Genomic DNA, 57,671 nt, shown 5'->3' on the forward strand with positions numbered 1-57,671 from the left:
TTAGAGTTTTGCATGAAACTACAGTAAGCGTTCCAGCACAAAGTACACTCGTACTAAGGAAACCATAGAAGAAAAAAGTATTTCTGTTTATTTGTAAAAAATATGAATATAAACCATAAATTCCACACATAGTAACAGTCGTAAGCGTCGTGCTTATAGAAAATTTTGTATGGAGGTTTTTTTTCATTATGCAAAACGCACAACAAGCTCTCGAGCAAGCAAAGCAAGCTCTCACGCAAGCTCAGCAAAATCCACAAGGAACACAAAACCAGCTACAGCAAGCAGCTCAGCAGCTACAACAAGCGGCTGCACAAGAGCAAGGTGCTAATCAGCAACAACTTCAAAACGCGTATAACGCAGTTCAGCAAGCGGCTAACTCTGCAAATCAACAACAAAACCAAGCTACTCAATCAACGACACAATCTACTCAAGGTAATGCTACGACAGGCGCTGGAGCAGGCGTAAACAACGCAGTTCAACAAGCGCTTCGTGCATGCGAGCAAGCTGAAAACCAATTTCGTTAAGAAGAAATAAGGAGATCAATACCGAGGCACTTAGTGAACTTTGCTAGGTGTCTTTTTTATGTTGTGAGAAAGAGAGAAATTCGCAAGTATTAGTTCGTACATCTACATTTTTTCATTCAATCCTATAAGAGCTAAGGAAATAATGTTTTTTCCTTTACTTCTAATTTGTCACATGCAATACTAAATTCTTATAAACGATCAAATAGAAAATTGAGTATTGCGATTAGGAGGTGTCCCTACTATGGAAAATGGAGAATCAATGAGTTCATTAATGATCGTGGTGGCAATAGCCTTTTTTCTACCATTACTACTTAAAAGATTTCAACTCGGTTTTATCCCAGTCGTAGTTGCAGAAATTATAGCTGGGATCGTGATTGGACCGAGTGGCTTTAACGTCATTCGAGAAGATAATTGGCTTGAAATCTTATCAACTTTAGGCTTAATCTTTCTGATGTTTTTAAGCGGTGTGGAAATTGACTTCTCCACTATGCGGCAGAAAAGGAAGAAATCTTCTATAGAAAAATCTTCGACAAATAAGGGAACGCCGACAGTCTCCGTAAATCCTCTTGTACTTTCTGTAGTCATTTTTGCAGGTATGCTGGCACTATCATACGGTCTGTCTTTATTGATGATGCAATTCGGACTAGTAGATGATCCGTTCTTTATGACCATTATTTTAGCTACGGTTTCTTTAGGGGTAGTCGTTCCCGTATTAAAAGAAAGAGAAATTATTGACTCACCGTTAGGACAGACTGTGTTACTCGTTGCAGTTGTATCTGATTTTACAACGATGTTACTTTTTGCTTATTTTCTTGCTTATCAATCCGGAAATACAGCAACCGTGTTCTGGATTTTGTTACTCTTTGTGGCAGCATACTTCCTCTATTTCGTCCTAAGGCGATTTAATGAAGGTTCTTTTTACGAGTCCTTACGAAGAGGAACTACACAAATTGGGACACGCGGCGTATTTGCCCTTATTATTTTTCTAGTTGCCCTAAGTGAAACGTTAGGTGCGGAAAACATTTTAGGTGCATTTTTAGCAGGTGTACTCGTTTCTCTTTTGCAACCGCCGAAAGATTTTGTTCACCAACTGGACTCATTCGGGTATGGGTTTTTAATTCCGATTTTCTTTGTAATGGTCGGAGTCGATTTAAATCTTTTTTCATTATTTGAAGACATGACAGTGCTTGCAGTCATACCAGTCGTTTTCGTCGCATTGTATATCGTCCGGACATTACCAGTCTTGCTCATTCGTAAATGGTTCCCGTGGAGAGAGACGATCTCTTCCGGATTCATCTTAACTTCTACCATGAGTTTGGCGGTTGTAGCGGCGAGTGTGTCTTATGAGTTAGGCATTATTTCTGAAGCGTTAAATGGTGCTATCATTCTCGTATCTGTGGCAACTTGTCTCGTTTCACCAATCCTTTTTAACAAGTTCGCTCCAGAGAAAAAAGTGATAAGAGAAAGCATTGGGATTGTTGGTGCCAATCGCTACACGATTCCGCTCTCGTTAGATTTGCAAAAAAAAGGTGTACCAGTTGTTCTTTACAGTAAGAAGCAAGAAAAATTGATTCCAGAAGTACACACTGTGCATGGCTTTCCGCTCATTGAAGTGCCCGAAATCACTGCAGAGGCACTCGAAAAGGCAGGTGCTCACTCGCACACGAAAATGATTTTAGCTACGAATGATGACACAGTCAATGAAGAGCTGGCTAAGCAATTTAGTGACCTGCCTGTGCAACACCGTATCGTACGATTGGAAGACCCTCTCGTTAAAGAACGTCTAAAAGAAGATCATACGACTTTTTCAGTTACCGATGCTTCAACAACTCTATTGAAGGCGTTAATTTTAAGCCCAAGTATTTTAGGGTTCATTACGAAAGAACAAGATAACTTAAAAGAAATATCAGTACAAAACTATCGTTATGAGGGTGTACCGCTTAGGCAGCTCCCGTTCTTGGGTGATGTACTCGTGCTTCACGTTTACCGGCGTGGTAAAGGAATTACGCCTCACGGTGATACTGTGTTACAAATGGAAGACCGAATCATTGTGAGTGGAAGTGAAACGTGTATACAAAAAATGCAGGAAGAGCTATCATAGTTCTCCTGCATTTTTTTCACAGGGAAAAAGGTGATTTTTATTGGGAAACGAGGAATTACTTTACATTCTCACGTAAAGAACGGTACGATACATACTAAAGAAAGCTCTTTTACTAAATGTTTATTCTAGATACGTAACGGAGGAGAAACCGCATGGCAAAGAAATCAAAGCTCCAATTTTGGTTATTACAAATCTTAATTCTTGTAACCATCTTGTACATATCTAGTGAAATTGGATACATATTTCAACCGATAGGCTTGTTCTTGTCTACGCTATTTTTCCCTATTTTCATCTCTGGGTTCCTGTTTTACTTACTGAATCCACTCGTTAATTTAATTCAAAAGCTAAAAATTCCAAGAACACTGTCTATCATCATCGTATATGGACTCATTATCGGGGGGATCGTGCTTGCCATTAATATCATCGCGCCGACGGTAACAGAACAGTTTATTGACTTGGCGAACGAACTACCAGAGTACGTAGATGATACGATTGCACTCTTTAATTCACTTGCAAATAGTCCGCAATATCAATGGGTAATGCAACAAGAGTACGTCTCCATTCAAGATATTGAGCAGCGAGCCGCACAATTTGCTGAAACATTACCACGACAAATTACAGATGGAATCGGTGCAGTGTTAGGGTTTATGACGAATTTTACCATTACGGTCGTTACCGTGCCGTTCTTGCTGTTCTACATGTTTAAAGATGGGAATAAGTTTACAGAGTCTGTTCTGCGTTTTTTCCCACATAAGTACGAGAAGCCAGGGAAAGAAGCGATTCAAGAAACGAACAAAACGTTGGCATCCTATATACAAGGGCAAGTGACCGTAGCCTTATTTGTCGCAACACTCTCTTTTATTGGTTATTTAATTATCGACTTACCTTATGCCCTTGTGATGGTCCTGATTGTCATGGTGACCAATATTATACCGTACGTGGGTCCATTTTTAGGGGGGGCTCCTGCTGTCATCGTAGCCTTATTTGATTCGCCTACAAAAGCCATCTTTGTTGTGGTCGTCATTGTGGTCGCCCAACAAATTGAAGGGAACGTTTTGTCACCGCTCATCATTGGCAAGCAATTGAAAATCCATCCGGCGACGATTATTATTTTGTTACTAGGTGCAGGAAAACTAGCCGGTATTCTTGGATTGATTTTAGCCATTCCGTTTTATGCCGTTACGAAGACCATTGTGATTCACATCGTCAAGTTCATTTATGCTTCAAGAGAAGAACAAACTGAAGAGAAGTGGAAACCTACAGATACCTAAAGCAAAGCACAAATTTGCACGCTGCTTTTTAGGCGCTATCCATGAACTACCTGTATAGAATAATGGCTTTATTGAAATGGTAGAAAGGAGAAGATAGAGAGGGTGATGGAACGTGGGCCAGCTAACGCATTCATTTCAAGTCACAGACGATTGTATAGGGTTTAAAACTATTTTAGTTAATTTGTATGTGATTCAAATAGAAGGACGAGTCATTATGGTAGATGCAGGCGTTTCCTTATCAGCTTCGACATTGCGTGCCTGGTTTCGTAATAAATTTCAAAAGGAAACACCGGATGCAGTCATTTTAACGCATGCGCATTTTGATCATATCGGTGCGATTTCTTCCTTCCTGCAACACGGTGAGTTTCCTATTTATTTGCACGAAAATGAAAGAACTTATGCGGAAGGAAACCCTTATCTCCCGCCAGATCCAACAGTAGGGGGAGGGGCGCTAGCTTTATCATCCATACTATATCCACGCAAGTGTGAATCCTTCGCAGCGCACGTCCGCGTTCTCAGTGGAGAAGAGGGCGCTATAGACCTACTGCCCGGATGGACCTGGTTTTCCACACCTGGTCATACCCCCGGTCACATTTCGTTATTCCGAGAACGTGACCGGCTGCTATTAGCTGGGGATGCTTTAACAACTGTGAAGCAAGAATCACTAGTTGCGGTTTGGAAACAAGAACAAATCCTTCACGGTCCACCCCAATATTACACACCAGACTGGATCGCAGCTGAGGAATCTGCACGCTGGATCGTTTCCAAACGACCTACACACCTGGCTACAGGACATGGGGTACCGATGAAAGGGGACATGTTACCTCACCAACTAGATCAGTACGTTGATGAATTCAAACGTTTAGCTGTTCCAAAAAAAGGACGCTACGTACACACACAAGATACCAATAGCATAAAGGGTACATCATCCCCATGAGAAAGAGTGCGAAACAGCACTCTTTTTTCTATCCAAATAGTTATACATGCCTCGCTTCTGTCCATTCCTTTTTTTCACCTAGCATTTTATCGTCTGCTGAGGTGAGAATTTGTTCGCGCTCAGTCCTTTTCTAGGGCTACATCCACACTCATTTAGCATTTAGACAGACTTAGAGAGTTATAGAAGTATCGTTTGGTGTTCACCTATGCATAACATTTCGTTCAAAGGGTCACATTACTCACTACAGATATTACTACGTGTGGAGTGAGTTTTATGGAAACATCGATGATTCGACTATCACAAAATTTACGAGAAAACGTAACAACGCTTCAACATGAATTTTCTTTTCCGGCAAACCAAGATTTTGTCGTAAGAACAATAGCAGAAAAGAGTGTAGCCATTTTATTTCTTCAAGGACTCGTGAAGGAATTTTTCATTGAGGAGCACGTCGCCCCACTGTTGACCACGGGTGATTTAAACTCTTTTGTTAGCGGAGACAGCGTTCAAGTGAAGTTACAAGGGTGGGATGAAAGAAAGGTAGAGACCGTTCAAGAAGCTACAATAGCCCTCCTACAAGGACGAACACTCATCTTAATTGACGGCGACAAAACAGCATACTCGATTAATACAGCACACGTTCCTCATAGAAACTTAGAAAAACCAGAAATAGAGGACAGTATGAAGGGCCCTAAAGAAGCATTTATTGAATCTAGCGACGTGAATCGTGCATTGATTCGAAAACAGCTTCCAACAAAAGAGTTGGTTACAGAGAAGGTTTCAGTAGGTGACTCGATGCCAACGAGCGTATACATGATGTACATTCGGGATATTGCAAATCCTGCTCTCGTTGAAAACATTAAAGAAAGAGTGTCTGACATTCAAGCTGAACACATTCAGAACTTATCTATACTCGAGCAGTACATTGAGGAAAGGCCATACTCTCTCGTACCCACTACACTTGTGACTGAGCGTCCCGATCGTGCCGTTAGTTTTTTGAAAGAAGGACATGTCGTGCTGTTAATGGATAGCTCATCAGAAGCTCTCATTACGCCCGTTACTTTTTGGTCATTTTTCCACACGGCGGAGGACTATTATCAACGCTGGGCTTATGGAAACTTAATGCGACTCGTTCGATTATTTGCCTTTTTCATAGCGCTTTTTTTACCAGCTACGTATATTGCTGTAACAAACTACCATGTAGAAGCCATACCGACCGAACTACTATTCACAATCGCAGCTACTAGAGAGACGGTGCCTTTTCCAGCTATATTCGAACTTATTCTCATTGAACTTACGTTTGACATCGTCAGGGAAGCAGGGTTGAGGATGCCATTCAAAGGGGGACCTGTCGTTTCGCTTCTTGCCGCTCTAATCCTTACGATTACCTCAGTTCAAGCAGGCATCGCAAGTCCTGTCATTATTACTGTAGTTGGACTAGCTAGTTTAGCCTCCTATACCATCCCGACAAACAGCTTTAACTTTACCGTGCGAATTACCCGTTTTGGATTTATTGGGTTAGCTTCCGTCCTCGGATTTTTTGGTATTGCGATCGGCGTACAAGCTTGTGTTGCGTATTTAGCATCTGTGAAATCTTTCGGGGTCCCCTTTATTTCGCCGATGGCACCTCATACACAATCTTCCAAGGACTTGATTTTGCGTCCACCTGTTTGGAAAATGTGGCTGCGTCCGATGAATCTATCTCCACTGAAGAAACAAAGAGGAGAAAAAGTAGAGAAAGAGAGGGTGAGGCGATGAACATCTCCAATGGAAAAATAGGAACACGTGAACTTTTAGCGCTTATTTTATTGACTGTAGGCTTAAAGCAAACAGATGTGACACCAACTGCTTTATTCCCCTATGGTTTGACGGCGACTTGGATGTTTCCAATTATCTCTGCAATCTTGCTTATCGTCCCCTTTCTTCTTCTTTTACGCGTGTTAAAGAGACACGAGAATAAAGATCTAATTCAGCTTACTTATGATCTAACCGGAAACTATATTGGATTTGTTATTAGTTTGCTACTGTTTATTTTTATATTTAGCACGACTGTATCCTACTCAAGGTCAACAGTGGATACTTTAAATACACTCTTTTTCCCGAAAACACCGCAAGTCATTCTTTACGTATCTCTACTTGCTGTTGGCTATTTTATTGCGAGCAAAGGTCTTGAGGTTTTGGGAAGAACGTCTTGGCTAACCGCTCCGTACTTGTTCATTGCTTTATTCATTTTGCTTGTCCTTTTATGGCATGCAATGGAATGGCATCATGTAAAACCGTTTGGTGGCCCTGGAATGGGTGAGTTGCTCTACGAGGGAGGCAGGCACAGTTATCTTGTGGGTGAGTTTATATTGTTTACTGTGCTGTATCCTTGTCTGCGCTCTCATAGAGAGTTCCGTATTGCCAGCTTGCTTGGGATATTCATTGTGACGATCGAATTGACGATATTTTATGCTGCGTTTCTGATGGTGTACGATTATCCCTCGGTTGAAAACATTGCTTTTCCTTTTCAACAATTAACGCGCATTGTTGATTTAGGTCGTGTGTTTAGTAACGCCGAGTCGTTATTTTTAGGATTCTGGGCGATCGCAACGATTACACGCACTGCAATTTATCTCTATATTACTGTCACGATCTTTGCTTATATGCTGAAACTAAAAGCATTTGGACCGCTGTTTTTACCCTTTACAGGAGTCATTTTCTTTCTTGGTTTAGTTCCTGAATCGAACATCGAAAACGTTCTCTTTTTACGTGAGAGCTTATTGCTTCAACTCAATTGGCTTTTTATTCTTGTTCTGCCAGTACTCCTATGGATTTTAGATAACAGAAGGAAACGGAGGAGGGTGGGATGAGACGAATGAATCAGCTTTTCTTCGTGTTTATGTGTCTATTCAGTATTGCCGGTTGTAATGATATTTCGCAACTTGAAGAGTTTACATTTCCTATTGCTGTGGGTGTTGACCTAGGGGAAGAGGATTTGTTGGAGATTACGTTTCAACTTGCCAATCCAAGTAAGGGAGTTCCGAACTTGGGCAGTTCGGTGGATGAGAAACCATCGGAAATTATTACAATAAGCGCACCAGATATAAATGCAGCAAGAGAGCTAGCCAACATATCTGATGCAAAGGAAATTCAATTTTCTCACGTGAAAAATCTCATTCTTAGTGAAGCATTAGCGCGATCTGATAAGTTCGAGGAAGTCATTAAATCAACCATGCGGGAACGGCAATATCGTCGAAATATTAATCTTGTCATTTCGAAGGAGCGAGCTCAAGATTTTATACGTGCTAATGAGCCACAACTTGAACAAAGACCGCATAAATTTTTCGAGTTAATGGTCAGTAGATGGAATCAAACAGGATTAATGCCAGAATCAACATTGAACCGCTACTTGGAAAAAAGCCAAAGTAAAAACTCAACCTTCCTGATGATGTATGCAACAGCGACGCAGTTACAGCCTGAGCTAAAAACTGGCGATGAGTATGAAGCGGGGGAAGTCGATAAGAGGGGTGGGAATCCTACCCAAATGATTGGAGCAGCAGTCATTCAAGACGGCCGTATGATGCAAACTCTGAACGGTGAACAGACAAGGTCCGCTCTATTGCTTAGACCGGGATCTAGGATGGACACCATGCTCACAACTTTCGTCGATCCACTTCAAACAGACAAAATTGTTTCTACGCGATTAGTTAAAAGCGAATCATCTAAAGTGGATATACAAACAAAAGAAGAGCGGCCGGCAGTAGATGTTACCGTCCCTGTAAGTGTCCACATATTAAGCGTTCCGAGCAAAATTGATTACGTAACGAATGAAAAAAACAGGGAGACCTTAAAAGCTTCTATCGAGAAACAATTAGCGGAAGAGGCGTACACAATCATTCATTTTTCACAAAGAAGAAAATTCGAACCTTTCTTGTGGTCAGACACCGTCCGCGGACAGTTTTGGACGTGGCAAGACTATAAAGATTATAGGTGGAGCGAAAAATACTCGAAGGCAGACGTAACTGTAACATTTCACGTAGAAATGAACACTTTCGGAAAACAAATACAACCTACTATGTAAGGGCCAGGATTCTCTAGTCGTAACGATGGAAGGAGGAGAGTTCATGTTTTGGATGTACATTGCCTCACTGTATCTCCTTACTTATACGTTTCGATTTGCCTTTGCAGTATGGAAGGAAGGGAACGTATTCGCGAGTATTTTCATAATGGTCATTGTTGGAGGAGGGCTGCTCGTTTTACCTGCTGTAGTGGGGTAAGCGTAATAAGTCTCCTTGTCATCCTAAATCTACTGTGATTACCAATCGTAAGGTATAATTCCTTTCATTTCATTCACAATAACCATAAGCAAAACAAGTTGTAACTATGACGACGTAAGGGAGGATTACATAATGGAGAACAAGGAACAAGTAAAGCTAACTGCTTCTGAACTAGCTGCTCTTTGGTCAGCCTATATAAACGATACGATGTCTCTCTGCTTTGTACAATATTTCAAAGAAAAAAATAAAGATCCACAAATAGCTCCAGCAATTGAAAAGGCGTACCATATGTCAACAACTCACTTACAAAAATTGCGAGAGCTATACGAAAAAGAAGAACTACCATTGCCCATCGGATTTGGAAAAGAAGATGTGAATGTAGATGCCGAGCAGTTGTACAGCGATATGTTTGCCCTCACATTTGTTGAAAATATGGCAAAAGTGGGGATGGTGACGTATAGTGCCGCCACTGGTGTCAGCACTAGAAAGGATGTTAGACACTATTTTATGGGCGGGTTACAGGAGTCAGCTGAATTGTTTGATCTTTCATCAGAAATTGGCCTGAAAACAGGACTTTTCGTCAGAGCTCCATTCATTCCGTACCCAACACAAGTTGATTTTGTCGATAAAAAAAGCTATTTAAGTGGATATAGTATGTTTAATAAGCAGAGACCTCTCAATGCGATCGAAATCTCTCACCTGTACATGAACATTCAAACGAATTTAATGGGATCACGTATCGCATTAAGCTTTGCACAAGCGTCCCCGACGAAAGAAGTTCAGGATTTTATGTTGAGAGGGAAAGATATTTCTGAAAAGCACATAAAAATTTTTTCGGATGTTATGTTGGAAAATGGTATTCAACCACCCATCTCTTCAGATATAAGTATTACGAATTCAACCGTACCCCCTTTTTCCGATAAATTGATGGTATTCTTTATGAGTTTACTGAGTACGGCCGGTGTCGGAAACTACGCAGCGGCTGCTTCAGCAAGTCAAAGAAGTGATTTAGTCGTCAATTATGAGCGACTTTCTTTAGAAATCGGGAAGTACGCAAAAACAGGGGCTGATTTAATGATTCAAAATGGTTATCTCGAGGAGCCACCTGGAACAGTAGATAAAGAAAAACTGGTACAAACGAAAAAAGAGTGAGTTGCTGGGGACCTGCACACGGTAAAATAAATGGATATTTTATTCCATATCTGATTATGTATAAAATGCCTGCTTTTATGCATAATACGAAAAATTATAGTCTCATTAAATCAGGAGGTAAAGTACATGGAGAATAAGGAACAAATAAAATTGGTCTCCTCAGAACTAGCTGCTCTTTGGTCTGCTTATATTAACGACAGTATGTGCTTATGTTTTTTACAATATTTCAAGGAGAAAAATGAAGATATTGAGATTGCGCCCACCATCGAAAAGGCGTCAAGTATGGTAATATCACACTTACAAAAACTACGCATCCTGTTTGAAAAAGAAGGCATTCCTTTGCCAAATGCTTTTAGTAAGACGGATGTTCATCTGGATGCGCCACGTCTGTATAATGACGTGTTTTTCCTAATGTTTATTCAAAATATGGGGAGAGTCGGGATGGTTACATACTCGGGGGCAGTTGTCATGAGTGCAAGAAGGGATATTAGACACTACTTTAAGCACGTATTAGAAGAATCTGCTGAGTTATACGATCTATCTGTAGAAATTGGTTTGCAAAAGGGCACTTTGGTGAGAGCCCCCTTTATCCCGTATCCGAAACAAATAGATTTTGTTGATAAGAAAAATTATTTGAGTGGTTTTCATTTATTTAGTGAGAAGAGACCATTGAGTGCGGTTGAAATATCACATTTGCATATGAATACGCAAACGAATATTTTAGGAGAGCGTATCGCACTTAGTTTCGCACAAGTTTCACCAAATAAAGATGTTCAAAAATACATGATGAGAGGAAAAGAAATTTCAGCAAAGCACGTTAAAATTTTTTCAGATACCATGCTCCAGAACGACATACACTCGCCAATTTCCGCAAGTGAACTCGTGACAAACTCTACAGTCCCGCCTTTTTCTGATAAATTGATGGTATTTTTTATGAGTTTACTTACCACAGCAGGAATTGGGAACTATGCGGTTGCAGCTTCGGCTAGTCAAAGAAACGACCTTGTCGGTAATTATGAACGACTCTCATTAGAAATTGGACAGTACGCCAAAGATGGAGCTGATTTAATGATCAAGCACGGTTACCTGGAACAACCACCAGGAACTATGAATAAGGAAAAATTAGCACGGACAAAAAAATGAATTTACGAAGAAAAAACGCGAGCAATCGGTTGAGAAACAGGTTGCTTTTTCATTTGGAGATTTTACGAATGGATTTATTTTGTACAGGCAACAAAAGTCCTTTGTGCAGAATACTTTACCAACCTCTTTACTGACGATTGCAACCGACAAGTATTCATCAGAGGTGGGATTGTTTTGTTTCACATAAAAACCGATCCTTTAGTTGACTAGCGAGGATCGGCTTTAAACGTTTATAAGCAAGCGTATAAGCTCATTCTGTGACACCAGATTCCGTAATTTGTACATGAGCATTCACAGTGAACTCTAGTTCTGGATACACTTCCTCTTTCCACTTCTTATAATCAAACCCTTTTGTTTGTTGCTTGACAGTTTGACCAATGGCTACAGGATCGATACCTAGTTCTTGAAATTGTTCCAACAAACGTAAGCTAGTTTCTTCAATTTTTTCTTGTAAGTTTTTCTCAATTTGTTTGTAGTGTTCTGTTGTTAAAGAAGGACCAGAATATTCTTTTATGAAACCGGTTATATCCACGTTCATCGTAATCTTATCCTCCTCTTTGTTGACAACACATTCATGCTTTGAGCTTATGCCTTTGACAGCAACTTTTCCTTCATTATAGGGAGCGAGAAGAGTACCTTCTGCGTACATGTCTACTAGTAGTTTAAAACTAAACATGTCTTCTTGTGCTACCTTTCCAACCATTTTATCATCACGGAAAAGCGCAACGCCCGTGATTGCTATATTTCCCTTCTCCTTATCCCCAGTGCCTTCTTTCTTTATGAGCGGAAGGTACGAATCAGCGCCCTTATCGTATAAAAGGTTGAAGAATAAATGTAAGTTACTTAAAGGCAAGTCTCCTCGTCTCATGTTATGTTGCAGAATTTGACTTACGTAAAGACCTGTTTCTGATTCGCCAAACTTAGATGTTAATAACTCCTCAGCATTTCCATCTACTATGGCTACACGTAACGTTGTACTTACACTTGGATTTCGCTGTAGAGAGTCAAAAATTTGATTCGTTTCATCCTCCGCCAGCTTGTTCCCGATTAGCACAACGTCCATCGAACCAGGACCAAGAGGATTTGGGGACTGTTTCTGCATATCTGCTATAATATCTTGGCTAATTTCACTTTCTGAGCTAAAAACAGTCTCTTCTGTTGGTGCATCTTGCTGGTAAACGGGAACGATGGCTGTTCCTATAATAAGATCGTTCGATGCTAGATCATAGCCTAATCCACTTATAATATTTGTCTCGTCTAGTACTTCCGTTTCCACACAACCGGACAAAAGAACGAGCACAAGCAGCACTAAACCGATTTGAAGCGTGTAAGTGTATCGTACTCCTCGTAAACATCTCAACTTGCACAACTCCTTCCCAACGACACATACCTTTAGATTGACCGTTTCCATGAATGCTATACTACCTGACTTTGCAACAATCATCTCGGCAATTATTACGTTGTACGCTTGGGATGAAAGCATAGGAGCTTACAACAATCACGTTTAGTTAACACGTATTCGCTTTTTGTCCAATACTTTACTATTTACCTACCGCTAGCGGAAAATTCCGCATTAACCCTAGGGCATCTGTCGTTCCTAATTGTACAAGTCCCCATACAATAATGGTGTAAGCAGGAGAGGGAGGTGGCAGAGCATGAAGAAAGAGCTCAAAGAATTTTTACAAGGTGGCCTCAAGCAAAAAAACGAGATGATGAACATACTCGTTGAAGATGTGCTAAAGAAAAATGGGGTGGATAAAGACTCGTTAAGAAATCTACCTGATAGCCAAAAAAATCAAATTAAAAAGGTCGCCCAAGATGTGCAACGCCAAATTAATGAGTTACTCAAGTAAAGGAGGAATAGTAATGGGAAAAAAGAATAATTTAGATGCACCGGTTCGCTACCGTAGACGCTCCGATTGTGATAAGCGAGCCGAAAAAAATTGTTATAACGGGTGTAAGAGACGTCATGATGAAGAAAATACAGAATGGAATGCGCTAGAATCATTCCGTAGAAACCCAACATCTCTTGATGACGCAGCTGTAGAGCAAGAGGCAGATCAAAAAAACAAAACGGTTCAGTATTCCGAGGAATGCATTACTGTTATCGATTCTGCAGAGGTCGAGATCACTTCTACAGTGACACGTGCAGCTGTTTCTTTACAAGCTGCTCTTCAAGCCTCTATCGTACTCGTACTAAACATTTCTATCGGCGACAGCGAGAAAGCAGAAAAAATAGCACAAGAGCTCATGCAAAAATCACAAATTAAACAATTCAACTACCAACAAACGTATGTGAAAAATTCCCGCAAAGTGACGATCAGCACAACTGACACAGACCTTGCTGTGAATATCCAACTTCTGTTGCAAATTCTCGTTGCCTTACTCGTTAACCTCGATATCTTTTAAGACCAGCCTAAATTCGACAAGTACATGGTACTTGTCGAATTTTTTTATGGATAAAACTTGAGTAAGAATGAAAGAATTTACATAGGTAAAAAAGCGAGGAGGTCTTTGTTAGTGAATAGACAAAGCAGCCATCAAGATGGCACTACATCATCTACACAAGCTGAAGTGAAAATAGACCGCGGTGGTCACGAACTAATTAACGGTCACGACATACTGTCTTGTTACATTAACGTACTGGATCAATATTTATTGTTTAAAGGATCCATAAAAGAGAAGGGTCTTGTGCAAATCTTAGAACGTCAATACGCATTTGTAACCGTTCAATACAACAGAGTCGTCGAAGCCTATGCTACAGCACAAAAACCATCACAAGAAATGAAACCATACATGATGAAAGTGTCTAACGAGATCACATACGGAATGAAGTCTAAACAACCTAAAAAACCCAACCAATCAGCTACTGAGGTAAATGATGCAGGAATCTCCGGATATATGCTCGCTATGATGAAGTCAGCAGCTTCCAAGACAACAGCAACTGCGCTAGAGGTTGCCAATCCGGTTGTCAGGCGAGTACTCGTTGACAGCGTGCCGAACTTCGCTGAAATGGCATACGAGCTCTTTTTATATCAAAACCAGCAAGGATACTTCCCGGTGCCACAGTTAAACGAACAAGACTGGACGCAACTGCTGCAAGGATACGCACCATCGGAAACGAATATTCAGTTGCATTAAAAGTTTGATTATTCCAGTGTGTTGGACTCCTACATCATCTCTAATGTAAAAAACACCTCTCCAAACAAGAGGTGTTTTTTATAGGTAGTTGTTATCTAGTTGTGGATTTTTTTGAAAGAGTTTGAAACACTTACGAAGTGAGGTTGTGAAGCTTTTCTGAAAGCTGCTGAAGTTGAAGGTCATGCTTTGCAACGGTATTATAAAGAAATTTTTTGTCTTCTTCATCCCGGTCAAGTCGCTTTATAACTTCTTCAAAGCGCTCGTCTGTTCGCTTCTCCATCTGTACAAAGCGCTCGTCCATCCGTTCTTCCATGTCAATGAAGCGTTTGTTCACATCAGCAAAACCTTGGCTAACCAACGAACTCAATTCGCGAATCGCTTGCTTAACTTGTTGCATTTCTTCTGACATTTGTTCACCTCCTCACCCAAGAGTATAGCACACACCAGAACAGAAGAGTGAGAGTTTTGTCGAACCTGTCGAATTCCATTACTAGTCTGGAAAAACACTACCAGGGTGCAGATTTTACACACTAAATCAGCACATATCCAGACTAATTTATTAATAGGAATATGGTAGAAGGCTATTGTATTGAATGCGTTTACATGGTAATGTTTCTTTATACTGTTGTCAGAATGTTCTAATATATAGTGTGAAGGTATCTCAGAATCAAGAGTGAACTGTTCCTAGCTATGATTTCTGATATTTAAGAATATCCGAACCGAGAGGAAAACCACCTAATACCTATGAGTGTCATGGAAGGGTTCGGTGGTTTTTTTTTATAATTTTTTCACATTTAAGGAGGAATCACATGCAAAAGGTAAAAAATCGTTGGCTCATCGCAGCTTCCGCAGTGGGTATTCATATTTCTATAGGATCCGCTTATGCGTGGAGTGTTTTCACCAACCCTATGGCTGAAGCATTTGGTTGGGAAACGACGGAAATTTCGATGGCTTTCAGTATTGCTATCTTTATGTTAGGGATGGCAGCCGCATTTATGGGAAGATTTGTGGAAAAGCAAGGTCCAAGAAAATCAGGCATGTTAGCAGCCTTATTTTTTGGTATTGGTGTAGCTGGATCAGGCTTTGCAACAGCAATTGAATCCTTACCTTTATTGTATCTATTTTATGGAGTGATCGGGGGAATCGGCTTAGGTATTGGGTATATCGCACCGGTTTCTACCCTCGTTAAATGGTTTCCAGATCGACGTGGTCTAGCAACTGGGTTAGCCATCATGGGCTTCGGTTTTGCGGCACTATTAAGCGGTCCTGCAGCTGCATCACTGATAGAATCAGTAGGTATCTCAACAACTTTTTACGTTCTCGGTGCGATTTATTTTATCGTCATGATGCTTGCTTCTCAATATTTATCTCCGCCACCTGAGGGATGGGCTCCAAAAGGGTATAACGAAGCGGAACAATCTTCAAATAAACGAGTGAAAGTGAGAACGGATCTCTCACAACTGACAGCGAATGAAGCAATCAAAACACGCCGTTTTTGGATGCTATGGACGATGTTGTTTATTAACGTCACTTCCGGAATAGCGGTCATTGCGGTTGCCTCTCCAATGGCACAAGAGGTTTCAGGTATGACGCCGATTGCAGCAGCTACAATGGTTGGGCTGATGGGTCTCTTCAATGGCGGTGGAAGAATAGGCTGGGCATCATTATCTGATTATATCGGAAGACCTAACGTTTATACGGCTTTCTTTATTATCCAGATCGTAGCCTTTTTTACATTACCGATAGCATTTAGTGCTATTTTGTTCCAAGTTCTGATTTTTGCTATCTTAACATGTTATGGTGGTGGATTTGCCTCGGTACCAGCTTATATTGGAGACCTATTTGGAACTAAACAACTCGGTGCAATTCATGGCTATATTCTAACAGCATGGGCACTAGCAGGAGTCGTAGGTCCAATTCTTCTATCAACTATCTATGATTCTACAAATAGTTACAACATGACAATGTACATTTTTGGTGTGTTATTCGTTATCGCATTTGCTTTATCTCTGTGGATCCGTGCTGATATGAAAAGGTTAAGGAAAGAACAAGAAAATCCAAGTGCTAAACTAACTGGCATAACTAAGGAAGCGTAATAAAAGTGAAGTCACCATCAGTGGGGAGGGTTCACCTAACTGATGGTAAGTTTGTTTCTTGCTTGCTAAAAGTTTTTTTATATTGAAATAGTAAGAACGGAGGGATTTAGTTGGGGAAAACAAAACATACAGGTCCGGTTACATTACCTAAATCGCCGGATCCTAAACTGTGGGTAAGTAAAGTACCGTTTGGACTGGGTAAAATTAAACCACATCATATTCGCGATACGATGAAAGTGGCATGGGAAAACCGGGACAATCTTCCTTATGCAACGCGCATTTTGACAAAAGGCGTTTGTGATGGCTGTGCGCTTGGCGTATTAGGACTCCGTGACCAGACATTAACTGGGCCCCATTTGTGCACAACAAGATTAAACGTACTTAGATTAAATACTATGCCAGCCATGAAAGAGGAAGTTATCTATTCAGACATTGACGAATTAAGAGAGATGAGCAGTACGGAACTTCGAAAATTAGGGCGGATTCCGTTTCCACTCATCCGCAAGCCAGGGGAGAAGAAGTTTCGACGCCTGACCTGGAGTGAGGCACTTGATACCATTGCATACAAGCTAAAAAAACTTGATCCGAAGCAATACGCTTTTTATTTAACATCACGGGGGATTACAAATGAGACTTATTACACCGCGGGAAAAGTGGCCAGATTCCTTGGGACCAATAACATCGATAATGCCTCTCGTATTTGTCATTCTCCTTCCAAAACGGCATTAACTCGGTCTCTTGGCATAGGAGCTTCAAGCTGTAACTACCAAGATTGGATTGGAACAGATGTCCTCGTTTTCTGGGGATCAGTAGCAGCCAACAACCAACCTGTGTCAACAAAGTATATGTATGCGGCTAAACGAAAAGGAACGAAAATTATTATTATCAATCCATATTATGAACCTTCAATGGATCACTATTGGATTCCTTCGATCCCTGACTCTGCCTTGTTCGGAACAAAAATAGCGGATGATGTATACCAGGTCAATATCGGCGGCGACATTGCCTTCATACACGGGGTGATGAAACACTGGTTTCATATGGAAGAAAGTAAACCTGGATCTGCCATTGACCACGACTTTGTAAAAGCACACGTCAATGGATTTGAGGAACTTAAAGAAAAGACTACTTCTTATAAGTGGGAGCAGCTTGAGACATCATCTGGAATATCAAAAGGGCGCATGATCGAACTGGCTGAACTATTGGCAAAATCTAAGTCAGCAGTTTTTGTTTGGTCAATGGGCTTAACACAGCATCGTTTTGGCACGGATAACGTTTCACAAGTTGCTAATCTCGCAATGCTTCGCGGCTTTATTGGGCGAGAACACTGTGGTGTCATGCCCATCCGAGGGCACTCCGGTGTGCAAGGTTCAGGTGAAATGGGAGCTGATCCGTTCGTTCTCCCGGGTGGGGGAATGGACGAGGAAAATCGAAGACGGATAGAACAGCATTGGGGATTCGACATTCCAGATTGGCAAGGGGACATTGTCGGCGTATCACTTGAAAATGCACTGTTGCCAGATGACCATGACCGGAAACTAAAACTTTATTATATGTCAGGGGGGAATTTCTTAGAGACAATGCCTGATCCGAATTTCGTTAAACAGTGCCTTGAGAACGTGGATATACGTGTACATCAGGATATTATTTTCAACACATCCACATTGGTTGATGCGAAAGAGGCTGTTATAGTGCTGCCTGCAATGACTAGATATGAGCAGCCTGGTGGAGGAACTTCCACGTCTACCGAGCGTATGGTTTACCTTTCCCCAGAAATTAAGGGTCCGCGTATTGGTGAAGCCCGTGCGGAATGGGAAATTTATGTTGATCTTGCTAAACGAGTAAGGCCAGAACAAGAGCATCTGATAGATGTTAAGGAAGCACAAGAAATACGGGAAGAAATTGCTCGGACAGCACCGAAGTATGATGGGGTTCAGCACTTAGATCAAAAAGGCGATGTGTTCCAATGGGGAGGTGCTTGGTTATGTGAAGGTGGAGAATGTCCAACACCTGATGGAAAAGGAAACTTGATTGCGGCAGAGCTTCCTGAACTACGAAAACCAGAAGGACACTTTTATGTAACAACTCGTCGCGGGAAGCAATTTAATTCCATGATTTACAGTGACTCTGATCCGTTTAACGATGCAGATCGCTATGATGTACTTATGAATGAAGAAGATGGTAAAAAACATAACATTCAAGATGGCGATTCCATCGTGGTCTACAATCAATATGGATCTTTTCATGGTAAGGCAAAGTTTGTATCAGTTAAATCCGGGAATATCGAGGTCCATTGGCCAGAGGGAAATGCATTAATACCAAAGGGTGTGTATGAAAAATACGCAGGGATTCCAGAGTATAATACGGCTGTTATTATTGAAAAAGCAGAAACCTATTTTGCGCATAAAGATACAAAATACGTGGAAAAGAGGATTGAAGAGTTGGAGATGGAAGCTCATTAATTAAAAAGGGTGTGTGGAAACTTGCCCACGTTCATCCAGATTTATGATGTTACCAATGGATACGAGCGTTTCATATTGAGATAAGAAGTTACCCCCAGGGGATAACTTCAGGAAACCGAAGCCATCCGCGGTTAGAGGGTTATATCCGCGATCGGGGGGATATATCCGCGGTCAGAGGCAGATATCCGCGATCAGAGGGATATATCCGCGATCAGGGGAATATATCCGCGGTCAGGGGCAGATATCCGCGGTCAGAGGCAGATATCCGCGATCAGAGGGATATATCCGCGGTCAGGGGAATATATCCGCGGTCAGAGGGATATATCCGCGGTCAGGGGAATATATCCGCGGTTAGAGGAATATATCCGCGGTCAGAGGAATATATCCGCGATCAGAGGAATATATCCGCGGTCAGAGGCAGATATCCGCGGTCAGAGGCAGATATCCGCGGTCAGAGGCAGATATCCGCAATTAGAGGAATATATCCGCGATCAGGGGAATATATCCGCGAACAGGAGCCGATATCCGCGATCAGGGGAATATAGAAACGGGGTACGAGCCGCAGGGTCCTTGTCTATTAAAGTCAACCGAGGTTAATGAGCATATAACTTCAAAAACAAAAAAAGACGCCCTCAATAAGGGGCGTCTCCTTGCGTATTGAGGCGGTAGACTGCACGCCACATTCGTGCATTTTACTTTTGCTCAGTATGTCTATCGACTTACACAATTCAGCTCATCGCGTATTCACTATAGCATGGATGAAGTTTTTATACAATACGGTTATAGAGCATGCATATTAAAAAAGACCTATAAGGGATAAGTACTTGGGACAAGCCAAAAAATTTGCTGGTTAGATGATTAACGATTAAACTGAATAGGGACGCTAAACAATGAAGTCAAAGGAGGTTTCAAAAAGTGGCTAAGACCATTACTACAGAGGAATATAACGAACTCAAACAAAACATGAGCAAACCACTCGTACTTGAATTTGGAGCGGACTGGTGACCAGGCTGCCGTATGTTGAGGCCGGTGGTCTCAAGCGTAGATGAGCAGCTTGATGCGGTTGATTTCTACTATGTGGACGTAGATCAATCTGGAGATCTAGCTCAACAATTTGGAGTACAAAGTATCCCAACCTTAATCTTAATAAAAGACGGTGAAGAGTCGAGTCGATCCGTCGGGTTTATTCCTGAAGAGCAAGTAACGGAATTTGCCCAATCATAATAAAAGTATCCCTCATAAGCCGACGCACGAGTGTTCGTGTATTAAGCCTGTTGAGGGATACTTTTTAATTTGGAAACGACGCACTACTCTACAGCAAAGAAAAACGATAGCCTTTTGCTCGTATCGCTCTAATTAATTCGGGCAGGACGTCTAACGTTTGCTGTAGCTCATGAAGAAGGATAATCGCACCGTCTTCTAAGTTTTCTACGACATTTGTGATGATTTGCTCGGGATCTTCTTTTAATTCCCAGTCCAGTGAAGCAACTCTCCACATGATCGGAGTCACGTTTAATTCCTTTGCCGCTTTAATCGTATCTTCATTATATTGTCCGAACGGTGGGCGAAAGTACTGTACATCAATCCCAGTTATCTTCTCAATCTTTTCCTTACTGTTTTTGATTTCAAGGTACTGTTCTTCATAAGAAAGCTGAACTAAATTCCGGTGCTTTGTTGTATGTGTTCCAATAAGATGTCCGTCGTCCAGCATTCTTCTCCACGGTCTTTTTGCGTAAAGAAGGCGTGTTTGCCAGAAGAAAACAGCAGGAACATTTTCAGACTTTAATACGTCAAGAAGGTGTGGTAGTACTTTGCTCGGGCCATCATCAAATGTAAGAACTACAGACTTTTCATTTACCTTCTTTGAAGTGGTGATCACGCTACTATCATTAGAATCGTACACGATCCTTGTGCAGTCAACTACTCATGGGCTTTTTAACATAGACGATCAGCCTCCTTATTGGTTGTTCCTTACTAGCTGAATAACAAACTTTGAGGTGAGGATTCATACGTTTCGCGATATTCGTCACCGTTGAATTCGTCTGGGATGCCGTCAAAAATACACTTTCCGTCTTTTAATGCCAGAATTCGAGTGGCATAGCGTTTGGCAAGATCGAAGTCATGCACATTAATTACAGTAAGGAGTCCAAGTCTGTGGTGGATTTCCTGGAGGAGAGTAAAAATACGGTCCGACGTTCCAGGATCTAAGCTAGCCACGGGTTCGTCCCCGAGTAGTACTCGTGGCTGTTGCACTAAAGCACGTGCAATACCGACCCGTTGTTTTTGGCCGCCACTCAAATACTCCACTCTTCGATTCATCATGTCAGAGAGCCCGACATCTGCTATCATCTGCTTAGCACGCTCAAGTTCATCAGTAGTAAACCAACCGATTAAGTTTTTAAAAGAGCTACGGTAGCCAAACATCCCAGTTAACACATTTTGCAAGACGCTTAAACGGGGGACGAGGTTAAAATGCTGAAAAATCATGCCCATCTCCCGTCTTACCTTTCGTAGTTGCTCTTCATTTGCACTAAATATAGGGGATTTGTCTAAATAGACTTCGCCATTAGTCGGTTTTTGCAAGCCGTTAATACAACGGATAAGTGTTGATTTGCCCGCACCACTTTTACCGAGAATACAAACAAAGTCGCCTTTACGAAAGGACACATTAATCCCAGAAAGTGCGTCTTGTTTCGATTTAGGGTAACGAACTGATATATTTTCCATCTCCAGCATTTTGACCTGACCTCCTTAAATAGACTTGTTCCGAACGTAGCTTCCAAAAAAGTCGACAATCACAACCATGATCATAATGATTAACACGTCAAGCGACACTGACGAGTATTGAAAGGTTTTAAAATCGTTAAACAATCGCTGTCCGATTCCACCGCCTCCGATAAACCCTAAAATGAGGGAAGTTCGGATGGCAACTTCGAACCGATAAAAATATTGAGAAAGGACGTTCGGCCAAATTTGTGGCAAGACACTGAATAGGTGAGCAAGCCAACTTTTTGCTCCGACTGCCTTCATTGCTTCTTGTGGCCCAGAGTCAGCTGCTTCTATTAACTCTGAAACTAATTTGCCGAGTACACCGATATTGTGAAACATGATCGCAAGGACGGCTGGGAACGGACCAAGACCTAGTGTAGTTAACAAAATCAAACCAAAAACGATTTCTGGAACAGAGCGAACAAAGCTCAGGATCACACGAGAAGTGTGATACAGAAATGGTGATGGTGCGGTGTTCCGAGCGGCCGCAAAACTTAGTGGAAAAGCAATAAGTAATCCAAAAAAGCTTCCAAGAAAGGCCATGGCCAACGTTTCTAACGTATCTTGTAGCATTAATGGCAGTTGAGTGAAGTCCATGGGAAACCACTGTGATAGGAAGTCAATCATATTACGGAAATCTCTAAACTTCGTTAGGTCAAACTCTGTCAGCCTCATGCTGATGTAGACAAACAGCGTAAGTATTATAAATGTAAAAGCGTTGCGCCTTTTAAACCACACCATAAATCAGCTCTATTCTGTAATGATTCCCTGTTTTACAGCAGCTTGCTTAATGCTCTCATAATCCTCGTTACTGGCCTTTGTAAAACCAGAAGCTCCAAACGCATCGAGAATTTCTTGATCTTCAATTGCTATAAAGGTTTCTTGTAGCTTTTGAATCGTTTCTTCGTCCGTATTTTTGGTAACAGCCCATGGATATTGGAATAGTTGATCTGACTCCCAAATCACTTTGAGTTGGTCCCCGTCGATTTTTCCTGCTTCCACTAGTTGATTGTAAATGGCGCTATCAATGGCTCCGACATCAACTTGTTTGTTTTGAACAGATAAAGCAGTGGCGTCATGTGAGCCTGTGAAGCGCACAGAATTAAACTTATAATTATCTTCAGACTCATAAACGCCACGGTCTTTTAGCTCGATTGAAGGGATTAAAGACCCTGAGGTAGAATTTTGGTCCCCAAAAGCCATATCAATTTCTCCTGGATTTTCTAACAACTCGTCAATTGAATTCCACGGATTATCTCGATGTGTGATCAAGTAGGAATAGTAAAATGGGTCTCCGTCGATTAACTGAGTAATGATCGCTTTTGCACCACTCTGTTCATTAGCAATGACGTAAGTTAACGGCCCCAGATACGCCATATCGATTTTGTCGTAATTCATAGCTTCAACAACACCGTTATAGTCTGGATACACTTCAACAGTTACTTCTCTTTCTAAGCTTTCATTTAAAAGAGATTGTAGTTTATCCATGGCTCCTTGCATAGAACCTTCTGTTTGCGCAGGAATCACTCCGATTGTAAATGTATCATTCGGTTCATTACTTGAGCTTGCATCGCCACTACACGCTGCAAGTAGAAAGATTATACCAATGGTAAGCGCTAAAACGCCCCATTTTTTCATCATTTGCACCTCATTTAACTAGAATTTATCTGAAAAAGTTGTTCATAAAATAAGGACTCGGTATGAGTCCTTATTTTTACACTACACTACGTGAATACGTCCTTTATTTTCGCTAGTTACTTCGCCTATGATCGCCGATTGCACACCGCTTGCTTGTAGATCACGTTGCAGTGCTTCAGCTTCTTCCCCAGGTAGTGAAATGAGCAATCCACCTGAAGTTACCGCGTCACAGAGGATGAGTTGATCAAGCTCACTAATATTGCTGTCGTATTCAACGTCTTCAACTAACCATTGGTGATTTTTCTTCGTGCCACCTGGGATAACGTTCTGTTCAGCGAGCTCTCTTGTTTTAGAGAGGACAGGGACATTTTTATGGGTAACAGTAATGCCCACACCGCTTCCTTTTGCGACTTCTAACGTATGACCGAGAAGGCCAAAACCAGTAATATCTGTACAAGCGTTTACAGAGTAGTTAGCCATCGCTTCAGCAGCTTTTTTATTTAAGGTTGCCATGACAGTAGACACTTCGTCGATTTCTTCCTTATTGAGAAGATCTCTCTTAATGGCAGTCGTTAAAATGCCAACCCCAATCGGTTTTGTCAAAATGAGTTTATCACCTGGTTTTGCACCAATATTGGCACGTATTCGGTCTGGATGAATCGTTCCAGTGACTGAAAGACCGAATTTAGGCTCTTGATCATCGATGGAGTGACCGCCTACTAGAACAGCTCCGGATTCTCTCACTTTATCGGAAGAACCTGCTAGAATATCGGCCAAAATACTTTTATCTAAAGTACTAATTGGAAATCCGACAATATTCATAACTGTAATTGGTTTACCGCCCATGGCATACACGTCACTTAGCGCATTTGCAGCAGCAATTTGTCCAAACATATACGGATCATCAACGATCGGTGTAAAATAGTCCAGCGTTTGAACGAGTGCCGTTTCATCGTTAATTTTGTAGACACCTGCATCGTCAGAAGTGTCTAAGCCGACGAGTAAATTAGGGTCAGGGACATTTTTAGGTAGATGACGCAGCACCTGCGCCAGGTCTTCAGGACCAATTTTGCATCCTCAGCCACCTTTAGTTGAGAGGGAAGTAAGCTTTACGATTTCTTCTCTAGACATGTATATTTCTCTCCTTTTTACGAGAATAGGTGTAGCATCAGTTAATACGGAGGCGCAGATGGATCACTTTATGTCAAGAATCCTTTTGTACATATGAAGTAACGTTTCTGCTTCGTATGTATTGGAGTGGTTCGCGACAATGTATTGTTTTGCCAATTGCCCCATCTTTTGCTTCAAGTGTTTATTATTCATGATTTGCTCGGTAAATTCAAGAAATTCATCTGGTGTTTGATACAAAAACCCTGTTTCTTTGTGTGATACAATGCTGCGATTACCTTGATTATTTGAAACGATCACAGGTATTTCATATCCCATTGCTTCTAAAAGAGCAGTGGATTGCCCTTCGGAATGGGAGGTGTTTAACACAACATCTGCCTGCTCATAAACGGCACCCATACTAGAGTGCGGGAGCTGACCGAGGTAGCTGATCCAATCGCTTTGCCGGTCTACAAGTTCTTTGACTAGTCGCCCTTCTTCTTCCTCGATTATGGGGCCTACTAGCCAAAGACGAACACGCGGGAACTTTCTATGGAGTGCCTGCATCATATGGATAGCAGCAGGGATGTTTTTCACTTTTCGAATTCCTGCAGGCAAAACAAACAAAAAAGTGTTTTTTTCTTTTGCAAACGGGAGGTGAACCTTTGGGAAATCAACGGTTCCTTGTGCAATGGTCACTATTTTATTCTTTGTTTGTGGAATTTCATTCAGTAAAGTTTCTCTCGCTTTGTTATCAAAGACGTGTATGGCTTTCGCACCATTTAACGAAGTCATAACATCTGCTCGTTTGCTCTTATCAAACAGGTCGTGGTTTAAATCAGTTCCTGTTAGGGTGACGATGTAGGGGTTTAATGTCCGTCCCAACTTTTGCATAAAGGTGTAAAAATGATGGGCGTGAAATCCATGTACAATATCGGCGGAAGGGAAGGAATGGAGGGAGCCTTCTTCTGTAATGGAAACGATGTCCGTTTTGACACCTAGTTTCTCCAACCCGCTTGCTATACGTCTGACTGTCACGGTATTCCCACGAGGTTGATGGAAATTGGGTGATGCTAAAACAACTTTCATTTTCTTCTCATCCTTTGGTCATATAATCAACTAATTTTATTGCACATAAGAAGAGTTCCTCATGATTATCTCGAAGTCAAATGAATCTGTCACTAAAAATGCTTATAACTAGTTTCTTCTTAACCCAAAGAATATATGATCACAGAATGTGGAAGTGATGATTTTTGAATTGAAGTAAGTGATCGAGCGTTATCTTTGAATTGTCCAAGCCCCCTATGAAAGAATAAAGATAGTCTGTTATAGCGTGTACAAAGCATTTTGATCCACAAAGAGGGATTGTTCTTTTTGCTGTTGAATACTTTATGACAGATAACATTTACATGAAGGAGAGGGGTAAACGATGCTGCTAGAAAAAATGAACGATCTACAGTTAGAAGATCTTGATGGCAACAAAGTTTCGATTAGTGACTATCGTGGGAAAAACACACTCATTTTCATGTGGGCATCTTGGTGACGTTGCCGTGCACAGTTGCCAGGCTGGCAAAAAGTATACGAACAAAACAAAGACAAAAACTTTGAAATCCTTTCGGTCGCTGTTGATGGTCAAGGCGCAGAAGTGGTTAGACCACATGTGAAAGGAACCACCTTTACTACCGTCGTCGATCAAAACAATACATTAGTGAACCTGTTTCATTTCAAAATTGTGCCAAATGGTATTTTTATTGACGAAAACGGAACAATTCGTCTATTGAAAGAAGGATTTCACGTTGATACACCAGAACATATTCAAGCCGTTGAACAATTGATTAATAAAGAAGTGGAAAAGGTTGAATTTGAAGAATGGTCCACTAGAAATGCGGAGTCTGATTTACAAATTCAACTCGCACAAACAAAGTTTAAGCTCGGGATGGAATATGTAAAACAGGAAAGAAACGAGGAGGCTTTGCGCGAACTGGATGATGCAGTCTTACTCGACCCAGATAACTTCACGATTCGAAAACAACGCTGGTACATTCGCTATCCAGAAAAATTCGGTCAGGAAATTGATTTCGAGTGGCAAAAAGGACAGCTCAAAAAGGAAAAAGCGGAAGAAGAGATGCGCCGGAATCAGGGACTTGTTTGCGGTCCGGACGGGTGTTTTATCGCGAACTAAGTAATACAGATATTTATATGTAAAGTACCCTGGGGTTATTGGAAAAGGCTGTTTTTTTCGAAACTCCAGGGTGACTTTTTGCATGAAAAGAAGATTTCCCCCATGTATACAAATAAAATTTAAGCTCGAAAGGAAAGGGGATGGGAATTTCCCATACAAGCGAATACACTACATGGATAATGCCTTATTCGCTAGATTGACGTCACCTTGAAGTAACTTTTCCATATCGTAAGAAGGATACAACCCGTTTTCGTACATGTAGTTGAAAATCCTTGTGTGACATTTGATGGCTGTGTTTAATTGTTTAGTTAACATATCTTTCAGCATTGGAGTGGCTGTTTCCGTAATAGCTACTGAATAATTTCTTACTTCTGCCTTTGAAAATGCGAGTAGGTCTCCTGCGTAGAAGCCATTATCTGCTCTGTACTCACTTGAATGCCCAGGTTTAGGGGTGTATGGGTAAAATTGCACAAGTTCCTTTAAACTTGTTTCAAGATCATGTATGGCTTTCTTGTAAATATCGAGCAAACGCTTGTCTTGAATTTGTTTCATCCCCATCTTTGCTTTCATTAATCCGATTGACTTAAACGCCGTTAACTCGTGAAGCTCTAGGGTTTCATGCCAAGCTAAAGTTTTTTCTCCCATGCTAATGTCTCCTTTTTTTGAAATAACCAATGTACTATATGTTGAGATAAGGGAAATCGTAGCTTAGCCAAATAAAATTGGGCCTCGATAAGCTAAATGAATGAGTCTGTTTCCATAAAGTATTAGGGTCGATAAAAAAGGAAGTGAGAAGGATGAACCCAATACTTTTTGGATTCCTTGTTCTACTAACGACTTCTCTTATGGGGTCGTCGTTTGCGATTGGAAAAATTGGATTGGACTACTTGTCACCACTTCTTCTAGTGGGGATTCGATTTACATTTGCGGGTGTGCTAATGGCGCTATTTGTTATCAAGAAGCCTCTACCGAAGGAGTTTTCTGATTGGGTAAGGATCTTTTTTGTTGGCCTTTTCCAGACCGCCGGGGTAATGGGAAGTATATTTTTAAGCTTGAGAACAATCACTGCAGGGGAATCGTCTATTCTAGCATTCACTAATCCCCTAATTGTTGTTATTTTAAGTAGTTTGTTCCTCGGTCTAAAGTATCGATTTTCACACTGGATCGGCGTATTGGTCGGATTCATGGGTGTGTTTATCACACTAGGATTTTACTTACAATTACAAATCGGAACTCTGCTCGGACTTGGTGCATCCATTTCTTGGGCCACTGCAACAATCTTAATCAAAAAATGGGGAAATCGTTTTAACATTTGGGTGTTAACAGCGTATCAAATGCTTTTCGGTGGGCTTTTCTTGTTACTAATGAGTATAACGATGGAAACACCTAAATTTGTCATCAACACGATATCTGTATTGATTGTGTTGTGGCTTGCTATCATGGCATCCATCGTCCAATTTGCTATCTGGTTTTACTTACTTAACCGAGGGGATCCTGGAAAAACGAGTGCATTTCTCTTCTTAGCTCCACTTTTTGGTGTTTTGTCAGGGTGGGTAATATTAGGCGAAGTGGTCGAATGGTATGTTTACGTAGGGGGATTCCTCATTATCGTCGGAATTTTTCTTGTCAATTGGACGTTTTCAAAAAAGAAAATAGATTGAGGACTTGGAGTACTGTGTTGAAGTTGAAATTTACACCAATTGCCTATCCCTATTTCTTACCGTTTTACCATTCTAACTTCATTTTACTTGGTTCTCTATGCAATAAGTCCCATTTTTGTCTATCTGATTGATCATAAAGTAGTAAAGAGAATTAGGGGGAGAGCACATGTCCGTTCAAAAAGGTGTCGTCGAAGTAACGGGAGGGAAGGTCTGGTATCAGAAACACGATCTCGATACGAACAAAACTCCAGTGATCGTATTACATGGCGGGCCAGGGTCATCTCATTACTCAATGCAAGGCTTAAAGGTGCTCGCTGAGTATCGTCCTGTCATTTTTTACGATCAATTAGGTTGCGGGAAGTCTGAGCGGCCAACAGATACGTCTTTGTGGAATATTGAGCGGTTTGTTGAAGAATTAGCGCAAATACGAGAAGCTCTATCTCTCGAGGAAGTGCACATACTTGGCCATTCATGGGGAACTACGTTAGCTGCTGCCTATGTACTAACGAAGCCAGTCGGAGTGAAAAGTGTTATCTTCTCGAGTCCATGTTTAAGTGCGCCTCTATGGGCAGAAGACCAAGAACGGAACCGCAAACTGCTACCAGAAGATGTCCAGGCAACCTTAACAAGGTGTGAGGAGAATGGAACGACGGACTCGCAAGAATATAAGGACGCCACTGCCGAGTTTAACAAGCGGTTCGTCTGCCGTATTAATCCGTACCCTGAGTTTTTGAAAAAAGGAGCTCATTATAGAAATCCAGAGGTTTACAACATTATGTGGGGGCCTTCAGAATTTTATGTAACTGGGAATTTAAAAGATTTTGACTGCACTTCACAGTTAAAAGAAATCGACGTACCAACCCTTTACACTTGTGGTCGTTATGATGAAGCAACTCCGCAGTCTACAGAATATTTTAGTAGACTGACGCCTAATGGAATATTTCATGTGTTTGAAAACAGTGCTCATATGCCTTATATTGAGGAGACGGAGGAATATATGAGGGTTGTTCGCAATTTCTTAGCGAGTGTGGATTCATAGAAAGAAAAATAAGGTTTTAAGAGCAATTTGCACAGCCGCAAGGAGGATGAAGAGTAGAGGATGATTTCCATGAACCCTGTCCCAATTACAAATATCAAAAAGCAACTAGAAAAGATAACTGAATACTGGTCTCCACGTGTAGTGGCAACGGTAAATAATCAATATGTAAAGGTAGCTAAGTTAAAAGGTCAATTCGTTTGGCATAAACATGAAAATGAAGATGAACTGTTTATGGTTGTTTATGGGCGTTTACAGATTGAACTTGAAAATGATGATGTGATCGTATTAGAAGAAGGAGAATTCTGTGTGATCCCAAAAAACACAATGCACAATCCAATTGCTGACGAAGAATGCGGAATCGTACTAATAGAACCCGTTAGTACTTTACATACTGGTGACGTTAATTCTCCTCTTACAAAAACGATTGAAGAGCAGCTACGAGACTAAAAACCTTTCCAACGTAAATGATTGTTCAAATGGTTTTTGAAGCATCACAGTTTTATCAAAATCTCCATTTACACTAGAAGTTAGACACGTTACATACTAGGATAGTCTAATAGTCTAATAAAGTGAGTGATAACAATGGGTGAACTTCTCCATCAATTAAGCTTAAAATGGTATACAATGTTAACGCAATTCGGTACGAAGGTAGCTGAGCCAATCCTTAACATAACCGATCAAATCAATATTCCCATTTTGACGGCTTTACTACTTGGACTAGCCGCAACTACATCACCTTGTCAAATCACAACCAATGCTAGTGCACTCGCTTTGGTTTCTAGGGATGCAACAAACAAAAGGCAAACATGGATCCAAACGTTTGCATTTATCGCAGGGAAAACGTTGATTTATACGATTGTTGGGGGGGTGGCAATTTATTTAGGGGTACAGCTAACAACGGTGAACGGAAATGCTTCGTTTATTATTACCATTCGAAAGTTAATTGGACCGATCATGATTTTGGCGGGATTATATTTTCTCGGGTTCTCACGGTTTCGCCCTTCGTTTGGAATAAGATTTAGTGAATGGATGAAAAGCAAAATTCCACAAGGAACACCTGTTGGTTCCTTTAGTTTTGGTGTTGCATTCGCCCTTGCTTTTTGTCCAACATTAGTTTGGCTCTTTTTTGGACTCCTTGTACCTTTAGGGATTCAGAGTTCTGGTGGATTACTATTACCTACCGTTTTTGCAATTGGCACAACGATTCCACTAATCTTCTTTGTTCTTATACTAGTCGATAGTTCAGACATGATAAAACAGAAATTTTTCAAGAAAACGAAATCATTGAATCGATGGTTAACAAAGGTTGCTGCTATCATATTCTTGTTAGCGGGTATTAACGACACATTCACTTATTGGTTTTTATAGGTTAACGTTTGAAGAAAAACATATGAATTGATGAAGCAAGTGAGGGGAAGGATTGTATAACTTTTTTTGTTTTTCACACAATCCTCATATTTTTTGTCCATAATAGAAGAAAAAATCTGAATCGAGGAGGTGAGGAGTGTGAGTTGGGAACTCTTAATCTTACTTGCGTGCCCTCTTATGATGTTATTCTGTATGAAAGGTATGTTCTCTGGAAACAAAGAATCTAAAGAAGATCTGGGAAGTCAACCACAACAGTCTGATCTGCAACCATTACAAAATAAAATGTCTGAATTAATGGAGCAAAATCAGAAATTAACTGAGGAAGTAAATCACCTGAAAAATTCAAAAAGTGAAGTTGGAAACGTCGTGAATTTGAAAAAGGCTCAAAACAGTTAAACAATCGAATGAGAGCTTGGGATTTTAAATTCGTTGTTGTGACTTTTTTGAGTAAAAACAAAAAACAGCAAAAAGACGAGCGTTAACTTTACATCCAATAAAGTACTGGAACCGTCCTAGCTATCAAGATAAATAAAACCCAGCTCCGTTTATCCATGGGGCTGGGTATTATACTGAATGACTAACACAGAGATGTAAGGAGAAATAAGTAGTAACATCACAAAATCTTCAAATTTAACCCCTAGAATACACAGGTAATGTAATGTAAAATTGCATAGAAGTAAAAAAACGAGGTGGTTTTATTGGCAAAGAAAACCAAAATGATAATAGCCCTAGGTGTCTTTATAGGTGTAGTTGGTACTCTTATCTACATAAGTATTGGTAATGCAGCAACTCTTTATCTGACTGTAGACGAGTTGGATGAAAAACAAGAGGAGGCAGTGGGTACTCGCATTAAAGTAAGTGGAAAGATTGTTGGAGAGTCGATTGAATTTGATTCATCTACTATGTTATTAACTTTTGAGTTAGAAGGGGAAAATGGGGAAAATGGTTACCGTGTCCCTATCCAATATGATGGAGTGAAACCTGATACGTTAAATGACGGGTGGGAGGCCATTGTTGAAGGTGAATTGACCGCTGATGGTGTGTTTATTGCTTCTGAATTACTAGTGAAATGTCCTTCTAAATACGAGGCAATGGAGGAAGAAGGGGAAGAAATTCCAGAAGACCACCCAGCAACTGAAGAACAAGGAGGAAGTGACAACTAATGGGTGACATCGGTCGTTTAGCCCTTATATTTTCAGTGGTTATCATAGTTTACGGATTAATAAGTCATTTTATGGCAATACGCACGAAAAACATTCGGTGGCTTAAAAGTGCAAAGTCTTCGGTCCTTGTCCTTGTCTTCTTAACGACTTTAGCGTCGGGATCATTGATCTACCTATTAGTAACAGGCGATTTTAGATACGATTATGTTGCTTCCTATGCGAGCACTGATATGTCGTTGTTTTATAAAGTCACCGCCTTTTGGGGAGGAAATGCCGGCTCACTACTTTTATGGTTTTGGATTTTAAGTATTTACACAGCACTGGTCACGTGGTCCAAACATAAAGATAGCAGCCAATATTTACCGTGGGTTTCAGCCATTTTGTTAATGATCAATGGCTTTTTTGTGCTCATACTTAATACGATTGAACAACCTTTCGCATTAAATCCCGAGCAAATGAATGAAGGGGATGGGTTGAATCCGTTATTACAAAACCCAGGAATGGCAGTACACCCTATCACTTTGTATCTGGGGTATATTGGATTTGCTATTCCTTTTGCATATGGTATGGCTACGCTACTATTAAAAAAGGCCGATGCCGTATGGCTTAAGGTCACTAGAAAATGGATTTTAGTTTCATGGTTATTTTTAAGTATGGGAATATTGTTTGGTTCACAATGGGCTTATGTAGAGTTAGGTTGGGGTGGTTACTGGGCTTGGGATCCGGTGGAAAATGCTTCATTACTTCCGTGGCTTACAGCAACAGCACTTCTTCATTCTACAATGGTACAGGAAAGAAAGGGGATGCTAAAAAGGTGGAACATCATTCTTGTCACCATCACATTCGCCCTTACAATATTTGGAACATTTTTAACAAGAAGCGGATTATTATGGTCTGTTCATGCTTTTGCTAACGGACCGATCGGCGCATATTTTTTAGCGTTTATTGGGATTATATTAATTGCTTCAATTTGGAACATATCTTCTAATTGGTCTGTCCTAAAGTCAGATGCTCAATTTGAATCGTATATCTCTAAAGAAAGTAGTTTCTTAGTAAACAATCTTTTATTAGTGGCATCCGCATTTACGGTATTTTGGGGTACGATTTATCCTGTTATTTCGGAAGCGGTTACAGGATCAAAAGTAATGGTAGGTGCGCCATATTTTAATAGTGTCAATATTCCAATCTTCATTGCTGTCATTATTTTAATGGGGGTAGGTCCCGTTGTAGCATGGAAAAGGTCGTCGCTAAAGTCTGTGTTGCGAAATTTAAGCTATCCGATTATTCTAACAGTCATTTTAGCTATAGCACTGTTAGTTGCTGGGGTAACCAATTGGATGACGCTTTTATCTTTAGCAAGTACAAGCTTTGTCGCGATGGTTATTTTTCTTGAGTTTGCAAAGGCAGTAACGGCTAGAGTGAAAGTAACGGGTGAATCAACCATTCGCTCATTCTTTATGCTATTTGTTAAAAATAGACGACGTTACGGTGGATACGTTGCTCATTTTGGCATTATTTTAATCGCAATCGGATATACAGGTGCCGGTGCCTACTCTGTCGATATTCAAAGTGGAGTAAATGAAGGTGATGCTATCCAACTAGGAAAATACTCGTTGTATAGTAGAGGGCTCACGGAAATTAGAGATGAAAGTAAACAGACAGTATATGCTGAATTTTTGGTAGAGAAAGATGGAGAAGAAATAGGCGTTGTTCGACCAGAAAAAGTCTTCTATAACAACGGAGCCCAGCCAACAACAGAAGTATCCGTAGTAAGTTCAATACAAGAGGACCTCTATGTCATACTAAACGGTTGGTCCGAGGGAGAGGAAACCACGTTTGTTCAGGTGAAGATATTCCCTCTTATGTCTTGGACTTGGACAGGTGGATATATCCTCATTCTTGGAACATTAATCTCCTTATGGCCGAAGCGTTCTGCAAGAAGAAGAAGGTCATTGGAAGCGGAGCCGATCATTTATGGGTAAAAAGCTTAAAAGTACGTGGTTTTCTATTTCACTGTTCGTATTTTCTTTACTAGTACTTTTACCAAAGAAAACTTTTGCAGTAGAAGATAAGGTTTCAGTTTCACGCAGCGAGATGCTAGATGTTGCGAAGGAAATTCATCCACCGGGGTGTACAGACTCTATGACTGCAGACTACTGTACACTCATTACTGGATATGAAGTGCGACAAGAAATAACATCTTTAATGGAAACGGGTATGAATAAGGAAGAAGTTATTGACTTTTTAGTGCAAAAGTATGGTGAACGAATTCTAGCTTACCCTGTACCCGAAGGATTTAATTTAGTAGTTTGGGCTTTACCAGCTATTGGAATTGCATTTGGAGCAGTGCTTATCGCTCTTCTCATAAAAAAGTGGAAGAAGTCACAAGACGAATCGAAACAATCCTCCCCACAAAACACAGTCTTAAGTGCTGGTGAAGCAAGCAACGTCCAAGAGGAATTGAAAAATTGGCTGTAAAAGAAAGGAGAACACCAAGATGAGTGCTGAAGTTTTCATGGGTCTCGTTGCAGTTATCGCTATATATGTGCTATCCTCTCCTTTTTTTAAAAAAAAGAACGGAAGGGTAGAAGATGAACAAGATAAGTTTGACGATAGAAAAGAACAAGCATTTTTACAGCTTTCTGAATTAGAATACGATTACCAGATGGAAAAGATTAATGAACAGGACTATTTAGAGATGAAAAACAAGCTAACCTTAGAGGCAGCCAAATATGTTTCACACTCTAAAGACGATATAACTGAGATTGAAAAAATGGTAGATAATGAAATTCGCCTAGCACTCGAAAAAGGCTGCGTCAAGTAGGAGGATGTTTATGAAAAGTAAAGTATTTATCATTTTGTCACTCATGCTCATGCTCCCCTTTCTCTTAAGTCCGGATAAAACATTTGCTGATGGGAAATATCCCGTTAGAATAATTGATCAAAGTATTATCGCGACGCCTATTAGCGAGAATACCATTCAACTTGTTCAGATTATGACCTTTAATAATAGCGGGGAGAACAAAGAAGAGCAATTACCTATATATTTACCTGAAGGGTATTCAGATTTGCAACTACAGTCGGGGCTAGAAGAAACGAATATGCAAGTAACCGAAAAAGGAATTGTAGATACTACAGGTCTTGATGCGGGGAAAGAAAAAAGGATTATTATTACGTATAATATGCCTCTCATCGAGAATATATCTCAATGGTCGCTTGAAACAGCTTATGTAGTTGAAATGAATCAAATTATTATACAACCTGGGGTATTCTCCTTTCAAGCAAACAATTTAATAACACAATCTGATTTATTTGAAATGAACGGTCAAGAATTTAGACGTTTTACGAGAGCAGATCTGCACCCGGATACACCTTGGACACTTGGTTTTACTTATATTGGTGGAACAAGCGGACAAGAGAATTCCAATCCGGTTGCGGAATCATCACCATCAGGCTTTACAGAGGATGGATATAAGATACTTGGTGATCATGGGGAAGGATACGGGAAGGCAATCATAACAATTTTGATCATCATAGTGGCACTCACTATGACATTAATTGGACTGAAGAGAGACAACCAGCAGAGCAACAATAACCATGTAAAGCCTAAGCGCACATGGCTCAAAACGGAGAAGGAATTATTATTAAAGGATATGGTTCAGTTAGAAAAGGATTATCAATCGAGAATAATTAGTGAAAAAACATATACGGAGAGTTATGCCGATATCAAAGAGAAGATAAAAAGGATCATAGCTGAACTCAGGTAGGTGACCATCATTTTAGAACTTCATAATCTTGAGTTTGCGATTGATAATAGAAAAATCTTAAAATCAATCAGTTTTTCTTGGGAAAAGGGTGAATCAATAGCGTTTATTGGGGGAAATGGCGTTGGGAAATCAACGTTGTTGAAAATCATTGCGTTATTACATAAGCCCACCGGTGGCAATCTTATGTTACCCGATGGAATAAGTGAAAGATCATGGAAGAATAATGTAGGAGTCGTTTTTCCAGAAAACTTTTTATATGATTCTTTAACATCTCAAGAAAATTTACGTTTTTATCAGCATCTTTATGGGAAAGCTGACGAGCGTTATATTGACTCCTTGCTTCACAAAGTTCAATTGGGACGCGTAATGGATAAGCCTGTCGGTACATATTCTAAAGGTATGAAACAACGCTTATCCATTGCAAGAGCGTTAGTCCATCAACCTGAGTACCTTCTTTTAGATGAACCGTTTGATGGGTTGGATTTAAAATCCAAAGTAATAATAGAAGGGATGCTTGCAGAACATAAGCATCTGGGGAACGGATATATTTTAGTGAGTCACGATGTAAAGCATGCCTTTGAACTTTGTGAGCGAGCCATTCTCCTGCATGATGGGAAAATAGTACTAAATAAAAAATGTTCACAAAGTTCCTTTGAACCTTTTATAAATACGTATCGCTCCTTATTGGAAAGGTAGAAAAATGAATTTCTATAAACAGACACTATTAATTTTGAAGAGGGATTTAACGATAGAATTCCGTCAAAAGTCGCTCCTCTACTCAATGGTAATATTTGCGCTCCTATTTCAAGTGTTTTTAAATATTGCTTTCGATACAAATTTAGAAGCCATGCAGACATTAGCCCCTGGGGTGCTTTGGTTACCTATTCTTCTATCTGCCATGTTAGGGTTTAACAGAATCGTTGCAACCGAAAAAGAGAATGGCGCACTAGTTGGACTATTAGTTTCTCCATTAGACAAAGGGGCATTATATCTCGGGAAACTTTTGGGGAATTTGCTGTTGGTATTCGTAGTGATCGCCATTTCCGTACCTGCTTTTTTTATGTTTGTTAAGCAGCCTTACCCCCAGTCACTAGGGCTATTAATCGCGACATTAGTATTGGGGAGTTGGGGATTTGTGGCAATGGGTGTGTTTCTAGCGACCCTTGCACAATCAAGTAGGATTACAGAATTATTATTGCCAATCATGCTTTTTCCACTTAGCATTCCACTATTCTTAGGAATCGTTCAATTAACGGCAATGGCATTATATCCTTCAGTGGAGATGTCACAAAATTTATGGCTTACACTGTTAGTAAGCTATAACGTATTATTTACCATCATTCCACTGTTTTTATTCGATTACTTATTGGAGGTGTAACTTTATGAATAGTGTACTAAACGCAACAAAAGTTCCACTTACTTTCATTACCGCAATCGCTATTTTTATTCAGTTATACATGGCCTTTTTCTATGCTCCAACCGAAAAGTATATGGGGGATATTCAACGGATCATGTATTTCCACGTCCCAAGTGCGTTTGTCGCTTTTGTCGCTTTTGGGATTGTGTTCGTTGGAGGAATTCTATATTTATATACAAAAAATAAAAAATGGGATTATCTTGCACTATCGGCAGCGGAAATTGGGGTTCTCTTTACGACATTCGTACTGGTAACTGGTTCCTTATGGGCAAGGCCTGTTTGGAATGCATGGTGGGTTTGGGACGATCCACGCTTAGTTACATCACTGATCCTATGGTTCATTTACATTGCCTATTTATTCATTAGAGCGTCTGTTGATGGGGATGAACGCCATCGAAAATTTGCCGCTATATTTGGGATTATTGGTTTTATAGATGTGCCACTAGTTTATTTTTCTGTCATGTGGTGGAGAACGATTCATCCGAAGGTCATTGATAAGAATGGCGTTTATATGCCAACTGAAATGTCACAAACATTGTTTTTTAGTATTCTTGCTTTTCAGCTTCTATTTTTCACATTATTAATTTACCGTTTTTTCCATGAAAAGCAAAAGGAGAAAATGAAAGAAATCAATATATAATAAAAGAAAGGGAGGATAATGATGAACTTTTTATTTATAGGAGTATTGATTGTTTGGATGGGGATTCTTGGTTATGTTATTCGTATACATAACCAACAGAAGAAAATATCGAAACAATTGGAAAATATCAAGATGGATTAGTAAAAGATAGAGTGGGGGTGATTGGATTGGCCCGTAAGTTAGTAAGAATACTTATTATAGTAGCAATAGGAGCTGCATTTGCTGTGATGGCAATTAATCTAGGTAAAAATTCAACTGCTGCAAAAGCGGGGGATCCTGCTCCTGATTTTACTTTAGAAAGTGTGTCCGGAGAACAAGTAAGCTTGTCAGACTACCGAGGAGAGTTTGTTATACTGAACTTCTTTGCCTCTTGGTGCCCTCCGTGTCGGGAGGAGGCCCCTGAGCTTCAAGCTTTTGAAGAAGAGTATGGAGATCAAGCCAAACTTTTAATTTTAAGTCGGGCAGAGCCTAAGATAAATGTTGTGGAATTTATTGAAGAATTCAATTCCACTTCAACCTATCTATTAGACTATAACGATTCGATGGCTAATCCTTACGGTGTAATTGGTCAACCTGAAACCTTTTTTATTGACGAAAACGGGATTATACAATTTCACTATATAGGTCCAATGACAAAAGAGTTTATAGTTGAGACTGTTAACAAATATAAAAAAGAACCACTCAAATAATCGGTCTTGCTTGTCATTCATCATGATTCACGGTAAAATTCGTATATCTATTGTCGTCGCGTTTAAGTGCGGAACCATTTTCAATTCTAAAAAGACAACCTGCTCATCTAGGTTGTCTTTTTAAGGGTAAATCATTTTCTATGGGAGGATTTTATGAGTTCTGACTGGGTTGAACTTTTAACAGCAATCACTTCCTATTTTCAGCGAAATATATGGCCTTTTTACACGGATCTAGACGCAATCTATTTGAAGGCAATTGTATTAGGGGTCATGGGAGTTTTTACGTTAAGTCAAGTTGTGAGCAATTTCATTTTTATTTGTTTTTTATTTATATTAAGGAACAACAAGTTCACTTACATAAGAGAGTTGCTTTATTTTATTTCAGGTAATTATATAGGATTAATGGTTATCACTTTATTCGTCCCATTGTTCGGAAGTTATTGGCTTCTTCTTATATCCAGTTTTTTAACAAAGGTATTAGGCCTTATTGTGATCTTAGTTTTGATAAGTATATTCTACTTAAAAAGAAAAAAATACTCGATAAATATGAATGCGGGCGTGGTTTCGCTTCTAATTGGGTTTATTTTTCCTTTTTATAATGATCCTATACGTCAAGTCATTTCGATACGATTATCGTTTCTCTCAGATGCCAATGTTATTAATGTCGTTTTTCTTCCACTTTTATATACATTTGTGACCGTCTCACCCATACTCATTCTTTGTCTAATAATTTATGGATTTGAGTTAGATTTAAAGGTTCTAAATAAACCGAAATGGAAGGGGATTATTCGTAACTCTGCATATGTGTTACTAGGTTTAATCGCAATCAACGAAATCTTTATATACTGGTATTATTAGTTAGAGGTGATCTTATTGAACGGTATTTATCAATTTATAAAAGTTACAGTCGGTCTTTTGTTTTTATTCTTATTCATTCCCAATAGCGCACTCGCTCACTCTTCAATTGAAAAAACAAGTCCAGAAGATGGGGAGAAGCTAGAACAGAGTCCAGGTACTATTGACATATGGTTTGGAGATCCTGTCGTTACTTACTCCGATTCGATAAAATTATATGGAAGTAATGGGGAAGAATATAATATAGGCAAAACTATTAATGATCCAAATAGCAAATTACATATTACAGCGGACATTCCAGAAAAATTACCTAAAGGCAGATATACTGTAGAGATCAAAGTGATGGCATTGGACGGATATGTTATTAAAGATGAAATTGCATATGAAATTTCATCCCCTGAAATGTCTGAAGAAAGTACGGGGCTAAAATTAATTAAACAAACACCCTCTGATGGTGAAATTATAACGGGCCAGCCGAAACAAATTGATCTCTGGTTTAACCAACCAGCTCAGTTGACGGCCATAGGATTATTTGACGATAAACAGGGAAATGTACTATTACAGCAGCCAGTGGTAGACCCACAAAATCCCAACCATCTCACAGTGGCCATTGATCAACCTATTAAAGATGGTACATATCAGGTCACTTGGTATGCAAGACCTGCTGAAAATGCTGATGTAAGCACACCTGATATCATAGATGTATTTTATTTTGCAGTTAATGAGTTCACACCGATTACAGAAGTTCAGAACGGTCCGGCAGTCAAAAAAAGTTGGTTTCCAGACATCGGAGTAAAACAGTTAGGGTATTGGTTATGGCTTACAGGAGCTTCCATTCTTTTTGGAGGGAGTGTGATTGCATATACCTCACGAAAAGATGAGGCATTATTCCGTAGGTGGAAAATATATAGTGCATTTTTTCTTTTCACCAGCCTTGTTGGAATCTCAATTATTTTATACGAATTAAAAGTAGAATTAAATGATTTAAATCTAACCGACTTTATCTCATTGAAATTCGTTTGGGTACCTATCATTCAGGTTGCAGTATTCTTTGTTGGCTATCTATATAAAAAAGGGCAACCTTGGTTATATGGGGCCGGTCTCTCCCTCATACCATTTATTACTGGACATTCATCGTACCCAAGATACGGAGGGTGGCCAACACTTCTTGTAAATGAAATGCATATATTTGCAGCTGCACTGTGGTTAGGTGGGATACTCGCAATAATTATTATCCCTCGTAAGGATCAACTTTTTGAATATATTCAACGAAATGGGTCAAAATTTTCAAGGATTGCTTTCTGGAGTATAGTTGTTCTAGCTTTTACAGGTGTATATATGACATTCCAATACGTTCCTTCCTTTTCATTTAAAAGCTTTGTGGATAGTCAATGGGGAAAGGCATTGTTAGTTAAAACTTTACTAACTTTTGTCATTCTTATGATCGGATTTATGCAACGAAAATATATCAAAAGAATGGTAAGTAGTTTTGTCGGTAAGTTTCAAGGACGCTTAAAAGTTGAATTTGTTTATGGACTTTTCGTTTTATTATTTGCTTCTATTCTTGTAGTGGGTTCTCCAAGTACTGCAGAACAAGGAGTTTACTTGGAAAGCACTTCTAACGAAGATGCAAAATTAGATGTCACATTCTCACCTCAATTTATAGGCGTTAATGAGCTAACACTTAGCTTTAAAGATGAGATAGAGAGTGTAAATGTTGTGCTTTCCATGCCACCATCTTATGAAGTAGCGTATGATGCTTTTAAAGTAAATAAAAACACGTTTAAATTAACAGGGAATCTTCTACATGCAGCAGGTACAGTGATTATGCAAGTGGAGGCGAAAACATCAAGTGGAAATTTATTAAATTATCAATATAAAGTTGTGGTCCCTGGGGAATATCGCTTAAATGAATAAGGTATGCATTCAGGTAGAAGACGCATCGAACTGGAATTCTTAATAATTTTATGGGTTCCAGTTTTTAATGACTAAGGTATTCGGAATATTTTGTATATAATGACGAAAAATTTCCACGAGAATAATTAATTAAATAGTAAAATAATGTGGAACAGGGAAGTTTTTCGAAAAACCAATTTTGTAAATAAAAGGAGAAAAAACAAATGACAGTAGCAGAAAAAGCAATGGAAGCACCGCGAACAACTTATTTACTATCAGGACTTCACTGACCAGATTGTGCTGCTCAGGTTGAGCAGAGAGTCTCAGATTTGCCAGGTACCATTAAAGCCACTTTAAACTTCGGTGCCTCAAATCTAATTGTTGAAGGTGAAGTCCCATACGAAAAGGTTATAAAAGAAGCGGAGAAAGAAGGCGTAACCGCTAAACCTATGGGGGTAAAAGACGAGGATGAACCGAAGTCTTTCATGCAGGCCTATAAAAATCCAATTATTACAGGTATATCAACGGTCCTCTTCCTCGCAGGCTGGCTCATTGGATTAGCTGGTTACGAGGTAGCAGAAGTTAGCTTATTAGCTCTTTCTATTATTATTGGTGGCTATAAGACTGCACGGAGCGGTTTATATGGCTTGCGAAAATTGAATTTTGATATGAACGTCCTCATGACTATTGCGGTTATTGGGGCCGCCGCGATTGGGGCTTGGATTGAAGCATCATTAGTTGTAATTTTCTTCTCGCTAAGCAATACGCTTTCCGCCTACACATTGGAAAAAGCGCGGAATTCGATTAAGGCGTTAATGGATCTAGCGCCAAATGAAGCAACCATTATCAGGAATGGCGAGGAAATGCGACTTGCCGTTGAAGAAATCCTAGTGGATGACGTGATGATTGTTAAACCAGGTGACAAACTTGCGATGGACGGAACCATTGTTAAAGGTTCGTCCTCAATTAACCAGGCTGCTATTACTGGTGAATCAATGCCGGTTGAAAAGATCGCAGGCGACGAAGTCTTTGCCGGTACAATCAATCAGCAAGGTTCCCTTCAAGTAAAGGTCACAAAACGTGTTGATGATACAACTTTGGCTAAGATTATTCATCTTGTCCAAGAAGCCCAGGGACAGAGAGCGAAAAGCCAAGAGTACATTGATAAGTTTGCCAAAGTTTATACGCCTATCGTCATTGTACTTGCTGTATTAATTACTATTGTTCCCCCATTATTTTTTGGTGGAGTATGGGCCGATTGGATTTATCGAGGATTAGCTCTGCTTATTGCAGCATGTCCGTGCGCCCTCGTCATTTCTAGCCCTGTTTCCATTATTTCAGCGATCGGGAACTCCGCGAAAAATGGTGTGTTAATTAAGGGCGGTGTATTCCTAGAAGATGCAGGGGTTATAAAGGCGATTGCCTTCGATAAAACAGGGACACTTACTGTAGGTCGTCCAGAAGTAACAGATATCATTGCTGTAAATGGCATATCCGAAAAGGAATTTTTGGCAATCTCCGCGGCATTGGAGAAATATTCGGAACATCCATTGGCTACAGCGATTGTACGCCGCGCAGAGCGTGAGAAAATTACATTACCTGAAGCAGAGGACTTTTCAGCCATTACTGGGAAAGGAGCCCAAGGGAAAGTGGATGGAGTTTCCTATTATATTGGAAACCCCCGCCTATTTAACGAGTTAGGTACTGATTTAAACCAAGTCCAGAAAGATATCGAGCGATTGCAAAAAGAAGGAAAGACGGCTATGATTTTAGGTACAAAGGAAAAGGTTATCGGGATTGTTGCTGTTGCTGATGAAGTACGTGAGTCAAGTAAAGATGCCATCGCTCGTCTTAAAGAGTCAGGCATTGAACGTACAATTATGTTGACGGGTGACAATCAGGCGACTGCCCAAGCAATTGCTAGCAAAATTGGTGTGGATGACTTCCGTGCAGAATTATTACCTGAGGATAAAGTAAAGGCTGTGAAGGAATTACAGCAAAAGCACGGTAAAATCGCGATGGTTGGTGACGGTATTAATGATGCACCGGCACTCGCAACCGCAAACTTAGGGATAGCAATGGGTGTGGCCGGTACTGATGCCGCCCTTGAGACGGCTGACATTGCCTTAATGGCAGATGATTTGACAAAACTTCCATTTACTGTTCGGTTAAGCCGGGCAACAGTTCGTAATATTAAGCAAAATATTTGGTTTTCGAATGGGATTAACATACTAACGATGATCCTGATTGTACCAGGGTGGGCATCACTGCTTTTCGTTGCGCTAGCAGATGTAATTGCAGCAGTGCTTGTCGTATTAAATGCAATGAGGCTCTTAAAAATTAACCCACTTAAATAAGTTTATTTGCTTGAAATCTAAGTAACCCTATTACAATAGGGTTACTTAGATATTTTGTTTTTAGAAAGAGGGTGAAAAGCTAAAAATGATTTCATGGACAGTCGTAGCGCTTGTATTGATTACTGCGTTTGCCAACCTTGTTGGCGGGCTTATCGTTGTTAGGAAGAAGTGGTCTGCACGATCATTAAACTATTTAATGGCGTTTAGCGCGGGTTTTTTGTTAACTATTGCGATCCTTGATTTGATACCAGAGGGTTTAGATGATGCCTCCGGAAATGCTGTTTTTATACTTTTCGGATTTCTTACAGTGTTTGCTTTTCAACGCATCCTAACCACTCATTTTCATTTCGGGTATGAAACGCATAAGGAAAAATTGAGCCAAAAAACAGCTGGATTAGGTGCCTTTTTGGGCATGGGTATTCACAGCTTTTTTGATGGGGTTTCGATTGTAGCTGGTTTTGAAGTGAGTGGAGCGTTAGGTTTTCTTGTATTTACAGCGGTTTTACTACATAAAATCCCTGATGGTTTAACAATCTCATCGATTATTCTGGCAGCGTTTGATGATAGGAAAAAGGCATTTATTGCTTCAGCTGTTTTGGCGTTATCAACCATTCTAGGAGGGGGAATAGTATGGATAGTAAGCCATACAGGAATTGCTCCTGAAGGGGTTAGTGAGTCGTTTGCAAGAATGGGTCTTTCTTTTTCAGCAGGGGTTTTTCTATATGTTGCTGCAACGGACTTACTACCTGTGGTCAACCAGTCTGAAAATAGGCGGATAGGGCTTTTCGTTTTGCTAGGTGTAATTGTATTTTATTTTGCGTCCTCGCTGATAGGAATCGTAGGGTTAGAATAAACTATAAACGATTACCCTCTTTTATAGTTTATGATTTCTAGTTTACATAATATAAATTATCGGAAGTTGCATGATGGAGAAGAGTTACTCCCTTTTCTATCATACTGACCGTTGATTAACTTCAAACGCAGCACGAATACCGGACTCAACAGCTCCTTCTATCCATCCATTTAATGAAGAAGTATGCTCCCCCGCAAAGTGTAGCCGTCCTTCAGGTTGACGGATAAAATCGCCAAAGTCATTATTCTGGCCGGGTCTAAATAAGGTGAAGCATCCAGCAGACCTTACTCCTTCGATGTGAATTATATAGGTAATTCCCCGTGCTCGAGCTTCGATTTCTCTATTTGAATCGTTGCATGTTCAATTTTGCAGTGTTCGCGGACTAAGAGAAGTGCGTTTTGTAAAATGTGTTGTTCGTCTTTTTCGTCATGAACGACTAAGTGACAGCTTAACGAGTCAAGTCCTGATGTAATTGTCCAGATATGTAGGTCATGAACGTCCTTCACACCATCGATACCTAGTAATAAAGTGTTTATTTCTTCATGGTCGACCGCAAGAGGAGTTCCTTCCATCAAAATATGAATACTGTGTTGCAGAATCCCCCAAGCACTTTTCAGAATTAACAAAGCTACGATAACCGAGATAATTGGGTCGGCTACATACCACTCAAATAGCATCATGAGCATTCCTGCCACTATTGCACCGACAGATCCTAAAGCATCCCCTAGCACGTGAAGATACGCGCTTCGTAAATTTACATTCTCCTTTACATCTCCATTACGCATTAGCGACCAGGCACTCACGATATTTGCCAGCAGTCCAACAGAAGCGATGATCATCATGGAACCACTTGCTACACTAGGAGGTGCAAAAAACCGACCATATGCCTCATAAACGATGAACCCGGCAATGACAAAAAGTGTTACCGCATTCAGTAGTGCTGCTAATATTTCAAATCGATAGTATCCATACGTTTTTCTTGAAGAAGCAGCACGGTTAGCGAACCAAATCGCTACTAAACTGAGTGCAAGGGCACTTGCATCTGATAACATGTGTCCGCTATCTGCTAATAATGCCAAACTATTCGTGATCAATCCGCCGAAAAACTCTAATATCATGATCCCAGTCGTAATGACTAAAGCAATTAAAAGTCCTTTTCTGTTTTGATTACGCTGTCCATGAAAATGATCATGACCGTGATCATGACCGTGATGATGGTGTCCCATTTATCTTCCTGCCTTCCATGCATAAGAATTTGAGTAAATTAAATTCGCACATATCGAGTTTACGAACGTAGTGTATGAACATCGCTCCCCCATCTAAAAACAGTTGGCATCCTCTCTCCAAGATAATTTATACCATTCAATTATCCGCTTCACTCCTTGCTACATGTTGAGCGTGAGTTTTGGACAATTCTAATATAATTGTGACATGAGCATCATCTAATGAATAGAATGCACGTTTTCCCTCTTTACGATACTTCGCGAGCCCTGCTTTTTTTAACGTCCGCAAGTGATGCGATGCTGTGGCTATTGAACATCCGGTAGCATAAGCCACGTCGCAAACGCACAATTCTTTAGCTTCAGCCAATGAATACGCAATTTTTAGACGTGTTTCATCACCTAATATTTTAAACCATTGGGCAATCGGGGAAACAGGGATAGCGGTCAGTTCATTTTGCACTCGCTCTACCTTCTCCTGTTCCACACATTCTATTTCGCAAAGATCAGTATGTTTCGTTTCCATTTCATCACCTCTTAATCAAATGATCATTTGATTAAATTATATTCTGACGACTGTTAGATTGTCAATGCACACCAAAAAAATAGTACGCAAGTAAAAGAAATGCGTACTATTTTTTCTATTAAGAAACTGTGTTTTGAACTAGCGTTAAGACGGGTTATCCCATCTATTTCTGTGTCAAACTTTAAATAGTTTGGCATTGATCGCCACGATAACGGTGCTCAATGACATCAAAACAGCACCTATTGCTGGACTAAGCAAAATACCGAATGAATATAAAACACCGGCTGCTAGTGGGATAGCCAAAATATTGTAGCCAGCAGCCCACCAAAGGTTTTGGATCATTTTTCGATAGGTCGCTTTCGACATTTCAAATATGGAAACCACATCTTCAGGGTTGCTGCGCACAAGAATCACATCTGCTGATTCCATTGCTACATCTGTACCAGCCCCGACAGCAATTCCTAAATCAGCGTTCGCTAATGCGGGAGCGTCATTCACACCGTCACCAGTCATAGCCACCTTTACTCCACGTTGCTTAATCTCCTTAATTTTATCAGATTTGTTATGGGGTAAAACTTCTGCATAAATTTGATCTAAATCAAGCTGCTTTCCGACCCATTGCGCTACTTGGCGATTATCACCTGTTAGCATCATCGCTTCAATACCCATTTCCTTCAATCGCTTAATAGCATTGAAGGAGCTTTCTCTAATTCGGTCAGCAAGAGCAATCATCCCTTGTAGCTCATTATCAATAATGACAAACACAACGGTTTTGCCGTCCGCTGACATCGCATTAAAGTCGTCTTCAGGATAAGGTATTTGTTGATCGGTCACATATCCAGGACTAACGACTTTTACTTCTTTACCATCGACGGTACCGGTTAAGCCTTTACCGGTTAGCGACTCAAATGTTTCAGGTTCTACTACTGTATACTGTCTGTTACTGGCTTCTTCCACAATCCCGCGAGCAATCGGGTGTTCAGATTGCGATTCTAGCGATGCTGCAAAGCGTAACATCGTTTCTTCATCTACGCCATCTGTCGTCACAATATCAGTCACGCCGAATGCCCCTTCAGTGAGTGTCCCTGTTTTATCAAAAACGACAGCCTGTAGATTTCTTGCATTTTCAAAGCTTGCTCGATTACGAATTAACAGTCCTCGCTTGGCAGACTTTGCAGTGGAGACTGCCACGACAAGAGGTGCAGCCAGTCCGAGTGCGTGCGGGCAAGAAATGATCATCACAGTGACCGTTCTTTCTAGTGCGAAAGCTAGCGGGTAACCTAGTGAAATCCATATGACAAACGTGAGTATACCCGCCAATAATGCGATATAAAACAACCATTTCGCAGCTCTGTTTGACAAGTCTTGTGTACGTGACTTTGAGTTTTGCGCCTCACTAACGAGATTGACGACTTGATTCAGGTAACTTTCCTCACCTGTGTTCTGGACAATCACAGTGAGCGATCCTTCTCCATTAATGGAACCACCGATGACTTGATCGTTTTTCGTTTTAGTAACAGGAATGGACTCTCCAGTTAACATGGATTCATCAATGGAAGATTCCCCTTTACTAATTTGTCCATCAGCAGGAACCTTCTCACCTGGTTTTACAAGGACGCGGTTTCCTTCTTGAATTTGTGAAATAGGAACATCTGTTACGCTTCCGTCCTCATTTAGTAAGTGCGCTTCTTTTGGCATGAGCTTTGCCAGCTCTTCCAATGCGTTGGATGCATTCATGACAGAACGCATTTCAATCCAATGACCAAGGAGCATAATGTCAATCAGTGTGGCAAGCTCCCAAAAGAAGTTACTCTCCGTTAAATTAAACACAGCTAACGTACTGTAGCCATAAGCCACGACGATAGCGAGTGATATGAGCGTCATCATACCAGGGTTTTTTTGCTTGATTTCGCTTACCATGCCTGTTAAGAACGGCCATCCGCCGTAAAAAAAGACGATAGTGGCTAGCCCAAACAGCACTATCATACTTCCGGGAAACTGCCAACTAAACCCAAGAAAGTCTTGTATCATAGGTGACAAGATCAAAATTGGGACGGTTAAAACTAGTGATATATAGAAACGTTTTTTAAAATCCTCAATCATATGCTCGTGATGACTGCCGTGGTCGTGTCCCCCACCGCCATGCTCGTGGTGACCGCCGTGGTCGTGTCCCCCACCGCCATGGTCGTGGTGACCGCCGTGGTCGTGTCCCCCACCGCCATGCTCGTGGTGACTGCCGTGGTCGTGTCCCTCACCGCCATGCTCGTGGTGACTGCCGTGATCATGGCCTCCTCCATCATGGTCGTGGTGACTATTGTGGTCGTGATTGCCTCCGCTATGGTCATGGTGATCGGTTTGCTCGTGTTCGGATTTGTGATGAGATTTTTTGTTTTGACGTGGATCATTTTCCATGTACATGCACCTCTCTTCATAATGCAATCTATGGGTATATTAACCGAATATAATCGAGATTAAACATTTGTGTACCGTGACGAGATAAAAACATGTACAAACTATGATATATTTTAGAGGATCTCCATATTTTCTTCATATTTATTGTGTAAAGTAGTTCAGAGTACATCATAGGAGGATAAAAAAGTTATGGGAAAGTCAACAAAAAAAAGAAAAAACAATTCCTCTCAAGGAAAATCTACAATGATCTTATGGTTATCCGTACTGGTCATTGCACTAGGAACCTTGATCGCAATTAACTTCTTAGGCAATAAAAGTGCTGGTAATGTGGAACTACCGGATCTACATGGATTAGGCATATCAGCAGACGGTGAGACCATTTACGCACCAGCCCATTCAGGATTAAAGACATTCTCAGGTGGACAGTGGACGACACCAGATGCTCCTGAAAACGATTATATGGGATTTTCAAAGGTCGATGATGGCTTTTATAGCAGTGGACATCCTGGACCAGACTCTGATTTAGTGAATCCTTTTGGAGTTGTGAAGGCTGAAGAGAATGGACAAGACCTGCAAACACTTGGTTTAAGTGGCGAATCAGACTTTCATCTTTTCGCAGCTGGCTACGCTTCTCATGCACTCTATGCGTTTAACGCTGCTCCTAATTCACAAATGAGTGAAGAAGGTTTGTATTATTCTACAGATGACGCAGGAACATGGACGAAAAGTGCTATGAGCGGTCTGGAAGAAGCGCCGACATCACTTGCAGTGCATCCAAGCGACCCAGCTGTTGTTGCTGTAGGAACACAAACGGGTCTGTTGTACTCTGAGGATAACGGGGATTCGTTTACAACGATCCTTGATGGAGTGGGGATAACAGGTGTCACGTTCACGAGTGACGGTATGCTGCTCGTCGGTACGTATCAAAACAATGCAGAGTTAGTCAAGGTAGATCCTGCAAATCCGGATAGCATGAAGACATTGCCAATTCCTGAACTGACTGAAGATGCGGTAAGCTACATTGCAGAAAGTCCTGCAAATCCTGAGAAGATCGTATTTGGCACAATGAAGGTAAATATGTATATGACTTCAGATGGTGGAAATGAATGGGAACAGATCGTAAATGAAGGACAAGGCATGACTATAGAAACTGTAGAACAATAATAAAGGAAAATGTAAAAAGAGCCGCACTCGTTGGAGTGCGGCTCTTTTTTATTATTCTGGTTGATTATTTGCATCTGGATCTGGAGTGAAGTCAGGTTCGAAACCTTCATATTCTACTAACGTTACCATCCCTGCTGATGCGTGATGCAAATCATGGCAATGGAACATCCAATCGCCAGGATTATCGGCTAAAAAGGCCACTTCGTACGATTCACCGGGCTGAATGTTTAACGTGTCTTTTATAATGGGTGCTCCTGTTAATGGTTCACCGTTTTTACTTAACACTTGGAAAAACATGCCGTGTAGATGCATCGGGTGTACGTCAGAAGTTGAGTTATTTTGGAAAGTAACTTTGACTTTATCCCCTTCTGCTACTGAGAGCGGATCCGTATTTGGAAACACCTTATCGTTAATCGTATACTCTGCTTCTCCATCCTCACCAGTGCGAGTATTTAAGTCCATTTCATATTCCACGTCGAATTCATCGTCAAGTGAAAACGGGCTCTCAGCTAATTCACCATAAGAAGTGAAATCAAAGATAGGCATTGATTCAGCGTCATCTGCTTCCTTTTGATCTGTATCCGTGGCTCCCGCAGTACGGATGACGGTTGACATGTCTTCCATCCCGTCCATCCCTTCCATATCTTGTGCATGGCAATCTATGTGCCAACTACCTTCTTCCTCGACAGTAAATTCGATATCGTAACGCTCACCAGGACCGATTCGAATGAGTTGGTCTTGAATGACTGGTGGATTTTCTATAGGCTGACCGTCAGTAGCGACCACTTTAAACCCAGGTACGTTTACATCAATCATATGCTCCATATTCCCTGCATTCACGAGACGTAATCGGATGCGCTCCCCTTTTTCTACTTCAATTTCTGGGATACTGTCACCTGTTTTCCCATTAATCGTGAACGTGTCATACATTTCAGCCATGTCATGAGCTTCTGAGCCCGATTCTTCCATACCGGACATATCCTCACCTTCAGAGTCCATGCCTTCCATGCCGGACATATCCTCATCTTCAGAGTCCATGCCTTCCATACCGGACATATCCTCATCTTCAGAGTCCATGCTTTCCATAGAGCTTCCTGTTTGCCATTCGTCAAAAACGAGTGTGAAGTCTTTGTCGTATGATTTTTCTTCCTCTTCTACGATAATGGTGCCGTACAATCCTTTATCCACTTGGACAGATCCGTTTTGATGGGAATGGTACCAGTACGTCCCAGGGTCTTCTGCCTTGAATTTGTAAGTGAATTCTTCACCAGGTTGGATCGCATTTTGTGTTACACCCGGAATGCCATCCATATTGTTTGGAAGAGGAATCCCATGCCAATGAATCGTGACCGGTTCAGGTAAGGTATTTTGTAAGTTTACTTCAACTGTGTCCCCTACAGTTGCCCGTATTTGCGGACCTGGCACCGTGTTTCCGTAAGTCCAAGCTTCAAAATTTGTGCTACCTAAATCAATTGTCGTTTCCTTCGCTTCTAAATTAATTGGTCCTGCTGAAGCTTCATAGACCTTAAAAGCGTTTTTAAATGAGCCGCTGCCGCTATTTTCTGGTTCAGAACTAGTCGATTCTTCCCCGTTTCCGGCGCTGCACGCAGATAAAAGCGCAAGTGAAAACCCAGTAATCCCTAACCATTTCCATTTATTACTCATCTTGATCCCTCCAATGATTGTTCGTTAGTAATCATACAAAATAGTTGTGCAGAATCTATTGAGGAAATGTGAAATCTTTGTGCACTTTGTTAGAAAATACATATAAATTGTTAGGGTAGGTCTCCCCAAAAAATGATCCACTCTGTTCTTTTATTGCGAGAATTCATTGACAAATGCAGAGAATCAGCATATGATGACTTCAGTCACTTGTTTTGCCTTAGGGAAAAATAAATTCCAGGTTATAATAATGATGGTGTTAACCATATTATTTATAAATACTCGATAAACAAACAGAAAGGGAGAAAGCCATATGGAGTCGCCGTTAACGAACAGAATGGCATCGAAGCAAGATCCTGCTTATGATGTATTGGCGGGTAAAACAAAAGGATGGAAGAAACTTCTACCCTTTTTAGGGCCTGCCTTTATTGCGGCGGTAGCTTACGTTGACCCTGGAAACTTTGCCACGAACATTGCGGCTGGAAGTGAGTACGGATATTTATTGCTCTGGGTAATTTTGTTTTCCAATGTTTTGGCACTATTGATCCAATCTTTATCTGCTAAATTAGGGATTGCAACAGGAAAAAATCTTCCGGAAGTATCGAGAGAACGTTTTTCAAAACCGGTCTCATTCGGATTGTGGATTCAAGCTGAACTTGTCGTGATCGCCACAGATTTAGCAGAATTCATTGGTGCAGCGCTCGGCTTATATTTGCTTTTTGGGATTCCCCTTTTACCTGCCGCCATTATAGCAGCAGTTGGTTCCTTTTTAATTTTGGAATTGCAACGGAGAGGATTTAGAGCATTAGAAGCGGGAATCGGTGGGCTCTTGTTCATGATAGCGATTGCTTTTGCCATGCAGGTCGTGTTCGCTGAACCAGAAGCTGGACCCCTCCTTCAAGGTTTATTCACCCCTCAATTTGACGGGGTTGGAAGCGTGATGTTAGCAGCTGGAATATTAGGTGCAACGGTGATGCCGCATGCCATTTACTTACACTCCGGTCTCACTCAGCGTCGCGTGGTGGGAAAAACTGACGCAGAGCGGAAGCGGATTTTCCGGTTTGAGTTTATTGATATCCTTCTAGCCATGGTCATTGCCGGAGCCGTAAACGCCAGTATGCTGATTATGGCAGCGAGCTTGTTTTTTGAAAATGGCATAATTGTTGAAGATTTGGACGTCGCCTTCGTTCAGTTAGGAGAACTAGTTGGTTCGACGGCAGCAATCCTTTTTGGGGCAGGTTTACTGATAGCTGGGTTGTCGAGCTCCTCGGTCGGGACCATGAGCGGAGACATGATTATGCAAGGATTTATTAATTTCAGAATCCCTTTGTATTTGCGACGTGCGATTACGATGGTCCCACCGCTGTTTATTATTGGATCTGGGGTCAACGCAACAGATGCATTAGTGATGAGCCAAATTGTGTTATCATTTGGCATTGCCTTTGCACTCGTCCCCCTTATTATGTTTACGAGTAACAAAGAATTAATGGGCAGTCTTCGAAATTCAACTTGGGTGAATGTGGTCGCTTGGGGAGCTGCTGCCTTGATCATTAGTTTGAATATCTTTCTCCTGTATCAAACGTTTTTTGCTTAACCTAAAAAGCAACGCGTGTTCGTTAAGGAATACGCGTTGCTTTTTTATAATGAGGACGAAACTCGTCTCAATAATTAGTCCAGGTAGATCCTATGAGTTCCTTTATCTTTTCTTCACATACCAATAAATGATGGATAGCACTAGGACTGGTAATCCAAACCATAAGAAAATAGAGAGTAGTGAAGATACATACGTATCGAATGAACTAACGCCACTAGTTAAGGTTAACGATATACTCAAACAAATGATCCCGATGGCTACTAGTAGGATGACGATGATCCAATCTAACCATTTCAATGTTGTTCCTACTTTCTACCCTGTAGTAATGGGGAAGGTAAGCTTAAACTGTGTCCCCTTTCCTTCCTTACTCTCCACTTCAATCTGCCCGTTGTGTAGCTCTACTAATTTACTCACGATCGCAAGACCCAACCCAGTGCCTCCAAATTGTCTTGAACGAGATTTTTCCACGCGATAAAACCGCTCAAATATAAAAGGTAATTCTTTTTCGGGAATTCCATGTCCCGTATCTTTGATCGTCATACGAATGGTGGATTCATGTGTTTTTGTGACAAGAAGTGTGACGTCACCAACATCGGTGTGGCGGATTGCGTTATCTAATAAATTTGTGAAAATTTCTTCAAGCCTTTTCTGATCAGCAAACAGTAATGGGATAGGGTCATCCGATTTGATTTTAAATCCCAACCCCTTTTTGTTTGCAATCATTGAGTATTTCAAATTCAACCTCTCGAGCATTTCGGAGAGGTTCACCCATTCCTTATGTAGATCAAATTTACCTTCTTCCATTTTTGATAGGTCAAACAGATCAGAAATGAGGTGGCTTAAACGGGTTGCTTCGTGTTCAATAATAGACAAATACTGTTCTTTCTCTTCTTCCGTTTGATAGAGCTTTTCTTTCAACACTTCAGCATAACCTTTTAGATAAGATACAGGTGTTTTCAATTCGTGAGAGATACTGGCAAAAAATTCACTCCTTGAGTCTCGGTACCTCTTGAGTTCCCCCGACAGATCATTAATTGCGTTCCCGAGTGAACCCGCTTCATCTTGTGAGCGGACGACCACTTGTGTTTCCAGGTTTCCCTTAGCAATCGACCGAGTCGCCCTTTCCATTTCTACTAGTGGAGCGGAAAGTTTACGTGATGCAACGACTGTAAAAGCTAGCGCTAAAAAGAATCCCCCTATTCCCGAAAGCATGAATAAGCCTCTGACAGTTTGTAGTGATTGGCGAACATCCTCAATTGATGATAAGACGAAGAGTCCCCCAAAGAAGGAAGAATCTTCATTTAGAATGGGCTGACCTAAAATGAGATAGCGTTTATTGGAATTTGGCTCAGTATATTCAAATTCAACGGTGTCCCCGTTACTGAGTGTTGGTAAAGCGTCCTCTGGAAGGGTAATCATCATTCCTGTTACCCCTGCATGAGAAATGAGTTGCCCTTGTGAATTCGTAATGACTAACTTATTTTGAGAAATCTCACTCACCATCTCAATCATACGAAGAGATACATCGCTTCGGTTATCTGTTAAGATCTTCGCGTAATTGAAGGACACTTTTTGCGCTTCTTGCCTGACTTTACTATAGTAAAAATCAGAAAAAACTTGATTAATCACAAAGCCAAAGGGGAGAAATACAAGAAGGAATACAGTCATCATCGTTAAACCCAACTTGACATCAATGCGATTAACTTTCATGGCCACTCGATCCTATAATTTTGTATCCTACACCCCAAACCGTTTGTATAGGGTTATAAGGAAGTCCCGCCCTTTTTAGTTTTCGTCGAATGCTCTTAATGTGTGTGTCGACTGTTCTCTCGTCGCCAAAGTAGTCCATTCCCCAGACGATGAAAAGAATCTGTTCACGGCTATATACTCGTTTAGGATGAGTGAGCAGCATTTTTAAAAGTTCATATTCCTTTGGTGTTAAATGAACAGGCTGTTCGTCCACCGATACGACATGTTCACTTACATCCATGGTCAGACCGTCTAAAGAGATTTTCTTATCCATTGTTTCTTCAGCAGGTGTCTTTTGTACTCTTCTTAATAAAGCCTGTACACGTGCAATGAATTCTTCTGTTTCAAAAGGCTTCGTTAAGTAATCATCAGCCCCTGTTTCGAGTCCTTTCACTTTATCCCGTGTTTCTGTTTTAGCCGTGAGCATGAGGATCGGAACCGAAGCATCCCTTTTTCTAATCTCTTGACACACTTCGATTCCATCTAGTCCAGGCATCATTAAATCTAGAATAACTAGCTGGAACAATTGATCATTCATTTTATCCAAAGCGGTACCGCCATTTTCCGCTTCAATCACATAAAAGCCTGACTTCACTAAATGGATACGAAGTAAATTTCTCATATTCCATTCATCATCAACAACTAAAATTTTCACTTTGTCCATATGTCAACCTCATTTTATAATGTTGGTTCCCATCTATTATTTCAACAGCCATTCTGTTAATCAAGTCCATTTAAAGTAAAAAAAGGCTCTTTTCGTATCCTTTGTTGTTTTTACAATACAGTAATCTCATGATGCGACGTAATGAAGAAACTGCTAGAATACGCTGCGGAAATACACTTCGCTTTTCCGCAGGAGTCTACGTGTATTTCCTCCGCTAGGTTTGACTCGCCATCTGTTCGTTGATTGGAGCAGAAGGCGGCGACTCCTGCGGGATCAGCGGGACAGGTGAGACCCCACAGGCGCTTGCGCCGAGGAGGCTCACCGCCCGCCCCGCGGAAAGCGTCCGCCTGCAGCGGAAATCAACACAGCAGTATGTCGCATCATAATGCTACTGTGTAATGAGATTTCATTAAAAAAGCAACAATCTTTTAGAAAACAGCCTAAAAAAAAGAGCAGATGTCCGCTCTTTTCCTATTTGTATTAAACTTAAGATATTTCTCTTTTCTGTTTTAACTCAATCACTTGCCCTGAATTGTGGGAAGGGGAACTTTTCAATGCTTGCACTGATTTTGTAAGCTCTTCGTTTTTTGCCATTAATTCAGCCACTTGCATTTCGAGGGTCTGAACGTCATTCGGTTTTTCAAGTCCTGTTTTAGCCTTCGAAGTATTACATTTTTCTTTCTTCCCTCCAGACATTCCTTTCATACAGAACAACATCATAATCGGGCACGCAGCTAAAAGCAACAATGGAATCCATGACATGTGTGGCACCTCCTCAAAGTTTGGTAATTATATACTATCCAAGAGGTGTGATAGTATTGTGAAAAAAATGAAAAAACGATTGTTTCCTCAAATATTTCTATCTCACGCTGTAGGTTATTTCGCTGCCACCTTTTTAGATCTTAAATAGAAGAAGCCCATTAAGAGCAAGGAAACCACAATAACCGTTACACTCGTTAGTTGTCCTGCTGTTAAGTCAAACAAATATCTTGGTGAGTCGCCCCGAAGAAAACCGAGCATAAATCGACCAATCGAGTAAAGGATGTTGTAGAATAGGAAGATAAATCCTGTTGGCCACGTTTTATTTTTCAAAATGAGCAAAAGACCGAATACGATAAAATCCCATTGTCCTTCCCATACTTCTGCCGGCCAAAGCGGCTGTGAACCATAGGTATTGTATGCCATCGTTCCTTCAGGAAAAACAAGACCGAAATTGGACCCTGTTGGAGAACCGAATGCATCCCCATTTAATAGACAAGCAATCCTACCGATGGCTTGTCCTAAAATAATCCCCGGTGCCATGATATCAGCAAATTCCCAAAAATTCAGTTTGTGACGCCATGAATAAAGGGCTCCTGCCACAAATCCCCCCACTAAGCCTCCTTGGATCGCCAGACCCCCTTCCCAAATGAGAAAGATCTGACCTAAATTCTGACTATAGGTCTCCCACTGAAAGAAGAAGACATGCCAGAAGCGTGCTCCAATGATCGCTCCAATGATGACATAAAACGAAACATCGATGATATGTTTTTGATACTTTGTTCCTCTTGCTAAGTAATAAGAAACTCCTAGGCCAAGCAAAATGGCTAGAGCAACAATTAATCCATAAGATCGAATGGGAAAATCGCCAATCTCAAAAAGTATAACCCTCATAAGTAGTCTCCTTTATCTGTGTAGTCAACTTAGGATATTTAGTAGAGTGAATATTTTCCATCATTTATTTGTCGGTATGTTCCACAGGGGCCTAAACAAAATGTGGAATCCTTATATCGTCCAATAGGTGATTGTATCGAGAATACCTAGAACAATTAAAATAACCCCTGCCACCCTTTGTACATATAAGCCAATCTTTCTTCCTTTTTTCAGTACCGAACCACTTGCTCCGAAATACCAAATTAAAAATATGGCAAGAAATAAAGGTAAAGAGGTTCCGACTGCAAATAGGCTTGGCAAAACAACCCCATACGGAGTAGAAAGAACGATAGGCATTAACGTAACAAAGAATAAAACAAACATAGTCGGACAAAATCCTAACGAAAAACTAACTCCCATTAAAAACGAACCCATCTTCCCCTTTTTAAAAAACTTTTTGGGAACTTCAAATAGTGTTAACGTCCATTTCATCTTGATCATTCCGAGCATAAAGATACCAACAATGATGAACATCGGACCTATAACTCTTCTGAACCAAGGGAA

Annotated in this window: 59 protein-coding genes and 1 pseudogene (2 of these 60 only partly in view); 40 read left to right on the forward strand and 20 right to left on the reverse strand. The window is 40.6% G+C overall.

The features are described from left to right. From pulA to HHK01_RS07285, 11 genes are all read left to right on the forward strand, one after another. Positions 1-68, forward strand: partial view of a type I pullulanase gene (pulA, locus tag HHK01_RS07235; protein ID WP_228027698.1) — the 3' portion only. 2,461 nt of this gene lie to the left of the window's left edge; the window shows 68 of its 2,529 coding nt (coding positions 2,462-2,529); its start codon lies beyond the left edge, outside the window; its stop codon occupies positions 66-68. Positions 69-188: 120 nt separating this feature from the next. Further along, positions 189-524: a hypothetical protein gene (locus HHK01_RS07240; RefSeq protein WP_170007163.1), complete on the forward strand. Its 336-nt coding sequence runs from the start codon at positions 189-191 to the stop codon at positions 522-524. 241 nt (positions 525-765) lie between these two features. Continuing rightward, positions 766-2,625 carry a cation:proton antiporter family protein gene (locus HHK01_RS07245; RefSeq protein ID WP_170007164.1) on the forward strand — a complete coding sequence of 620 codons (1,860 nt, stop codon included), beginning with the start codon at positions 766-768 and terminating at the stop codon, positions 2,623-2,625. A 152-nt stretch (positions 2,626-2,777) separates the two neighbouring features. Further along, positions 2,778-3,896, forward strand: coding sequence for an AI-2E family transporter (locus tag HHK01_RS07250; RefSeq protein WP_170007165.1), 1,119 nt, complete (start codon positions 2,778-2,780; stop codon positions 3,894-3,896). Positions 3,897-4,008: 112 nt separating this feature from the next. Continuing rightward, on the forward strand, positions 4,009-4,833 hold the full coding sequence (locus tag HHK01_RS07255; RefSeq protein ID WP_170007166.1) for an MBL fold metallo-hydrolase: 825 nt from the start codon (positions 4,009-4,011) through the stop codon (positions 4,831-4,833). A 273-nt stretch (positions 4,834-5,106) separates the two neighbouring features. After that, positions 5,107-6,588, forward strand: a complete 1,482-nt coding sequence (locus HHK01_RS07260) for a spore germination protein (RefSeq protein ID WP_170007167.1) — start codon at positions 5,107-5,109, stop codon at positions 6,586-6,588. Continuing rightward, complete coding sequence (locus HHK01_RS07265) at positions 6,585-7,682, forward strand: GerAB/ArcD/ProY family transporter (protein WP_170007168.1); 1,098 nt, start codon at positions 6,585-6,587, stop codon at positions 7,680-7,682. The genes HHK01_RS07260 and HHK01_RS07265 overlap by 4 nt, the downstream gene beginning before the upstream one ends. Continuing rightward, positions 7,679-8,893, forward strand: coding sequence for a Ger(x)C family spore germination protein (locus tag HHK01_RS07270; RefSeq protein WP_170007169.1), 1,215 nt, complete (start codon positions 7,679-7,681; stop codon positions 8,891-8,893). Before HHK01_RS07265 ends, HHK01_RS07270 begins: the two co-directional genes overlap by 4 nt. Positions 8,894-8,936: 43 nt before the next feature. Continuing rightward, positions 8,937-9,089: a hypothetical protein gene (locus HHK01_RS07275; protein WP_170007170.1), complete on the forward strand. Its 153-nt coding sequence runs from the start codon at positions 8,937-8,939 to the stop codon at positions 9,087-9,089. A gap of 132 nt (positions 9,090-9,221) precedes the next feature. Further along, complete coding sequence (locus tag HHK01_RS07280; RefSeq protein WP_170007171.1) at positions 9,222-10,241, forward strand: DUF3231 family protein; 1,020 nt, start codon at positions 9,222-9,224, stop codon at positions 10,239-10,241. A 126-nt stretch (positions 10,242-10,367) separates the two neighbouring features. After that, on the forward strand, positions 10,368-11,384 hold the full coding sequence (locus tag HHK01_RS07285; protein WP_170007172.1) for a DUF3231 family protein: 1,017 nt from the start codon (positions 10,368-10,370) through the stop codon (positions 11,382-11,384). A 250-nt stretch (positions 11,385-11,634) separates the two neighbouring features. On the opposite strand, the gene HHK01_RS07290 is transcribed toward HHK01_RS07285, so the two are convergent. Further along, entirely contained in the window at positions 11,635-12,744 is a 1,110-nt protein-coding gene (locus HHK01_RS07290) for a Ger(x)C family spore germination protein (RefSeq protein WP_170007173.1), read from the reverse strand. Positions 12,745-13,039: 295 nt separating this feature from the next. On the opposite strand from HHK01_RS07290, the gene HHK01_RS07295 reads away from it, so the two are divergent. The 3 genes from HHK01_RS07295 (at position 13,040) to HHK01_RS07305 (ending at position 14,525) form a co-directional block, all read left to right on the forward strand. Next, positions 13,040-13,237, forward strand: a complete 198-nt coding sequence (locus HHK01_RS07295; protein ID WP_170007174.1) for a spore coat protein — start codon at positions 13,040-13,042, stop codon at positions 13,235-13,237. A gap of 13 nt (positions 13,238-13,250) precedes the next feature. After that, positions 13,251-13,793, forward strand: coding sequence for a spore coat protein (locus HHK01_RS07300; protein WP_170007175.1), 543 nt, complete (start codon positions 13,251-13,253; stop codon positions 13,791-13,793). Between the two features lie 111 nt (positions 13,794-13,904). Further along, complete coding sequence (locus HHK01_RS07305) at positions 13,905-14,525, forward strand: spore coat protein (protein ID WP_228027699.1); 621 nt, start codon at positions 13,905-13,907, stop codon at positions 14,523-14,525. A 130-nt stretch (positions 14,526-14,655) separates the two neighbouring features. Here the strand turns inward: HHK01_RS07305 and HHK01_RS07310 are convergent, their stop codons facing one another. Beyond that, the gene (locus HHK01_RS07310; protein ID WP_170007176.1) at positions 14,656-14,934 is read right to left on the reverse strand and encodes a hypothetical protein; all 279 of its coding nucleotides are present in this window, start codon (positions 14,932-14,934) and stop codon (positions 14,656-14,658) included. A 400-nt stretch (positions 14,935-15,334) separates the two neighbouring features. Between HHK01_RS07310 and HHK01_RS07315 the strand changes: the two genes are divergently transcribed. The 3 genes from HHK01_RS07315 to HHK01_RS07325 all read left to right on the forward strand — a co-directional run bounded on the left by HHK01_RS07315 (position 15,335) and on the right by HHK01_RS07325 (position 20,307). Next, on the forward strand, positions 15,335-16,621 hold the full coding sequence (locus tag HHK01_RS07315; protein WP_170007177.1) for an L-lactate MFS transporter: 1,287 nt from the start codon (positions 15,335-15,337) through the stop codon (positions 16,619-16,621). A gap of 110 nt (positions 16,622-16,731) precedes the next feature. Then, on the forward strand, positions 16,732-19,083 hold the full coding sequence (locus tag HHK01_RS07320) for an FdhF/YdeP family oxidoreductase (protein WP_170007178.1): 2,352 nt from the start codon (positions 16,732-16,734) through the stop codon (positions 19,081-19,083). Positions 19,084-20,100: 1,017 nt separating this feature from the next. Next, positions 20,101-20,307 (forward strand): thioredoxin family protein, encoded by a 207-nt coding sequence (locus HHK01_RS07325; protein ID WP_170007179.1) that lies wholly within the window; start codon positions 20,101-20,103, stop codon positions 20,305-20,307. 88 nt (positions 20,308-20,395) lie between these two features. Here HHK01_RS07325 and HHK01_RS07330 read toward each other — a convergent pair whose 3' ends face one another. The 6 genes from HHK01_RS07330 to HHK01_RS07355 form a co-directional block, all read right to left on the reverse strand. Further along, a complete protein-coding gene (locus tag HHK01_RS07330) occupies positions 20,396-20,986 on the reverse strand; it encodes a polysaccharide deacetylase family protein (RefSeq protein ID WP_228027700.1) in 591 nt (196 codons plus the stop codon). Between the two features lie 71 nt (positions 20,987-21,057). Then, on the reverse strand, positions 21,058-21,819 hold the full coding sequence (phnC, locus tag HHK01_RS07335; protein WP_170007180.1) for a phosphonate ABC transporter ATP-binding protein: 762 nt from the start codon (positions 21,817-21,819) through the stop codon (positions 21,058-21,060). Between the two features lie 15 nt (positions 21,820-21,834). After that, complete coding sequence (gene phnE, locus HHK01_RS07340; RefSeq protein WP_170007181.1) at positions 21,835-22,593, reverse strand: phosphonate ABC transporter, permease protein PhnE; 759 nt, start codon at positions 22,591-22,593, stop codon at positions 21,835-21,837. Positions 22,594-22,602: 9 nt separating this feature from the next. Continuing rightward, positions 22,603-23,490, reverse strand: a complete 888-nt coding sequence (gene phnD, locus HHK01_RS07345) for a phosphate/phosphite/phosphonate ABC transporter substrate-binding protein (protein WP_170008705.1) — start codon at positions 23,488-23,490, stop codon at positions 22,603-22,605. Between the two features lie 81 nt (positions 23,491-23,571). Beyond that, positions 23,572-24,621, reverse strand: a complete 1,050-nt coding sequence (selD, locus tag HHK01_RS07350; protein WP_194241286.1) for a selenide, water dikinase SelD — start codon at positions 24,619-24,621, stop codon at positions 23,572-23,574. 63 nt (positions 24,622-24,684) lie between these two features. Further along, the gene (locus HHK01_RS07355; protein WP_194241287.1) at positions 24,685-25,686 is read right to left on the reverse strand and encodes a glycosyltransferase; all 1,002 of its coding nucleotides are present in this window, start codon (positions 25,684-25,686) and stop codon (positions 24,685-24,687) included. 340 nt (positions 25,687-26,026) lie between these two features. Between HHK01_RS07355 and HHK01_RS15820 the strand changes: the two genes are divergently transcribed. Beyond that, on the forward strand, positions 26,027-26,140 hold the full coding sequence (locus HHK01_RS15820) for a peroxiredoxin family protein (RefSeq protein WP_170007183.1): 114 nt from the start codon (positions 26,027-26,029) through the stop codon (positions 26,138-26,140). Positions 26,141-26,155: 15 nt separating this feature from the next. Next, positions 26,156-26,779 (forward strand): thioredoxin domain-containing protein, encoded by a 624-nt coding sequence (locus tag HHK01_RS07365; protein ID WP_170007184.1) that lies wholly within the window; start codon positions 26,156-26,158, stop codon positions 26,777-26,779. 168 nt (positions 26,780-26,947) lie between these two features. On the opposite strand, the gene HHK01_RS07370 is transcribed toward HHK01_RS07365, so the two are convergent. Then, positions 26,948-27,424 (reverse strand): spore coat protein, encoded by a 477-nt coding sequence (locus HHK01_RS07370; protein ID WP_170007185.1) that lies wholly within the window; start codon positions 27,422-27,424, stop codon positions 26,948-26,950. Positions 27,425-27,576: 152 nt separating this feature from the next. Here HHK01_RS07370 and HHK01_RS07375 point away from each other — a divergent pair, with 152 nt between their 5' ends. From HHK01_RS07375 to HHK01_RS07460, 19 genes are all read left to right on the forward strand, one after another. Beyond that, positions 27,577-28,440, forward strand: a complete 864-nt coding sequence (locus HHK01_RS07375; RefSeq protein ID WP_170007186.1) for a DMT family transporter — start codon at positions 27,577-27,579, stop codon at positions 28,438-28,440. Positions 28,441-28,606: 166 nt separating this feature from the next. Then, positions 28,607-29,479 carry a proline iminopeptidase-family hydrolase gene (locus HHK01_RS07380; protein ID WP_170007187.1) on the forward strand — a complete coding sequence of 291 codons (873 nt, stop codon included), beginning with the start codon at positions 28,607-28,609 and terminating at the stop codon, positions 29,477-29,479. A gap of 69 nt (positions 29,480-29,548) precedes the next feature. Further along, complete coding sequence (locus tag HHK01_RS07385; RefSeq protein WP_170007188.1) at positions 29,549-29,926, forward strand: cupin domain-containing protein; 378 nt, start codon at positions 29,549-29,551, stop codon at positions 29,924-29,926. 135 nt (positions 29,927-30,061) lie between these two features. Next, positions 30,062-30,847 (forward strand): urease accessory protein UreH domain-containing protein, encoded by a 786-nt coding sequence (locus HHK01_RS07390; protein WP_170007189.1) that lies wholly within the window; start codon positions 30,062-30,064, stop codon positions 30,845-30,847. A gap of 138 nt (positions 30,848-30,985) precedes the next feature. Further along, positions 30,986-31,243 (forward strand): DUF2933 domain-containing protein, encoded by a 258-nt coding sequence (locus tag HHK01_RS07395; RefSeq protein WP_170007190.1) that lies wholly within the window; start codon positions 30,986-30,988, stop codon positions 31,241-31,243. 302 nt (positions 31,244-31,545) lie between these two features. Further along, a complete protein-coding gene (locus HHK01_RS07400; protein WP_170007191.1) occupies positions 31,546-32,010 on the forward strand; it encodes a cytochrome c maturation protein CcmE in 465 nt (154 codons plus the stop codon). Then, positions 32,010-33,992 (forward strand): heme lyase CcmF/NrfE family subunit, encoded by a 1,983-nt coding sequence (locus tag HHK01_RS07405; protein ID WP_170007192.1) that lies wholly within the window; start codon positions 32,010-32,012, stop codon positions 33,990-33,992. Before HHK01_RS07400 ends, HHK01_RS07405 begins: the two co-directional genes overlap by 1 nt. After that, positions 33,985-34,488 carry a cytochrome c-type biogenesis protein gene (locus HHK01_RS07410; protein ID WP_170007193.1) on the forward strand — a complete coding sequence of 168 codons (504 nt, stop codon included), beginning with the start codon at positions 33,985-33,987 and terminating at the stop codon, positions 34,486-34,488. The genes HHK01_RS07405 and HHK01_RS07410 overlap by 8 nt, the downstream gene beginning before the upstream one ends. 19 nt (positions 34,489-34,507) lie before the next feature. Then, the gene (locus HHK01_RS07415) at positions 34,508-34,834 is read left to right on the forward strand and encodes a hypothetical protein (RefSeq protein WP_170007194.1); all 327 of its coding nucleotides are present in this window, start codon (positions 34,508-34,510) and stop codon (positions 34,832-34,834) included. Between the two features lie 10 nt (positions 34,835-34,844). Next, positions 34,845-35,777, forward strand: a complete 933-nt coding sequence (locus HHK01_RS07420; protein ID WP_170007195.1) for a hypothetical protein — start codon at positions 34,845-34,847, stop codon at positions 35,775-35,777. Continuing rightward, positions 35,778-36,473 carry an ABC transporter ATP-binding protein gene (locus tag HHK01_RS07425; protein WP_170007196.1) on the forward strand — a complete coding sequence of 232 codons (696 nt, stop codon included), beginning with the start codon at positions 35,778-35,780 and terminating at the stop codon, positions 36,471-36,473. 4 nt (positions 36,474-36,477) lie between these two features. Beyond that, positions 36,478-37,155, forward strand: coding sequence for a heme exporter protein CcmB (locus tag HHK01_RS07430; RefSeq protein ID WP_170007197.1), 678 nt, complete (start codon positions 36,478-36,480; stop codon positions 37,153-37,155). A gap of 4 nt (positions 37,156-37,159) precedes the next feature. Next, positions 37,160-37,834 carry a cytochrome c biogenesis protein gene (locus tag HHK01_RS07435; RefSeq protein WP_170007198.1) on the forward strand — a complete coding sequence of 225 codons (675 nt, stop codon included), beginning with the start codon at positions 37,160-37,162 and terminating at the stop codon, positions 37,832-37,834. 21 nt (positions 37,835-37,855) lie between these two features. Further along, positions 37,856-37,975, forward strand: a complete 120-nt coding sequence (locus tag HHK01_RS15910; RefSeq protein ID WP_228027731.1) for a CcmD family protein — start codon at positions 37,856-37,858, stop codon at positions 37,973-37,975. Between the two features lie 26 nt (positions 37,976-38,001). Further along, on the forward strand, positions 38,002-38,523 hold the full coding sequence (locus tag HHK01_RS07445; RefSeq protein ID WP_322619385.1) for a TlpA family protein disulfide reductase: 522 nt from the start codon (positions 38,002-38,004) through the stop codon (positions 38,521-38,523). Between the two features lie 546 nt (positions 38,524-39,069). After that, positions 39,070-39,381, forward strand: a complete 312-nt coding sequence (locus HHK01_RS15545; RefSeq protein ID WP_228027701.1) for a hypothetical protein — start codon at positions 39,070-39,072, stop codon at positions 39,379-39,381. A gap of 15 nt (positions 39,382-39,396) precedes the next feature. Then, the gene (locus HHK01_RS07450; RefSeq protein ID WP_170007200.1) at positions 39,397-41,295 is read left to right on the forward strand and encodes a copper resistance CopC/CopD family protein; all 1,899 of its coding nucleotides are present in this window, start codon (positions 39,397-39,399) and stop codon (positions 41,293-41,295) included. A 224-nt stretch (positions 41,296-41,519) separates the two neighbouring features. Next, positions 41,520-43,631 (forward strand): heavy metal translocating P-type ATPase, encoded by a 2,112-nt coding sequence (locus HHK01_RS07455; protein WP_228027732.1) that lies wholly within the window; start codon positions 41,520-41,522, stop codon positions 43,629-43,631. Between the two features lie 85 nt (positions 43,632-43,716). After that, a complete protein-coding gene (locus tag HHK01_RS07460) occupies positions 43,717-44,484 on the forward strand; it encodes a ZIP family metal transporter (protein WP_170007202.1) in 768 nt (255 codons plus the stop codon). A 99-nt stretch (positions 44,485-44,583) separates the two neighbouring features. Here HHK01_RS07460 and HHK01_RS07465 read toward each other — a convergent pair. The 4 genes and pseudogenes from HHK01_RS07465 to HHK01_RS07480 form a co-directional block, all read right to left on the reverse strand. After that, positions 44,584-44,766 (reverse strand): annotated as a pseudogene (locus HHK01_RS07465) (FAD-dependent oxidoreductase); the annotation flags it as partial. Positions 44,767-44,786: 20 nt separating this feature from the next. Then, positions 44,787-45,710, reverse strand: a complete 924-nt coding sequence (locus HHK01_RS07470) for a cation diffusion facilitator family transporter (protein WP_170007203.1) — start codon at positions 45,708-45,710, stop codon at positions 44,787-44,789. 136 nt (positions 45,711-45,846) lie between these two features. Then, positions 45,847-46,230, reverse strand: coding sequence for an ArsR/SmtB family transcription factor (locus HHK01_RS07475; RefSeq protein WP_170007204.1), 384 nt, complete (start codon positions 46,228-46,230; stop codon positions 45,847-45,849). Between the two features lie 174 nt (positions 46,231-46,404). Next, positions 46,405-48,642, reverse strand: coding sequence for a heavy metal translocating P-type ATPase (locus HHK01_RS07480; RefSeq protein ID WP_170007205.1), 2,238 nt, complete (start codon positions 48,640-48,642; stop codon positions 46,405-46,407). Between the two features lie 189 nt (positions 48,643-48,831). Here HHK01_RS07480 and HHK01_RS07485 point away from each other — a divergent pair, with 189 nt between their 5' ends. Next, positions 48,832-49,806, forward strand: a complete 975-nt coding sequence (locus tag HHK01_RS07485; RefSeq protein ID WP_170007206.1) for a F510_1955 family glycosylhydrolase — start codon at positions 48,832-48,834, stop codon at positions 49,804-49,806. Between the two features lie 51 nt (positions 49,807-49,857). Here HHK01_RS07485 and HHK01_RS07490 read toward each other — a convergent pair whose 3' ends face one another. Next, positions 49,858-51,471, reverse strand: a complete 1,614-nt coding sequence (locus HHK01_RS07490) for a multicopper oxidase family protein (protein WP_170007207.1) — start codon at positions 51,469-51,471, stop codon at positions 49,858-49,860. A gap of 310 nt (positions 51,472-51,781) precedes the next feature. Here HHK01_RS07490 and HHK01_RS07495 point away from each other — a divergent pair, with 310 nt between their 5' ends. Then, positions 51,782-53,062, forward strand: coding sequence for an Nramp family divalent metal transporter (locus HHK01_RS07495; RefSeq protein ID WP_170007208.1), 1,281 nt, complete (start codon positions 51,782-51,784; stop codon positions 53,060-53,062). A 102-nt stretch (positions 53,063-53,164) separates the two neighbouring features. Here HHK01_RS07495 and HHK01_RS07500 read toward each other — a convergent pair whose 3' ends face one another. The 6 genes from HHK01_RS07500 to HHK01_RS07525 all read right to left on the reverse strand — a co-directional run. Then, positions 53,165-53,359, reverse strand: a complete 195-nt coding sequence (locus HHK01_RS07500; protein WP_170007209.1) for a hypothetical protein — start codon at positions 53,357-53,359, stop codon at positions 53,165-53,167. Between the two features lie 15 nt (positions 53,360-53,374). After that, on the reverse strand, positions 53,375-54,772 hold the full coding sequence (locus HHK01_RS07505) for a sensor histidine kinase (RefSeq protein ID WP_170007210.1): 1,398 nt from the start codon (positions 54,770-54,772) through the stop codon (positions 53,375-53,377). Beyond that, a complete protein-coding gene (locus tag HHK01_RS07510; RefSeq protein WP_170007211.1) occupies positions 54,762-55,475 on the reverse strand; it encodes a response regulator transcription factor in 714 nt (237 codons plus the stop codon). The genes HHK01_RS07505 and HHK01_RS07510 overlap by 11 nt, the downstream gene beginning before the upstream one ends. Positions 55,476-55,961: 486 nt before the next feature. Beyond that, a complete protein-coding gene (locus HHK01_RS07515; protein WP_170007212.1) occupies positions 55,962-56,237 on the reverse strand; it encodes a DUF2933 domain-containing protein in 276 nt (91 codons plus the stop codon). Positions 56,238-56,351: 114 nt separating this feature from the next. Next, a complete protein-coding gene (gene lgt / locus HHK01_RS07520) occupies positions 56,352-57,128 on the reverse strand; it encodes a prolipoprotein diacylglyceryl transferase (RefSeq protein ID WP_170007213.1) in 777 nt (258 codons plus the stop codon). Between the two features lie 111 nt (positions 57,129-57,239). After that, positions 57,240-57,671, reverse strand: the 3' portion of a protein-coding gene (locus HHK01_RS07525) for an urease accessory protein UreH domain-containing protein (RefSeq protein WP_170008707.1). 303 nt of this gene lie beyond the right edge of the window; 432 of the gene's 735 nt are visible here — the last part of the coding sequence; the start codon falls outside the window, past its right edge; it ends in the stop codon at positions 57,240-57,242.

The organism is Bacillus fonticola (genome assembly GCF_012955605.1).
Taxonomy (GTDB): domain Bacteria; phylum Bacillota; class Bacilli; order Bacillales; family JC228; genus Bacillus_CG; species Bacillus_CG fonticola.

Bases quoted from the DNA above. Each gene is read 5' to 3' on its own strand.
- HHK01_RS07475 (WP_170007204.1), bottom strand. From the start codon at position 46,230: ATGGAAACGAAACATACTGATCTTTGCGAAATAGAATGTGTGGAACAG.
- lgt (WP_170007213.1), bottom strand. From the start codon at position 57,128: ATGAGGGTTATACTTTTTGAGATTGGCGATTTTCCCATTCGATCTTAT.
- HHK01_RS07420 (WP_170007195.1), top strand. From the start codon at position 34,845: ATGAAAAGTAAAGTATTTATCATTTTGTCACTCATGCTCATGCTCCCC.
- HHK01_RS07315 (WP_170007177.1), top strand. From the start codon at position 15,335: ATGCAAAAGGTAAAAAATCGTTGGCTCATCGCAGCTTCCGCAGTGGGT.
- HHK01_RS07355 (WP_194241287.1), bottom strand. From the start codon at position 25,686: ATGAAAGTTGTTTTAGCATCACCCAATTTCCATCAACCTCGTGGGAAT.
- HHK01_RS07295 (WP_170007174.1), top strand. From the start codon at position 13,040: ATGAAGAAAGAGCTCAAAGAATTTTTACAAGGTGGCCTCAAGCAAAAA.
- HHK01_RS07280 (WP_170007171.1), top strand. From the start codon at position 9,222: ATGGAGAACAAGGAACAAGTAAAGCTAACTGCTTCTGAACTAGCTGCT.
- HHK01_RS07390 (WP_170007189.1), top strand. From the start codon at position 30,062: ATGGGTGAACTTCTCCATCAATTAAGCTTAAAATGGTATACAATGTTA.
- HHK01_RS07410 (WP_170007193.1), top strand. From the start codon at position 33,985: ATGGGTAAAAAGCTTAAAAGTACGTGGTTTTCTATTTCACTGTTCGTA.
- HHK01_RS07325 (WP_170007179.1), top strand. From the start codon at position 20,101: ATGTTGAGGCCGGTGGTCTCAAGCGTAGATGAGCAGCTTGATGCGGTT.
- HHK01_RS07415 (WP_170007194.1), top strand. From the start codon at position 34,508: ATGAGTGCTGAAGTTTTCATGGGTCTCGTTGCAGTTATCGCTATATAT.
- HHK01_RS07490 (WP_170007207.1), bottom strand. From the start codon at position 51,471: ATGAGTAATAAATGGAAATGGTTAGGGATTACTGGGTTTTCACTTGCG.
- HHK01_RS07510 (WP_170007211.1), bottom strand. From the start codon at position 55,475: ATGGACAAAGTGAAAATTTTAGTTGTTGATGATGAATGGAATATGAGA.
- HHK01_RS07380 (WP_170007187.1), top strand. From the start codon at position 28,607: ATGTCCGTTCAAAAAGGTGTCGTCGAAGTAACGGGAGGGAAGGTCTGG.
- HHK01_RS07515 (WP_170007212.1), bottom strand. From the start codon at position 56,237: ATGTCATGGATTCCATTGTTGCTTTTAGCTGCGTGCCCGATTATGATG.
- HHK01_RS07250 (WP_170007165.1), top strand. From the start codon at position 2,778: ATGGCAAAGAAATCAAAGCTCCAATTTTGGTTATTACAAATCTTAATT.
- HHK01_RS07265 (WP_170007168.1), top strand. From the start codon at position 6,585: ATGAACATCTCCAATGGAAAAATAGGAACACGTGAACTTTTAGCGCTT.
- HHK01_RS07370 (WP_170007185.1), bottom strand. From the start codon at position 27,424: ATGGGAGAAAAAACTTTAGCTTGGCATGAAACCCTAGAGCTTCACGAG.
- phnE (WP_170007181.1), bottom strand. From the start codon at position 22,593: ATGGTGTGGTTTAAAAGGCGCAACGCTTTTACATTTATAATACTTACG.
- HHK01_RS07405 (WP_170007192.1), top strand. From the start codon at position 32,010: ATGGGTGACATCGGTCGTTTAGCCCTTATATTTTCAGTGGTTATCATA.
- phnD (WP_170008705.1), bottom strand. From the start codon at position 23,490: ATGAAAAAATGGGGCGTTTTAGCGCTTACCATTGGTATAATCTTTCTA.
- HHK01_RS07430 (WP_170007197.1), top strand. From the start codon at position 36,478: ATGAATTTCTATAAACAGACACTATTAATTTTGAAGAGGGATTTAACG.
- HHK01_RS07300 (WP_170007175.1), top strand. From the start codon at position 13,251: ATGGGAAAAAAGAATAATTTAGATGCACCGGTTCGCTACCGTAGACGC.
- HHK01_RS07275 (WP_170007170.1), top strand. From the start codon at position 8,937: ATGTTTTGGATGTACATTGCCTCACTGTATCTCCTTACTTATACGTTT.
- HHK01_RS07240 (WP_170007163.1), top strand. From the start codon at position 189: ATGCAAAACGCACAACAAGCTCTCGAGCAAGCAAAGCAAGCTCTCACG.
- HHK01_RS07495 (WP_170007208.1), top strand. From the start codon at position 51,782: ATGGAGTCGCCGTTAACGAACAGAATGGCATCGAAGCAAGATCCTGCT.
- HHK01_RS07285 (WP_170007172.1), top strand. From the start codon at position 10,368: ATGGAGAATAAGGAACAAATAAAATTGGTCTCCTCAGAACTAGCTGCT.
- HHK01_RS07485 (WP_170007206.1), top strand. From the start codon at position 48,832: ATGGGAAAGTCAACAAAAAAAAGAAAAAACAATTCCTCTCAAGGAAAA.
- HHK01_RS07245 (WP_170007164.1), top strand. From the start codon at position 766: ATGGAAAATGGAGAATCAATGAGTTCATTAATGATCGTGGTGGCAATA.
- HHK01_RS07460 (WP_170007202.1), top strand. From the start codon at position 43,717: ATGATTTCATGGACAGTCGTAGCGCTTGTATTGATTACTGCGTTTGCC.
- HHK01_RS15910 (WP_228027731.1), top strand. From the start codon at position 37,856: ATGAACTTTTTATTTATAGGAGTATTGATTGTTTGGATGGGGATTCTT.
- HHK01_RS07480 (WP_170007205.1), bottom strand. From the start codon at position 48,642: ATGGAAAATGATCCACGTCAAAACAAAAAATCTCATCACAAATCCGAA.
- HHK01_RS07310 (WP_170007176.1), bottom strand. From the start codon at position 14,934: ATGTCAGAAGAAATGCAACAAGTTAAGCAAGCGATTCGCGAATTGAGT.
- HHK01_RS07270 (WP_170007169.1), top strand. From the start codon at position 7,679: ATGAGACGAATGAATCAGCTTTTCTTCGTGTTTATGTGTCTATTCAGT.
- HHK01_RS15820 (WP_170007183.1), top strand. From the start codon at position 26,027: ATGCTGCTAGAAAAAATGAACGATCTACAGTTAGAAGATCTTGATGGC.
- HHK01_RS15545 (WP_228027701.1), top strand. From the start codon at position 39,070: ATGAATGCGGGCGTGGTTTCGCTTCTAATTGGGTTTATTTTTCCTTTT.
- HHK01_RS07385 (WP_170007188.1), top strand. From the start codon at position 29,549: ATGAACCCTGTCCCAATTACAAATATCAAAAAGCAACTAGAAAAGATA.
- HHK01_RS07375 (WP_170007186.1), top strand. From the start codon at position 27,577: ATGAACCCAATACTTTTTGGATTCCTTGTTCTACTAACGACTTCTCTT.
- HHK01_RS07470 (WP_170007203.1), bottom strand. From the start codon at position 45,710: ATGGGACACCATCATCACGGTCATGATCACGGTCATGATCATTTTCAT.
- HHK01_RS07435 (WP_170007198.1), top strand. From the start codon at position 37,160: ATGAATAGTGTACTAAACGCAACAAAAGTTCCACTTACTTTCATTACC.
- HHK01_RS07260 (WP_170007167.1), top strand. From the start codon at position 5,107: ATGGAAACATCGATGATTCGACTATCACAAAATTTACGAGAAAACGTA.
- phnC (WP_170007180.1), bottom strand. From the start codon at position 21,819: ATGCTGGAGATGGAAAATATATCAGTTCGTTACCCTAAATCGAAACAA.
- HHK01_RS07505 (WP_170007210.1), bottom strand. From the start codon at position 54,772: ATGAAAGTTAATCGCATTGATGTCAAGTTGGGTTTAACGATGATGACT.